Origin of the sequence: Actinosynnema sp. NPDC091369 (genome assembly GCF_044757065.1) — a bacterium.
Lineage (GTDB): Bacteria > Actinomycetota > Actinomycetes > Mycobacteriales > Pseudonocardiaceae > Actinosynnema.
Genome location: NZ_JBIVUG010000010.1, coordinates 112,325 through 169,006, shown reverse-complemented (window position 1 = coordinate 169,006; position 56,682 = coordinate 112,325). Strand labels below are relative to the sequence as shown.

Below are 56,682 nucleotides of genomic sequence, written 5' to 3'. Positions count from 1 at the left end.
CGCGGTGTCCGGCGGCACGGCGCCGTCCACCAGGGGTCCGCTGGCCAGCAGCACGGCGTCGTGCGCGGGCAGCACTACCGGCTCCGCGGACAGGTTGAGCACGCACGCGAAGTCGTCGCCGCGGCGGAACGCGACCACGTCCGGCCCGAGGTCCAGCCACGCCATCGTGCCGTCACCCAGCGACGGCTCCGACCGCCGCAGCGCCAGAACGGCGCGGTAGTGCGCGAGCATCGAGTCGGGGTCGCCGGTCTGCGCGGCCACCGACAACGACCGCCAGTGCTCCGGCCGCGGCAGCCACGACGGCCCGTCCTCACCCCACGGGATCGGCACCCGGCACCCGTCACGACCGCGGTCGGTGTGGCCCGAGCGCACCCACACCGGGTCCTCGCGCAGCTCGTCGGGCAGGTCGTCGACCTCCTCCAGCCCCAGCTCCTCCCCCTGGTAGACGTACACGCACCCGGGCAGCGCCGTGGTCAGCATGATCGCCGCACGCGCCCGCTTCGTGCCCAGCTCCAGGTCCGTCGGCGTGAGGTGCTGCCGCCGACCGAAGTCGAACGACGTGTCCTCCCGCCCCATCCGCGACACGTGCCGCGTCACGTCGTGGTTGGACAGCACCCACGTGGGCGGCGCGCCGACCGGCGCGTGCGCGGCCAGCGTGGCGTCGATGACCCGCCGCAGCTCACCGGGCTCCCAAGGGCAGCACAGGAAGTCGAAGTTGAACGCCGAGTGCAGCTCGTCGGCCCGCAGGTAGCGGGCGAACCGCTCCGGGTCGGGCAACCACATCTCGCCGACGAACACCCGCTCGTCCGGGTACTCGTCGAGCACCTTGCGCCACGACCGGTAGATGTCGTGCACGCCGTCCTGGTCGGAGTACGGCAGCTCGGCGTCCGGCTTGGAGAAGTCCTTGACCAGGCCGTCGGCGACGTCGATGCGGAACCCGTCCACACCCCGGTCCAGCCAGAACCGCAGGATCGACTCGAACTCGGCCCGCACCTGCGGGTTGGTCCAGTTCAGGTCCGGCTGCTCCGGGCTGTACAGGTGCAGGTACCACGAGCCGTCCGGGGCCTGGCTCCACGCCGGTCCGCCGAACCGCGACTTCCAGTCGTTCGGCGGCTCGTCGCCCTCGTGGAACCAGAACCGGTCGCGCCCCTGCCCCCGCAGCGCCTCCTGGAACCAGGGGTGCTGGTCGGAGCAGTGGTTGGGCACGATGTCGATGATCACCCGCAGGCCCACCGCGTGCGCCTCGCCGATCAGCTTCTCCGCCTCCACGAGCGTGCCGAACACCGGCTCGATGTCGCGGTAGTCGGCGACGTCGTACCCGCCGTCCGCCAGCGGCGACGGGTACCAGGGACTGAGCCAGATCGCGTCCACACCCAACTCGGCGAGGTACGGGAGCTTCTGGCGCAGGCCCGCCAGATCCCCGATCCCGTCGCCGTTGCCGTCGGCGAAGCTGCGCGGGTACACCTGGTAGATGGCCGCACCGCGCCACCAGTTCATGTGGATCCTCCCTCGGTAGTGGCGTCAGCCCTTCACGCTGCCGGCGGTGAGTCCCGCCAGGACGTGCCGCTGGAACACCAGGAACAGTCCGATCATCGGCACGCTGGACAGCACGAGACCGGCCAGCAGCAGGTTGACCGGTGTGTCGGGGGCGAAGCGCTGCAGCGCGACGCTGAGCGTCTGCCGCGCCGGGTCGGAGAACACCAGCAGCGGCCAGATGAAGTCCTTCCACGCGGCCACGACCGCGAAGATGGACACGACCGCGAGGATCGGCCGGGACAGCGGCAGCACGATCCGCCACAGCAGGGTGAACTGACCCGCGCCGTCGATCCGCGCCGCCTCCAGCACCTCCGCCGGCAGCTGGTCGAAGAACCGCTTGAGCAGGAACACCGTGAACGCGTTGGCCGCGCCCAGCAGCCACAGCGCCAAGGGGTTGTTGAGCAGCCCGAGGTCGGAGATCGTCAGGTAGGTCGGGACCAGCAGCACCGCGGCGGGCATCATCAGGGTCAGCAGCATCATGCCGAGGATTCCCTTGCCCAGCACGGGTTTGAGCCGTGACAACGCGTACGCCGCGGGCACGTCCACCGCGAGCTGCACCGCCCACACCCCCACCGCCACGACGATCGTGTTGAGGAAGTAGCGGCCGAGGTCCATCAGGTCCCACGCCTCGGCGTACGTGCCGGGCGTCCACGTCTCCGGCAGCACCGTCGGCGGCACGCGGGCCAGCTCCACGGCCGGTTTCATGGCCGACAGCACCACCCACACCAGCGGCACCACGAAGACCGCGGTGAGCACGACCGTCGTGATCGCCAGGGCGGCGTAGTAGCCGGCCCGGTGGCGTCCCGGCGCGATCAGCGTCCTCACGCGTCCGCCTTCCGCGTCACCCGCAGGTACAGCGCGGTGAACGCGCCGAGCACCAGCAGCAGCAACAGGCTCAGGGCACTCGCGGTGCCGAAGTCGTTGTAGTAGAAGGCGTACCGGTACAGCAGGAGCAGCACCGTGACCGTGGAGTCCTCCGGACCGCCGCCGGTCATCACGTACGGCTCGGTGAACACCTGCATCGTCGCCACGACCTGGAGCAGCAGCAGGACCAGCAGCACGAACCGGGTCTGCGGCACGGTGACGTGCCACAGCCTGCGCAGCACGCCCGCCCCGTCCAGCTCGGCGGCCTCGTACAGGTCGCCGGGGATGCCCTGCAACGCGGCCAGGTAGATCAGCGTGGCCGTGCCCAGGTTCGCCCAGGTCGACACGATCACCAGTGACAGCATCGAGGTGTCGGCGCTGTCCAGCCACGCCGCGCCCTCCAGCCCGAGCCCGCGCAACGCGGTGTTGAGCAGGCCCGGACCGGGGTCGTACATCCACTTCCAGATCAGCGCGGCCACGACGGGCGGCAGCATCACGGGCAAGTACACGATGAGCCGGAAGTACGCCTTGAAGTGCCGCAGCTCGTTGAGCACGACCGCGAGCAGGAACGGCACCACGAAGCCGAACACCAGCGCCAGCGCGGTGAACAACAGGGTGTTGCGCCACGCCGTGGCGAACAGGGGGTCGGCGAAGAGGCGTTCGAAGTTCTCCCAGCCGACCCACGCGGGGTCGGTGACGAAGTCCACCTGCTGGAAGCCCAGCACGGCCCCGCGCGCGATGGGGTACCAGGAGAACACCGCGAAGCAGACCAGCGCGGCGGACAGGAACCCGTACGCGGCCAGGTTCTCCGCGACGCGGCGGCGCATCACTTGACCTGGGCCAGGACGGGGTTCACCTTGGCTTCCGCGTCGGCCAGCAACTGGCTGACGTCCGCGTCGCGGTTGGTGAGCACCGCCTGCACGACGTTGTCGAGGATCGCGTACACCTGCTGGGCGTTCGGCGGCTCGATCCGCCCCTTGGGCGTGGCGTCCACGTAGGACCGGAAGTTCGCCACCGGCACCGTGGCCAGGCTCTCCTTGAGCTGGGACTGCTTGGCCGCGATGTCACCGGTCCACACGTCGGCGACCGGCGGCACGGGCAGGCCGATCGGCTGGCCCTGGTCCTTGTACCGCTTGAGGTTCTTCTCGAACCGGTCGGGGTTGAGGAACTTCCACTGGATCCACTTCAGGCCGGCCTTGATCTTCTCCGGCGACGCCTTCGGGTTGAGCATGTAGCCCTCGCCGCCGATGAGCGTGCCCTCGCCGTCCGGGATGCCGGTGAGGCCGTAGTCGGCGTAGTCGCCCTTGAACTGGTTGACCAGGGTCGGCACGTTGTCCGGCGCGGCCAGGTACATGCCGAGCTGGCCCGCGCCCATCATCTGCTGGACGTCCTCGATCACCAGGAGCTGCTTCTCGCCCATGGTGTTGTCGGTCCAGCGCATGTCCTTGAGGTGCTGGAGGACTTCGCGGCCCTTGTCGTTGTTGAAGTCGGCGACCCACTTGTCGCCGTCCTGGCGGGCGATGCGGCCGCCGACGGAGTACATCCACGCGGTGAAGTGCCAGCCGCCCTGGTTGTTCTTGCTGTACTCGGCGAAGCCGACCTTGCCCTCACCCAGCGCGGTGATCTTCTTGGCGGCCTCGCGGACCTCGTCCCAGGTCTTCGGCGGCTGGTCGGGGTCCAGACCGGCCTGGGTGAACAGCGTGCGGTTGTAGAGCAGGCCCATCGAGTAGTTGGCGGTGGGGACGCCGTAGACCTTGCCGTCCTTGCTGAAGACGTCGCGCAGCTCCTGCCGGATGGCGTCGTAGTGCGGCACGTCCTTGACGTAGTCGGTGATGTCCGCGGCCTGCCTGCGGGCGATGAGGTTCGCCGGGTCGGTGAAGTAGGCGTAGAAGACGTCCTCGAGCTGGCCGCCGGCGAGCTTCGCGGAGAACGTCTTGGGGTCCATGAACCCCTCGTGCGGCTCGATGTCGATGTCGGGGTTGGCGGCCTCGAACTCGGCCACGTCCTCGTCGAAGACCTTGCGGTCGAACGCCTGGGTCTGCGGCGGCTGGCCGTTGACCGAGATCGTGACCTTGCCGCCGGCGGACGTGCCGCCGTCATCGGCTTGCGAGCACGCGACGGCGGTGAGGCTCAGGCTGCCTGCCAGCAGCAACCCCGCCGCTCTGCGGAGGCTGAGTGAGTTCATGGGGGCGGACCCTCCTCGGGAGTGGTGTGGCGCACACGGTAAGTCGCCCCAACACTCTCCCGCAAGATGCCGACGAAAAGTCGCAACTTCTCGACATCGCCCCGTAAGCCCCACCCGCGCGAGTTGAACCTTCAGGCCCCGCGTGTCGAACGCTCAGGACCCCCGAGTTCAACGCTCACGACGGCCGGGCGCGGTCGTGAACGTCGAACTCGGGGGTCCTGAAGGTTCGACTCGGTGGTCCTGAGCGTTCGACTCTCGGGACCTGGAGGTTCGACTCTCGGGTTAGCGGGGGGCGGGGGCGGTGGAGGAGCGGACGACCAACTCCGGCTCGAAGAGCAGTTCCTCGTCGGGGACGGGGGTGCCGGAGATCTGGTTGGCCAGCAGTTCGACGGCCGCGCGGCCCATCGCCTCGATCGGCTGGCGGACCGTGGTCAACGGCGGTTCGGTGCACGTCATGAGCGGCGAGTCGTCGTAACCCACCACGGAGACGTCGTGCGGCACCTTGAGCCCGTGCCGCCGCACGGCGCGCACCGCGCCCAACGCCAGCGGGTCGGACGCGCACAGGATCGCGGTCACGCCGCGGTTCAGCAGCCGGGTGGCGGCGGCCTGCCCGCCCTCCAGCGAGAACATCGCGTGCTCCTCGAACAGCTCCACCCCCGCCGCGCCCGCGCACGACGTCAACGCGGTGAGCTTGCGCCGCGACGGCATGTGGTCCGACGGGCCCAGCACCGCCCCGATCCGCACGTGCCCCAACGCCACCAGGTGCCCGAACGCCTGCTCGACCGCCACCGCGTCGTCGCACGACACGCGCGGGAACCCGAGGTCCTCTATGGCGGCGTTCACCAGCACCGCGGGCAGCTTGCGCCGCGTCATCTGCCGGTAGTGCTCGTGCGACGCGTCGGCCTGCGCGTACTGGCCGCCCGCGAACACCACCCCGGACACGTGCTGCTCGAACAGCAGCTCCAGGTAGTCCGCCTCGGTCACGCCGCCCGCCGTGCGGGTGCACAGCACCGGCGTGAAGCCGCGCTGCGCCAGCGCGTTGCCGACCACGTCGGCGAACGCGGGGAAGATCGGGTTCTGCAGCTCCGGCAGCACCAGGCCGACCAGCCTGGCCCGCTCGCCGCGCAGCTGCGTCGGCCGTTCGTACCCGAGCACGTCCAGCGCGGTGAGCACGGCCGAGCGCGTCGCGTCGGACACCCCGGGCTTGCCGTTGAGGACCCGGCTGACCGTCGCCTCGCTCACGCCGACCTTCGCGGCCACTTCCGCCAACCGCCGTTGCGTCATGGAGCAACTATACGGCAGGATTTACGTCCCGCTTGCGTTGACTTGCACTCGTTTGCGAGTTCCAGCGCGGCCCTGAGCACCGACGACGGCGGCACGACCCGGTCCACCATCCCGGTGCGCAACGCCTCCTCGGCGGTCACGCGCCGTGCCACCAACACCTGTCCGCCGGTCACCCGGCTGTCGGTCACCCACCCGAGTGCGGCGTCGGACGCCAGCACCCGCAGGTCGCACGCCATCGCCAGCTCCGCCACCTCGCCGTACGGGCTGCCGCCGATCGCCGCGACCACCGGCACGGACAGGTTCGCCACCTCGTCCCGCACCCCGCGCAACGCCGCCGCCAGCGCCTCGCGCTCCGCCGCGGGCATCCGGACCAGCCGTTTGATGTCGATCGAGCACAGCCCGGAGTCGACCAGCAGCACGACGGCCCGAGCACCCGCCGCCACGGGCAGCAGCGCGCGGAGGTCGGACAGCACGGTGTCCGACGGCTCGCCGATCCGGATGACCGCGATCCCGCCGGACACATCGAGTGAGACGGTCATGAGGCGGACATCGTGGCTGACGGTTCCCCCGGTTGTCATGTTCGTCCCCACTATCGGGTGACGACGGGGTACAAATCCCCTGTGAAGCGGTGGGTGGTGGCGGTGGCGCTGGTCGGGCTGACCGGGTGCGCGGTGCCGGTGGCGGGGCGGCCGACGGCGGCTCCGGTGTCGTCCGGCGGGGCGAACGCCGAGGTCGTGCGCTGGGTGAACAACTTCTGCGGCGTGGCGAAGTACATGGTCGCCTCGGGCGGGGTGCAGTTCGACCAGACGCAGACCGACCCGGCCGAGGCGAAGAAGGCGATCAGCGACTCGCTCGGCCGCGTGGTCGACGTGCTCGACGTCGTGCTGCACGACCTCGACGAGCTGACCCCCGCGCCGAACCCCGCCGCCGACACCGCGGTCGAGGTGATCAGCGAGCCGCTGGGCCGGGCGCGGGACAAGTTCGTCTCGGCGAAGGCGACCGTGGACGACGCGCCGGAGATGACCACCGACATCTTCTCCACCGTCATCCAGGACATGACCGAGGCGGTCACCGTGATGAACGAGGCGGTGGAGAAGATGGCCGTGGTCTCGCTGCCCGACGACTTCCGCGCCGCCGCGGGCCAGGCCGAGAACTGCGCCTGACGCCGGGGGCTACAACCAGCCCCGGCGCATCGCCTGCACGCCCGCCTGGAACCTCGTCTGCGCGCCGCACCGGTCCATCAGCCGGCGCACCCGCCGCTGCACGGTGCGCGGGCCGAGGCCGAGGTGGCGGGCGATGCTCTCGTCGGTCAACCCGGCCGCGAGCAGCGCCAGCAGCCGGGTGTCGACCTCGCCTCCGGACCCGCGCGGGCTGAACGGGATCGCGTTGTCCCAGTACAGGTCGAACATGGACACGAGCACGTCGAGCAGCGGTGACGGGCGGATCAGCAGCACCTGGTCCACCGAGCCCCGCACCGCCACCGGCAGCACGGCCACCCGCGCGTCCACCACGCCGAGCTTGAACGGCAGCGTCGGCGTCACCCTGGCCCGCTCCCCCGACGCGACCAGCTCGCCGATCTCGGCCAGCCGACCCGGCAGCTCCACGCTCGACCGGTCGTAGATGACGCGCCACTGCACGTGCCGCCGCCGCGTGTCGACCTCCATCCCGGTGTGCTCCTCCACCGGGGAGAGGTACGGCGGCTGGTCGAGCACGCACACCTCGCTCCGCGCACCGGCCAGCAGCGCCCGCCACACGTCGCGCACCGCGCCCGCGCCGTTGACCACCTCGACCATGGACGTGTCGTGGTGCTGCTCGGCCCGGTTGCGCAGGTACGCCTCCATCAGCGGGGCCGCCGCGGCCCGCGCCCGGCGGTGCCCGTCCTCGCGGGCGGCGATCAGCACCTCCACCGCGAGGTCCGGCGGCACGGCCTGCCACACGTCGTCGGCGAGCCGCTGCACCACCCCCAGCCGCACGAGCTCCCCGAGCACGCCGGGTGACGTCCCGGCCTCCGCCGCGGTGCACGACCCCGTGCGGACCAATCGCTCGTAGACATGGGCCTGCTCGGCGGTGACACCCAGGTGTTCGAACACCCGCACATTGTCCCCGATGCCACCGAACAGCCCGTTCGACGTGGACCGTTCGGCCCAACGCGCTGACGGGAACACGTCAGTGTCGCGAAACTGCCGCGTTCCGACTCTGGGCCAATCCCCGCCTTCCTGCCTAGCTTTCACGCACTTCGCAGCCGTTCTCAGACCCCTGACGCCCTCGACGGCAGGCGAAGTCCCTGTAGTCGGAAGGAACCACCCCTGTGAACGGATTGCGACGCGCCGCGCTGTGCGCGACGGCCGTCTCGGTCACGCTGCTGTCCGGCGTGACCGCGGCGACCGCCGAGCCCGCGGCGTCCCCGGCCCCGGCTGACGCCCGCCCGTACGAGCGGCTGATCGTCGCCTACAAGGCAGGCGCCGCGGAGGCGAGCTCGGACACCGCCGCCGCCCAGGACGCCAAGGCCAAGGGCGACCGGGTCGGCCGCGACCTCACCCTGCGCCGCCGGCTGGGCACCGGCGCCACCGTGGTCGACCTCGGCACCACCGACCGGGCGGCCGCGGCGAAGGCGATCGAGGAGTTCCGGGCCGACCCGGACGTGGCCTACGTCGAGCCGGACCTGATGATGCAGCCGCTGGCGGACCCGAACGACACCGACTACACCAAGCAGTGGGACCTGTTCGAGGCCACCGCGGGCATGAACGTGCCCGGCGCGTGGGGCACGGCCACCGGCCAGGGCGTCACGGTCGCGGTCATCGACACCGGCTACGTCGCGCACTCCGACCTCGCGGGCAAGGTCGTGACGGGCTACGACTTCGTCTCCGACGCCTCCCGGGCGCGCGACGGCAACGGCCGCGACTCGAACCCGGCCGACAACGGCGACTGGACGAAGGCGGGTGACTGCGGCACCGACCTGCTCGGCAACCCCGTGCCGCCGAAGGACCAGAACTCGAGCTGGCACGGCACCCACGTGGCGGGCACCATCGGCGCGGCCACGAACAACGCCAAGGGCGTCGCGGGCATCGCCTACGACGCGAAGATCCAGCCGATCCGCGTGCTCGCCCAGTGCGGCGGCAGCACGTCCGACATCGCCGACGCGATCGTGTGGGCGTCCGGCGGCACGGTGTCCGGCGTGCCCGCGAACCCCACGCCGGCCAAGGTCGTCAACATGAGCCTGGGCGGCCAGTCCGCGTGCTCCTCGACCTACCAGAACGCGATCAACTCGGCGGTCGGCCGCGGCACGACGGTCGTCGTCGCGGCGGGCAACTCCAACGCCGACGTCTCCGGCTTCACGCCGGCGAGCTGCAACAACGTCATCGCGGTGGCGGCGAGCAGCCGTGAGGGCAACCGGGCGTACTACTCGAACTACGGCGCCAAGGTCGACATCGCGGCGCCCGGCGGCGAGACCCGGCGCGGCACCGACACGCCCGGCACCATCACCACGCCGCAGAACGGCATCCTCTCCACGCTGAACGCGGGCACGACCACCCCCGGCGCGGAGTCCTACGCGCCGTACCAGGGCACCAGCATGGCCGCGCCGCACGTCGCGGGCCTGGCCGCGCTGCTCGCCCAGGCCAACCCGGCGCTGACCCCGGCCCAGGTCGAGGCGCTGATCAAGAACAACGCCCGCCCGCTGGCCGGCACCTGCACCGGCGGGTGCGGCGCGGGCCTGGCCGACGCGGCGAAGACGGTCGCGGCGGCCGGCGGCGGCACCACGCCCCCGCCCGGCTCGTTCGAGAACGCGGCGGACGTGCAGATCGTCGACCGCGGCACGGTGACCTCCGACATCGCGGTGACCGGCCGGACCGGCAACGCGCCGGCCACGCTCAAGGTCGGCGTCGACATCAAGCACACCTACCGCGGCGACCTGGTGATCGACCTGGTCGCGCCGGACGGCACGGCATACCGGCTGAAGGGCTCCTCGTCCGGTGACAGCGCGGACGACGTCGTCACCTCCTACACCGTGAACGCCTCGGCCGAGGTCGCGAACGGCACGTGGAAGCTGCGCGTCCAGGACGTGTACTCCGGCGACACCGGCTACATCGACGTGTGGAACCTGACCTTCTAGGCCACTGCCGAGAGGGTCGTCCGGTGCCCGGTCCCGCCTGCACGGGGCCGGGCACCACGCCGTTCACCGCACGTTCACCGCGGCGGTGACCTGCGACGAAGCGATTCACCGCACATGTGCGGTCTCGTCGGGGCCCGCGCGCAAATCTGGGGGCACTGCCCCCATGTGCGGCACCGGGCCCCCATGACACGTTGTGCGGCGTGATTCCCTCCGCCGTGGACCGGCCGCCAGCGACGTGGTGGCACAGCGGCGTGCGCGGGAACACCCAGGAGCTGGTCGTCCCCCGTGGACGGCCCTCATGGGCCGCGTTCGTGGAACGCGCCACCACGACCGCGGCCCGTGCAGACTTCGCCGGCGGCAGCTGGGACGAGGCGTTCGCGTTCGCGCTGAGACCCCTGGTGCGCGCGGCCGCGGCGCTCGACCCGCGGCTGGACGCCGACTTCGCCCGCGCGCTGGGCAAGCGGCTGGTCCGGATCGCGGCCCGCACCCTGGTGCTGGAGCTGAACCTCGACCGGGTCGGCGGCCGGCTGGTCGGCGACACGCCGCAGGAGCGGTTCGCCGACTTCGTCCGGCACGTCGACCTGCCCGCGCTGTTCGCCCGGTACCCGGTGCTGGCCCGGTTGCTCGGCCAGACCTGCCTGCACGCCGTCGAGGCGCACCGCGAGCTGCTGGACCGGTTCGCCGCGGACCGGGCGGAGATCGTGCGGACCCTGCTCGACGGCCGCGACCCCGGCGCGGTCGCGCACGTGGAGACCGGTCGGGGCGACCCGCACGCGCGGGGACGCTCGGTGGCCGTGCTGACCTTCACCGACGGCCGCCGGGTGGTCTACAAGCCGCGGCCCGTGGCGCTGCACCGGGCGTTCGCCGAGCTGGTCACGTGGTTCGGCCGGCGCACCGGGCTGGACCTGCGGCTGCCGCGCCTGCTCGCCCGACCGGGGCACGGCTGGCTGGAGTTCGTCGAGCACCGCCCGTGCGCCGACGTCACCGAGGTCGGTCGGTTCTACCAGCGGCTCGGCGCGCTGATCGCGCTGCTGTACGCGGTGGACGGCACCGACATGCACTACGAGAACCTGATCGCGGCGGGCGACCAGCCGGTGCTGGTGGACCTGGAGACGCTGTTCCACCCCACCCTGGCCGCGCCGACCGACCCGGCGGTCCGGGCGCTGTCGCGGTCCGTGCACCGCACCGCCGTGCTGCCGCGCGTGCTGCTGGGCGAGCACGGCGCGCTGGACGTCGGCGGCCTGGGCGGCGACCACGGCGACCGGCCGCCCGTCGACGGCGTGGCGTGGCTGGACCCCGGCACCGACCGGATGCGGCTGGTGCGCAGGCCCGCGCCGATGCCGCCGGCGCAGAACCGACCCGTGGTGGACGGCCGCGAGGCCGAACCCGCCGACTACCAGGGCGCGCTGCTGGCCGGTTTCCGCATCGGCTACGACGCGCTGTGCGACCACCGCGCCGACCTGCTCGGCCCGGACGGGCTGCTGAGCGGCTTCGCCGACCTGCCGGTGCGGTTCGTGCCGCGGATGACCCAGCTGTACTCGACGCTGCTGGACGAGTCGACGCACCCGGACGCGCTGCGCGGCGCGGCGGCCCGCCAGGACGTGCTCGACCTGCTGTGGGACGGCGCGGCGGACGACGACGTGACGCGCGCCCTGGTGCCGCACGAGATGCGGGACCTGTGGGCGGGCGACGTGCCGCTGTTCACCACCCGGCCGGGCAGCCGCGACGTGTGGACCTCGACCGGGCAGCGCCTGCCGGACCTGCTGCCGTCGTCGGCGCTGGACGCCGTCACGGCCAAGGTCGCCGCGCTGGACGAGGTGGACAAGCACGACCAGCAGTGGCTGATCAGCGCCGGGCTGGCGAGCAGGCCCCGCCCGGTGGAGCACCGCACGGGCCGGGGCGTGGCCGCGCCGGTGGAGGCGGGCGTGCCGGACCCGCAGCGCCTGCTGGTCGCCGCCTGCGGCATCGCCGACGAGGTGCTCGCGCACGCCACGACCTCGGCCGGCCGGGTCAACTGGGTGGGCCTGGAGCTGGTGGACGACCGGCACTGGGCGGTCGCGCCGATGGGCGCGGGCCTGTCCAACGGCTACACGGGCGTCGCGCTGTTCCTGGCGCAGCTGGGTCGGCTCACCGGCGCCGCCCGCTACACCGAGTACGCGCGGGACGCGCTCCGACCGATCCCCGGCCTGCTGACCGCGTTCGCCGAGGACGGCGAGCTGGCCGCGGCCGTGGGCAGCGGCGGGTTCCACGGCCTGGGCGGCATCTGCTACGCGCTGGCCCGGCTGGCGAACCTGCTCGACGACGCCGAGATCACCGGCTGGCTGCGCACCGCGGTCGACGTCGCGACCGCCGTCGAAGCGCTCGGCGAGGACCCGGCGAACGTGGTCGAGGGCTGGGCGGGCGGGCTGGCCGCCATGCTCGCGGTGCGGGCGGAGAGCGGTCTGCCGGCCGCCTCGGCGCTGGCCCGCGCGTACGCCGACCGGCTCGTCGCGGCCACTCCCGGCGGTGACGGCTTCGCCCGCGGCCGGGCGGGCGTCGGCTGGGCGTTGCTGCGCTACGCGCGCACGGTCCGCGACGACCGGTACGGTGTGGTCGGCCGGGCGAACCTGAGGGCGGATCACGCGCTGCGGCAACGGCTGCTCGACGTGACCGAAGCCGACCACAGCTGGTGCTCCGGGCTGTCCGGCGCGGTGCTCGCGCACTGCGCCCACCCCGACCAGCCGGTCGACGCGCACACCCTGCACGTCGACCGGTGCTCGAACGCCTTGGCGGTGCACGAACCCCTGCGGGACCTCAGCCTGTGCCACGGCGAGCTCGGTGTGATCGAGGCCCTGACCGTGCTCGCCGAACGCGGGCACGGACTGGCCCCGGCCATGCAGACCCGGCGCGCGGGGCTGGTCCTCGGCGCGCTGGACCAGTACGGCGCGCGGTGCGGCACGCCCGGTGGCGTGCCGTCGGCCGGTCTGCTCACCGGGCTGTCCGGCATCGGGTACGGCTTGCTCCGCCTCGGTTTCCCCGAGCAGGTGCCATCGGTGCTCCTGCTCGGATCCGCGCACGACACCCACCCCATCGAGGAGAACACCGCATGAACGACGCCAACCGCGACGAGGTCACCACCTGGAGCGCCGACCAGGACGGCGACCACCCCGCCGGGGAGATGGCGCTGTCCCGCAGGGCCAGGGCGGGGGCCCGCGCCCGCGCGCTGGCCGGCCTGACGCTGGCCGTCGGCGCGTACGCCGCCGTCACGGTGAGCGAAGGCACCATGACCACGGTGAGCGCGCCCGGCCTGCCGCTGTAACCGGCTCGCACCGCCGCCGAACTGCCCGCCCGCACTGGGGGTGCGGGCAGTTTGGCGTGCGGCGACGGGGCTTGACTAAGGTCGGCGCATGCACACCCGCGCGCCGGTCGTGGTCGGCCGCGACGAAGAACTCCGCGTGCTCGACCGCGTGCTGGCCGACGCGTACGCCCACCGCGGGGGCGCCGTGTTCCTCGTCGGGGAGCCCGGCATCGGGAAGACCCGGTTGGCGCGCTTCGCCGCCGGCGCGGCCTTCGACCGCGGCATGCGGGTGCTGCGCGGTCGCGGCAGCACGATCGGGCCCATCGTGCCGTTCCGGCCGCTGGCCGAGGCCCTGATGTCCCTGCTGCGCGCGGGAGACGGCCTGGACCTGCGCGAACTGGGCCCCTACCAGCCGGCGCTGGGCAGGCTCACGCCCGAGTGGAGCCTGGACGGCGGTCCCGAGGAGTCGCGGCCCGCGCACTCCGTGCTGGTGCTCGCCGAGGCCGTGCTGCGGCTGCTGGCCCTCGTCGGCCGGGCCCAGCCGAGCCTGGTGGTGCTGGAGGACCTGCACGACGCGGACGCCGAGACGCTCGCGGTCGTCGACTACCTGGTGGACCACCTCGACCAGGCGCCCGCCGCGCTGCTGGTGACCACCCGCGCCGACCCCGGCCCCGCGCTGGACGTGATCCGCTCGGCCGCGCAACGGCAGGCGGGCGTGCTGATGGAGTTGCGCCGCCTGGACGAGCGGCAGGTGCGCCGGATGGCGGCGCTGTGCCTGGAGGCCGAGGACCACGAGGTGCCCGCCGAGGTCGTGCGGCGGCTGTGGGCCGACAGCGCGGGCAACCCGTTCGTGGTCGAGGAGATGGTGCACGGCCTGGTGAACGGCGGCCTGCTGGTGCGCGGTCCGGCGGGCTGGCAGGTGCTCGGCGAGCTGCGCATCGACGTGCCGTCGGCGCTGGTGCGGTCGATCGCGCACCGCACCGACCGGCTCGGGCCGCAGGGGCGCGAGGTGCTGTCCGTGGCCGCCGTGCTGGGCCACCGGTTCCCGCTGTCGGTGCTGCGGCGCGTGACCGGCATGGACGACCGCGCGCTGCTGTCGCACCTGCACGCGGGCGTGGCCGCGCAGCTCGTGACGCCGGACGAGCCGGTGCCCGACTGGTACGCGTTCCGGCACCCGCTGACCGCCGAGGCGCTGCTGGCGCAGATACCGCCGCCGCACCGGGCCGAGCTGGCGCGGCGGACCGCGGACGCCGTGCAGGGGCTGCACCCCGGGCTGCCCGGCGAGTGGTGCGCGCTGGTGGCGTCGCTGCGGCTGGACGCCGGGCAGACCGCCGAGGCGGGCGCGCTGCTGGCCGAGGCGGGACGCCGGGCGCTGGCCGACGGCGCGGCCGGGTCGGCGGTGCGGCTGCTCGACCACGCGCACCGGCTGCTGGCCAGCGAGGTCGACGTGGCCGTCCGGGCCGACGTGCTGGACTCGCTGCTGCCCGCGCTGGCCGAGGCGGGCCAGTTCGAGCGGGCGTTCGCGCTGGTCGACGCGGTCACCGAGCTGAGCGCCGCCGGGCTGGGCCGGGTCCGCCGGGCCGAGCTGCACACCAAGCTGGCGCAGGTCGCCAACACCGCGGGCCGCTGGACCGAAGGCATGGCGCACGTGGAGACCGCCCGCGCGCTGCTCGGCGCGGACGCGACCGACGAGCACACCGCGCGGCTCGACGCGGTGGCCGCGTTCCTGACGTTGAACCTGGAGGTGCCGGACCGGATCGCCTCGGCCGAGTTCCTGGCCCGGCGCGCGGCCGACGCGGCGAAGCGGGTGCCGCTGCCCGAGGTGGGCTGCGAGACGTGGCAGCTGCTCGGCGTGCTGGCCCGGGAGCGCGACCTCGACGAGGCGTCCGAGTGCTTCACGCGGGCGCGGGCGCTGGCCGACGAACACGGGCTGCCCATCCAGCGGGCCTACGCGGTGATCCGGCAGGCCGGGCTGGACTGGCTGGCCGAGGGCAAGGCGGCGGAGCTGGCCGAGGCGCGCGAGGAGGCGTTGCTGATCGGCGCGGTCAGCGTGGCCTACAACGTGGACGCGATCTTGGGGCTGGACGCCGTGCTGCGCGGGCAGTACGCGGCTGCGGCCGAGCGACTGCCGCGGGTCATCGCCGACACCCGGCGCCTCCAGCTGCGCAACCTGACCCTGTACGGGCTGATGGCGCGGGCGACCGCCGCGGCGCACCAGGGCAGGCGGGCCGAGATGGACGCCGCGATCGAGGAGTTCGACGAGGTCGGCGGGGTCGGCTCGCAGGAGCGACCGCTGTGCTTCGGGCTGGCGCGGGCGTTCTGCGCGCTGCTGGAGGAGGACCGCGCCGCGGCCGGGCACGACCTGGCGCGGGCGATCGCGTACGAGGCGGAGACGCCGACCGTGTACCACCTGTCCGGCCGGCACGGGCTGCTCCTGCTGCTGGACGCCGTGTCCGGGGCGCTGGACCTGGACGGCTACCTGGCAGTGACGCGGTCGTCGGCGGCCCGGATGCGCTGGAACCGGGTGTTCGCCCAGTTCGCGCTGGCCGTGCTGCTGGGCAGGCTGGGCCGGGAGGCGGAGGCGGCGCAGGCCGTGCGGGCGGGGCGGGAGGCGGCGGCGATCCACCCGCTGGCCCGGCACCTGGGGCTGCGGCTGGTGGCCGAGGCGGCGGTGGCCGACGGGTGGGGCGAGCCCGTGGCGTGGCTGCGCGGCGCGGAGGAGTACTTCCACCAGGCCGGCCAGGCGGCCGTGGCCAGCGCGTGCCGGGGGCTGCTGCGGCAGGTGGGCGCGTCGGTGCCGCAGCGGCGGAGCGGGTCCGACCAGGTCCCGCGCGCGCTGCGGGCGCTGGGCGTGACCGTGCGCGAGTTCGAGGTGTTCCGGCTGCTGGCGGGCCGGCTGGGGAACAAGGCGATCGCGACCCGGCTGCACATCTCGCCGCGCACGGTGGAGAAGCACGTGGCGAGCCTGATCACGAAGACCGCGCAGCCGGACCGGGAGTCGCTCAGCGCGTTCGCCGCGTCGCTGGGACCCGCCGACCGGCCCTAGCACCGCGGTGGCGGGTCCGTTAGACCTGGTGCGGTGAGAATCCTCGTGGCAGTGGCGCTGGCGGTGGTCCTCGGCGGCGGGGTGGCGCAGGCGTCACCCGAAGCTCCCGGCTCGACCCGCGGGCCGTGCGCGTACACCGTGACGCCGGACGAGCCGGCCGCCCGTCCCGTGCCGCTGCCGCCGGACCCGAGGCACACGCCCGACCGCGGCCACCCCGAGGTGCTGTTGCAGACCAACCAGGGCCCGGTGCCGCTGGTGCTGGACCGCGCGCAGGCGCCGTGCACGGTGCAGAGCTTCCTGCACCTGGTGCGCCGGAAGTTCTACGACGACACGACGTGCCACCGGCTCACCGCCTATCCGACGTTGAAGGTGCTCCAGTGCGGCGACCCGTCCGGCACCGGTGAGGGCGGCCCCGGCTACCAGTACTCCGACGAACTGCCGACCGACCTCGCGCCCGCGCCGAACGACCCCACCGGTCAGCGCCGCGTCTACCCGCGCGGCACCCTGGCCATGGCCAACGCGGGCCCCGACACCAACGGCAGCCAGTTCTTCCTGGTCACGGCGGACTCCGTGCTGCGGCCCAACTACACCGTGTTCGGCCGCGTCACGCCCGCCGGGCTCGCCACGCTGGACAAGGTCGCTGCGGCCGGCGTCGCGCCGAACCCGGACAGCGAGGTCGACGGCCGACCGGCCCTGACCACGGACATCGAGCGGGCCAAGCGCACCTGCTAGCGCCCCCCAGGAGACGAGCGCCAGGAGACGAGCGCCAGGGAACGGGCGCTAGGAGACGGGCGCGGTCACGCGGATGTCGGCGTTCCAGTCGGTGAAGCGGTGCAGGGTGCGCTGGAAGACGTTGTCCTCCAACGTCTTCAGCACCTGCTCCACCCGCACCGGCAGGTCGCCCGGACCCACCCACACGGTCGCCGACGCGGTGAAGCCGGACTCGTAGGCGGCGAGGAGCTGGGCGCGCCGCGAGCTGTCGGGCGTCCGCTCGGCCTGCCCGCGCAGGTCGAGCAGCAGGGTGTAGCGGCGGGTCGGCACGCCGTCGAGCTGCTCGTCGCCCTTGTCCACCAGCAGGCTGCCCGCCAGCGACCGCACCACCGACGCCGGGTCGACCTCGTCGGCCAGGCCGGCGACCGTGGTGTCCGCCCGCACGGGCGCGCGGTCGGTCAGGTCGAGCCTGGTCCACGTCCCGTCGCCGGTGCGCGAGTAGCCCGCGTCCGCGAGCACCACGACGTCGGTCGACGAGTCCTGCCGCAACGACACCAGCCTGCCCTCGCGGGCCCGCAGCAGACCGCCGTCGAGGTTCACCCGCAGCCCGGTCATGGTGGTCTCGGTCCCGAACCGCACCGAGCGCTGCTCGTCGGCGCGGGCGGCGAGGCCGGTGACGAGCGCGGCGCTGTCGTCCACCACCGGGCCGAGGGTCGGCGCGGGCAGGGGTGTCCGCTCGGCGCAGCCCGCCAGTGCCACTGCGGCCAGCACCAACGCGACGACGGACCTGCGCATGACTCCCCCCACGGACGGTGAACACCGCCATCCTCCCCCACCCGCGCCCGATAAGGAGTGCGAACCCCGAAAGTGGCTCGGCTACCGTCGGGGCATGCCCCACGTGCTCTCCATCAACGTCGGCTCCCGCGTCGAGTTCGACCAGGCCGACATCGGCCACACCGGCATCGGCAAGCGCGCCGTGACCGGCCCGGTGGACGTCCGCGCACCCGGCCCGCGTGGCGTCGGCGGCAGCGGCGTCGCCGGCGACCACATCTCCGACAAGCGCCACCACGGTGGCGACGACCAGGCCGTTTACGCCTACGCGCGGGAAGACCTGGACGAGTGGGCGGTCGAGCTGGGCCGCGACCTGCGGCCCGGGCTGTTCGGCGAGAACCTGACCACGGTGGGCGTCGACGTGTGCGGCGCGCTCATCGGCGAGCGGTGGCGGATCGGCGGGCTGCTGCTCCAGGCGACCTGCCCGCGGGTGCCGTGCCGCACGTTCGCCGGGGTGATGGAGGAGCGCGGGTGGGTGAAGAAGTTCACTCGACGCGGGCTGCCGGGCACGTACTTCCGGGTCCTCGAACCCGGCACGATCACCGCGGGTGACGAGATCACGATCGAGCACCGGCCCGACCACGACGTCACGGTCGCCCTCGCGTTCCGCGCGCTGACGCTGGAGGCGGAGCTGCTGCCGGGGCTGCTGGCCGCGGGCGACGACCTGCCCGACGACCTGCGCCGCCGGGTGGAACGCCGGGTCGAGCAGCCGGCGTTCGACCCGGCGTAGCGCCCGGGGCTGGGCCCGGGGTCCGGGCCGGACCCCGGGGTCAGGCGAGCGCCGACAGCTTCTCGAACTCCTCGTCGGTCAGCTCGATCCGGGCCGCCGCCACGTTCTCCTCCAGGTGCGCGATCGAGGACGTGCCGGGGATGGGCAGCACGACCGGCGACTTGCGCAGCAGCCACGCCAGCGCGAGCTGCGCGGGCGTGGCGCCGTGGTCCTTGGCCGCCGCGTCGAGCACGCCGCCCGGTCGGGCCAGCTCGCCGGTCGCCACCGGGAACCACGGGATGAACGCGATGCCCTGCTCGGTGGCGCGCTCCAGCACGGCCTCGTGGCCGCGGTTGGCCAGGTTGTAGAGGTTCTGCACGCTCACGATCGGCGCGACCGCCTGCGCGGCCTCCAGCTGGTCCACGGTCACCTCGGACAGCCCGATGTGCCGGATCTTGCCCTCCTCCTGGAGCTTGCGCAGCTCGCCGACCTGGTCCTCCAGCGGGTAGGCCGGGTCGACGCGGTGCAGCTGGTAGAGGTCGATGCGCTCGACGCCCAGCCGCAGCAGGCTCGTCTCCACGGCTTGGCGCAGGTAGTCGGGCCGGCCCAGGACGGGCCACTCGTCGGGGCCGGTGCGCAGCAGGCCGCCCTTGGTCGCGATGACCAGGTCGTCGGCGTAGGGGTGCAGCGCCTGCCGGATCAGCTCCTCGTTGACGTGCGGGCCGTACGAGTCCGCCGTGTCGATGAAGTTGACGCCCAGCTCGACGACCCGGCGCAGCAGGGCGATCGCGTTGTCGCGGTCGGCCGGGTAGCCCCAGATGCCCTCACCGGTGAGCCGCATCGCTCCGTAGCCCAGGCGGTTGACGGTCAGGTCGCCGCCCAGCGAAAAGGTTTCAGACACCTCAGGTGCTCCTCGAACTCGGGGTGGATGCTCCTCCCCCGCCAACCAGGTGGGGCGCGCCGGTTGTTCCCGCCCGGGTCACCCGACCGGCGCGCGTCCACCTGGTGGAACCGGCTACTGCTTGGCGACCAGGGTGAGCACGTCGTACTTGGCCACCGACTCGCCCTTCTGGTTGACCACGTCGGCGTCCCAGCGGACCTCGCCGTAGTCCTGGTCCTCGCGCGGCGTGATCTGCTTCGCGGTCAGCGTCACGGTCAGCTCGTCGCCGGGGAACGTGGGCGTGAGGAACCGCAGGTTCTCCAACCCGTAGTTGGCCAGCACCGGCCCCGGCTCGGGCGAGACGAACAGGCCCGCCGCGAACGACACCACCAGGTAGCCGTGCGCGACCCGGCCGCCGAAGAACGGGTTCGCCGCCGCGGCCTCCTCGTCCATGTGGGCGTAGAACGTGTCACCGGTGAAGTCGGCGAAGTGCTCGATGTCGGCCAGCGTCACCACCCGCGGCCCGGCCACGACCGAGTCGCCGATCCGCAGCTCGCGCAGCGACTTGCGGAACGGGTGCGCGTCCGGCTCGGTGCGCGGCGCGCCCGTCACCCACTGGCCGGTGACCGCGGTCAGCACCCGGGGGCTCGCCTGCACGGCGGTGCGCTGCATGTGGTGCAGCACGCCCCGGATGCCGCCCATCTCCTCGCCGCCGCCCGCCCGGCCCGGTCCGCCGTGCACCAGCATCGGCAGCGGCGAACCGTGCCCGGTGGACTCCTTGGCGTCGTCGCGGTCCAGCACCAGGACTCGGCCGTGCCACGGGGCCACGCCCAGCACCACGTCCCGCGCGAAGTCGGGGTCGTGCGTGACGACCGAGCCGACCAGGCTGCCCGCGCCCCGCGCGGCGAGCTCGACCGCGTGGTCGGCGTCGCGGTAGGCCATCAGCGTCGACACCGGCCCGAACGCCTCCACCTCGTGCGGCTGGGCGTGGTCGGGGTCGGCCTTGAGCAGCACCGGCGACAGGAACGCGCCGCGCTCGGCGTCGGCGTCCACCACGTCCACGCGGTCCAGCGAGCCGTAGACGACGTCACCGACCTCCAGCAGCGCCTTGAGCGACCGGCGGACCTCCTCGCGCTGCTCCAGCCCGGCCAGCGCCCCCATCCGCACGGTGTCGTTGGCGGGGTTGCCGATCACGACCTTCGCCAGGCGCGCGGTGGCGGCGTCGGCGACGGCGTCCATCAGGGAGGCGGGGACCAGGGCGCGCCGGATCGCGGTGCACTTCTGGCCTGCCTTGACCGTCATCTCGCTGACGAGCTGCTTGACGAACAGGTCGAACTCGGGCGTGCCCTCGACCGCGTCCGGGCCGAGGATCGAGCAGTTCAGCGAGTCGGCCTCGGCGTTGAAGCGCACGCTGTTGCGCACCACGGTCGGGTGGGTGCGCAGCACCTGCGCGGTGGACGCGGAGCCGGTGAAGCCGACCAGGTCCTGCGCGGTCAGGTGGTCGAGCAGGTCGCCCGCGCTGCCGGTGACCAGCTGCACCGAGCCTTCCGGGAGCAGGCCGGAGGCGAGCATCAGCTCGACCAGCTTCTCGGTGACGTAGGCGGTCTGGGAGGCGGGCTTGATCAGCGACGGCACGCCCGCGATGAACGCGGGGGCGAACTTCTCCAGCGGCCCCCACATCGGGAAGTTGAAGGCGTTGATCTGCACCGCCACGCCGCGCAACGGGGTCGCGATGTGGCGGCCGACGAACGTGCCGCCCTTGCTCAGCGGCTCGACGTTGCCGTCCAGGTAGACCTTGTCGTTGGGCAGCTCGCGCTTGGCCTTGCTCGCGTAGCCGAACAGCACGCCGATGCCGCCGTCAACGTCGATCAGCGAGTCGGTCCTGGTCGCGCCGGACCGGGCGGACAGGGCGTACAGCTCGTCGCGGTGTTCCCGCAGGTGCGAGGCGAGGGCCTTGAGCAGGGCCGCGCGCTGGTGGAACGTCAGCTCCCGCAGCGCCGGCCCGCCGACGCGCCTGCCGTGGTCCAGCGCCGCCGCCATGTCGATGCCCTGCGAGGAGATCCGGGCGATCTCCTCGCCGGTCACCGCGTCGTGCAGCGGCGCTCCTTCGACGGACGGGACGTGCCAGCGACCTGACACGTAGCTGCGCAGCATGGCCATCGGGTGTCGACCTCCTCGTCGGGCCGGTGGGTGTCCCGGCATGACCCGACAGTAAAGCCTCACTACTTTCATCGTGACTTGATTAAAGGCTATGCAGTAACTTCTGGCCTGCCGTCGCCAGAGTGAAGGGAGTGTCGATGAGGACACGAGTGGTGGTGAGCGCGGTCGTGCTCGCCTTCAGCGGGCTCGCCGTGCCGGCCGCGCATGCCGCCCCGGCAACGAACGCCTCCGCCGACGTGGGCACGATGGCGGTGACCTTCGCCGAGGAGTTCAACGGCCCGGCGGGCACCCGGCCGGACGCCTCCAAGTGGAACACGGAGGTCGGCGACAACAACGGCAACAACCGCGAGCACCAGTACTACACGACGTCGGCGAGCAACGCGGCCATGGACGGCGCGGGCAACCTGGTGATCACCGCCCGCAAGGAGAACCCGGGCAACTACAACTGCTGGTACGGCCGGTGCCAGTACACGTCGGCCAGGATCAACACCGCCGGCAAGTTCACCACGACCTACGGCAAGGTCGAGGCGCGGATGAAGATGCCGCGCGGCAAGGGCATCTGGCCCGCGTTCTGGATGCTCGGGCAGGACATCAACTCGGGCAACCCGTGGCCGGGCAGCGGCGAGATCGACATCATGGAGTTCCTGGGCCACGACCTGGACACCGTGTACGGCACCATCCACGGTCCCGGCTACTCCGGCGCGGGCGGCATCGGCATGCCGTTCAACGGGCCGAACTTCGCCGACGGCTTCCACACCTTCGCCATCGAGTGGTCGCCGACGGGCATCGCGTGGTCCGTGGACGGCAACGTCTACCAGCGCCGCACGCCCGCCGACGTGGGCGGCAACCAGTGGGTGTTCAACAAGCCGTTCTTCATCATCCTGAACCTGGCGGTCGGCGGCGAGTGGCCGGGCTACCCGGACGCCAGCACCACGTTCCCGCAGCAGTTCGTGATCGACTACGTGCGCGTGTCGACCCTGGACGGCAACCCGCCCGCCGGTGGCCGGATCACCGGGATCGGCGGCAAGTGCGTGGACGTGGCCGGCGGGAACTCGGCCAACGGCACGGCCGTGCAGCTGTGGGACTGCAACGGCACGGCGGCCCAGCAGTGGTCCCGCCCGGGTGACGGCACGATCCGCGCGCTGGGCAAGTGCCTGGACGCGGCGTCGGGCGGCACGGCGGACGGCACGCTGGTCCAGTTGTGGGACTGCAACGGGACCGGCGCGCAGAAGTGGGCGGTCAGCGGCGCGAACGACATCGTCAACATCCAGGCCAACAAGTGCCTGGACGCGCAGAACAACAGCTCCGCCAACGGCACGCGGCTGCAGCTGTGGACGTGCTTCGGTTCGGCCAACCAGAAGTGGACCGTTTCCTGACCGGCCAGTGCATGATCGGACCGTGCACAACCTGATCAGAGCGGAAGCGGCCCGGGCCGACCGCGACCGCCGACTCTCCCCGGCGGTCGTGGCGGCACTGGTCGAGGCGGGCGCGACGCGGATGCTCGCGCCCGCCTCGGTCGGCGGCGGTGAACTGGACCTGCCGTCGTGGGTGGCGGCCGTCGAGGACCTGGCCCGCGCCGACGGGTCGGCCGGGTGGACGGCGATGACGACCAGCGCGACCTCGTCGCTGGCCTGGTACCTGCCGCCGGACACCGCCGCCGAGGTCTTCGGCCCACCGGCGTCGGTGGTCGCGGGAACGGCCGCGCCGGCGGGGCGGGCGGTGGCCGCGGCCGGCGGGCACCACGTCACCGGCCGGTGGGGCTGGGGCAGCGCGGTTCCCCTGTGCGACTGGGTCGTCGGCGGCGCGATCACGCCGGACGGCCCGCGCCTCGTGCTCTTCCCGGCGGCCGACGTGACGGTGCACGACACCTGGCACGCCACCGGGCTGCGCGCGACCGGGTCGCACGAGTGGGAGGTCTCGGGCGCGTTCGTCCCGACCCACCGCCAGGTGTGGCCGCCGGCCCTGCGGGTGCCCGGCGCGCTGCCCGCGTTCCCGTTCTTCGCGTTCCTGGCCGTCGGCGTGGCGTCGGTCTGCCTGGGGATCGCCGCGCGGGCGATCGAGGAGGTCGAGGCGCTGGCGATGACCAAGACCCCTCAGGGCGTCGGCGGTCTGCTGGCCGAACAGCCGGACGCCCAGCGCGACCTGGGTGTGGCCGAGGCCCGCTGGTCCGCCGCCAGGGCGTTCCTGCGGGACGAGGTGGCGCGGCGGTGGGAGGCGGCGGTGGCCGGACAGCCCAGCACGGACCCGGAACGGGCGCGCCTGCGCCTGGCGTGCTCCCACGCGGCGACGGAGGCCGTGTCGATCACTCGCCTGGCCTTCGACCTCGGCGGTGGCACGTCGGTCTTCGAGGAGTCGCCGCTGCAACGCTGCCTGCGTGACGCCCACGTGGCCGCTCAGCACGCGATGGTGTCCCGCCGGCTGTTCGAGACCTACGGCAAGGTGAAGCTCGGCGTGCCGACGGACACGGCCCGCCTGTGACCCGTCCGCCGGAATGCGCGGTGATCGGCGGTCGTTGACCCGTGGTGTGAAGCTCTCGGTGCTGGACCGGTCGCGTGTGCGGGTGGGGCACAGCCACGCCGAGGCGCTGCGCGACACGGTCGAGTTCGCCCGGCAGGCGGAACGACTCGGCTACCACCGCTTCTGGGTGTCCGAGCACCACGGCGTCCCTGGCGTCGCCGGTTCCGCGCCGACCGTGCTGGCCGCCGCCGTCGCCGCCGCGACCTCCCGGATCAGGGTCGGCACGGGCGGCGTGATGCTGCCCAACCACCAGCCGCTGGTCGTGGCCGAGCAGTTCGGCGTGCTGGAGTCGCTGTTCCCGGGCCGCGTCGACATGGGCCTGGGCCGCTCGGTCGGCTTCATCGAAGCGGTCCGCAGGGCGCTGGGGCACGACAAGGAGGACGCCGCCGAGTTCAGCCCGAGGCTCACCGAGCTGCTGGGGTACTTCACCGGCGACCAGGCGGTGCGCGGCTACCCGGCCGACGGCCTGCGCGTGTCCCCGTTCGTCCTGGCCACCGGCGCCGGAGCCCGGGTCGCCGCCGCACACGGCGTCCCCCTGGTCATCGGCGCGTTCCGCGGCGAGGACGCCATGGTCGACGCCATCAGCACCTACCGCGCCGAGTTCCGCCCCTCGACGTGGGCCGAGGAACCGTACGTGGTGATCTCCTCGACCGTCGCCGTCGCGGACACGACCGAGGACGCCTGGCGCATCCTGGTGCCGGAGGCGTGGTCGATGGCCTACTCACGAACCCGCGGCGAGTTCCCCCCTCTCCGCGCGGCGGACGACATCCTCGCCCAACCGATGACGAACCGGGAACGCACGCTGTTCGAGCAATCGCTCCAAGGACACGTCCACGGCACCCCGTCGGAAGTCGCCAAGGCCCTGGACGCCCTGATCGACCGCACCGACGCCGACGAAGTCCTGGTCACCACCAGCACCCACGACCGCACCGCGATGCTCGACTCCTACCGCCACCTGGCCGACCTCTACCTCTGACCCGCCACCTCGGCGACCACGGTCGGCCGCACAACCGCACAACCGCACAACCGTGCCGTCGTGCGGCGACGGAACGGCTGCCCACAGGGCCGCGAACAGACAACTCCGGCGTTCAACCTCGGCGAACCGGCCAAGCGCGGCTGCTCGCCCGGCCTGCTGCCGCCCTCGCCCGGCATGCGGCCGGAGTGACCGCCCTCGCGCGCCGCCCGTCCACAAGCCGCCGAGCCCTGTCCCGACCAGGCGCACTGCCCGAGGAGGTCGTGGGCGGTCGGACGAGCAGTCGGATCGCGACATCCGCACTGAGCTGCCGGAGACCCTCGTGACCCACGCTGACGCACCGTCGGCCCCCACGGGCAGGCTGCTTCTGGCCCGGCGTGTCGTAGACCGGGCCGGGCCTGTGCGGCGGTCCGCCGAGCGATTCCAGGTCTCGCCCACCACGGCCCGCCGGCGGGGACCGGCACGGACCGCCTCCCGCCCGGGCCTGGTGTGCTCGACCGTGCACCGGGTGCTGACCCGTGTTGACCCGTCACCGGCCGGCCGGTGCGCCGCTACGAGCACAACGCAGCCGGCGACTCGTCCCCGTCGACATCACGAAGTCGGGCGACACCCCCACCGCAGCCTCACCGCACTCGCAGGCCACCACCCGCGAGCCGCGTCCCCGACCTCACCGGTCAGTACGGTTCGGGCTGCGCCTTGGCGTGCTCCGCCAGTTCGAGATCGATGAACGCGCCGATCATCGCCCGCCACACCGCCTCCGCGACGGCGGGCTCCAGTCCGGCGGCCAGCGCCCGTTCCCGTACCGAGGCGATCACCCGGGCGACCCGGTCCGGGGCGCGGACCGCCTGGGCATCCGTCTTGAAGGACGCCGCAGCGCGCACCAACCCCTGCCGGTCCGCGAGGAGGCGCACCAGCTCGGAGTCGATCGCGTCGATACGCGTGCGGACCTCGGCCAGCGAGGTCGGAAGCGAGGAGTCGGACACGGCGGTCATCATCCCCCAAACTCGACACCCCACTACCACCGCCGCACCCCAGGCACCGCCCACCTCACAGCCAGCCAGGCCGCTCAGGCAGCCCGACCCCCTCACGATGCGGCGGGGCTCTCCCGCCCCCATCGTTCGTGAGGTCAATGATCACGCACCCGCGCCGGCCACCACCACAGCACGGACCACCGCACCCCGGACCGGCGCACACCTCACCGCCAAGCAGACTCGCTCAGGCACAACCCCGAGCCCCTCGCGAGGCGACGGACGCTCTCCGACCCCTGTCATTCGCGAGGTCGGTGATCGCGCACCGCGTGCCGGCGACTGCCGCGCGACAGGTCACGCGGTGGTCTGCTGCCAGTGACCGCACCCGAGGGCTACCTCGGCCCGCCCGCGATGGGCGTGCCTGGCGCCACGGTGGGGTTGGTCAGTGGTCGCGTTGTTGTTCGGCCAGGAAGCGCTCGAACTCGGCGCCCAGTTCGTCGGCGCTGGGCAAGGGCTGGTCCTCGTCGATCAGCAGGTTGTCCGACGCCTCGGTGAACGCGTCGTACTGCCGTTCCAGAGCCTCGACGACCTGCGCGACCTCGGCCGACTCCGACACCTGACGAGTGATCTCGGCGTCGGTCCGGCGGGCGGCCTCGTTCAGGGCGGCGGCCTGGATGACCAGGCCCGTCGACTTCGTCAACGCCTGGAGCAGGCTCAGCGCGGCGGCCGGGTAGGTGCCCTGGGCAAGGTAGTGCGGCACGTAGGCGGCGAAGCCCATGGCGTCGTGGCCGGACTCACCCAGGCGCAGCTCCAGCAGCGCCGACAGGTTGCCCGGGACCTGCACCCGGTTGAACGGGGAGCCTTCGGTGACCAGCTCGGGCCTGGTCGCGTGCGAGATCACCGACAGCTTCCGGGTGTGCGGCACGCCCATCGGGATGCCGTGGAAGCTGATGGCGAGGCGCAGCCCCCACCGCTCGATCAGCGACCGCACCGCCTTGACCACCGCCTCCCACCGACGGTCCGGCTCGGGGCCGGTCATCAGCAGGAACGGCGTGCCCACCGCGTCGTGCATCAGGTGAACGACCAGCTCGGGCGCGTCGTAGGACTCCCACCGGTCGGTGGCGTAGGTCATCGTCGGCCGCCGAGCGCGGTAGTCGATCAGGTCGTCGATGTCGAACCGGGCGACCACCCGGTGTTCGTGCACCTCCAGCAGGTGGGCGACCAGCGCCGCGCCCGCCGAACCGGCGTCCATGAAGCCGTCGAAGTGGTGCAACAGCACCGCTCCGGTCAGGTCCGGGACGTCGGAGTCGACCTCGAACAGATCCTCCGGGTCCAGCGCCACCGCGTGCCTCCCCAAGTGCTCACATGCCAGTCCTCCCCTCGGTCAACGTCGAGCGACCACTGATCCATTCCCCGATCCCGTCGAGCATTCGAGCGAGACCGAATTCGAAGAGCGTGTCGAGCTCCATGTCCAACTCGGAGTTCACCACGCGGTTGAACATCGGGAACCGCCCGCTGGAGACGATGTCCAGCAGGGCCGGCGCCTGCTGGGTCATCCACTCGTCCCCGGTGATCCCGGTGTCCCGCCGCTGTTCGGCCTCCGACTCGATGTTCACCGCGACACCCCGCACGAAGCCGAACACCGTCACCGCGACGTGCATCATCTCCTCGAGGCTCAGCCCCTTCCCGTCGAGCGCGTTCAGGACCCACTCGGTGTAGGCGACCGCGCTGGGCAGCAGTTGCGGCCTGGTCAGCGACATGGCCGGCGCCAGCCACGCGTGTTCCTGGAACAACCGCCACTGCACCCTCGCGCACACCTCCAGCCGCTCGCGCCAGGTCTCGGGCGCGGGTTCCGGCAACCCCTCCTTCCGCAACACGTGGTCGATCATCCGAAGGACCAGTTCGTCCTTGTTCTCGACGTGCCGGTACAACGACATGGTCGCCACGCCCAGTTGTGACGCCACCCGCCGCATCGACACCGCGTCGAGCCCTTCCGAGTCCGCGAGGCGGACGGCCGCGAGGACCAGCCGCTCGCCGGTCAGGTCGGTCTCCTGCGCGCGCGGTGGCGCAGCTTCCCCACCTTCGGACGAGACGACCGTGCCCACCCCGGCCACGGGACGCACGAAGCCCTCGGAGCGCAAGGTGACGAGCACCTTGGTCGCCGTGGCCATCGCGACGTTCCACCGCACGGTGATCTCGCGCGTCGACGGCACCCGATCACCGGGCCGCAGTTCGCCCGACTCGATCGCCTCACGGATCTCGCGCGCTATCCGCTGGTAGATCGCGTCGTTCATGCCTGCCTCCTCGAATGTAGTGCACCGGAGCCTAGTGCACTAGTGCACGATCAGGTGACTTGACCACGCAGTGCACCGCTGTACGGTGTACTCATGAACACCGTACTGATCTCCGGTGCCGGCATCGCCGGCCCCGCGCTCGCCTACTGGCTGCGCCACCACGGCTTCACCCCGACCGTCGTCGAGCGGGCGCCCGCTCCCCGGCCCGGCGGCCAGGCGGTCGACCTGCGCGGCACGGCCAGAGAGGTCGCCGAGCGGATGGGCGTTCTCGACAAGGTGCGCGAGGCGCACACGGGCGCGCGAGGCATGGCGTTCGTGAACGCCGCGGGCAAGCGGACCGCCACCATGGCGTCCGACGCGATGGGCGACTCGGGCGGCGTCATCGCCGAGCTCGAAATCCTGCGGGGCGACCTGGCCCGCATCCTCCACGAAGCGACCGCCAGCGGGGTCGAGTACCTCTTCGACGACACCACCACCTCGCTCACCCAGACCCCGACGGGCGTGCGGGTGACCTTCGAACGCGCGGCACCGCGCACGTTCGACCTGGTCGTGGGTGCGGATGGGCTCCACTCCAAGGCGCGGTCGCTGGCGTTCGGCCCCGAGGCCCGGTTCGCGCACGACCTCGGCGCCCACATCGCCATCTTCGGCACCACGCAGCGGGAAGACCTCGACGGGTGGCAGCTGATGCACACCGTGCCCGGCCGCACGGCGGGCATCTACCCCCTCCCCGACGGCGGGGCCAAGGCCATGTTCGTGTTCGCCTCTCCCCCGGTGGAGCACGACCTCCGCGACACGGCGTGGCAGCGGGACCTGGTCGCCCGCACGTTCGCGGACGACGGCTGGGAAGTGCCCCGGCTGCTCGCCGACATGCGGGAGGCGTCCGACTTCTACTTCGACCGGCTCTGCCAGATCCGGATGGAGAAGTGGTCGGACGGCCGGGTCGCGCTGCTCGGCGACGCGGCCTTCTGCGCGTCGCCGATGGCGGGCAACGGCACGAGCATGGCGCTGGTCGGGGCGTACGTGCTCGCGGGAGAGCTGGCCACCGCCCCGGACCACGCGACGGCGTTCAGACGGTACGAGCAGGAGATGCGCGAGTACGTGACGCGGTGCCAGGAGTTCGCCCTGGGCGGGGTGGGCAGCCTGATGCCGAAGACGCGGATGTTCATCCGCATGCGCGACTTCTCCCTGCGCGTCGTGCCGCACATCCCCGGCGGGGCACGGTTGTTCGGCGACCTGCAGAAGCTCGCGAGCACCGTGTCGCTGAAGGACTACCGCGCCCGGAGCTTGACCTCCAGTTGAGTCCAGGTCTTACGTTCCGGGCATGGACATGGAGACCACGGCCTGGATGTCGCTGTACCACGTGACGAACGCGCAGGACGACAAGCGGCCGTTCTCCGTCGCCACGTTCCGCCGGATCTGGGCGTTCGCACGTCCGCACCGGGTGAGGTTGGCCCAGTACCTCACCTTGAGCGTGGTCGTGGCGGTGCTGGCGGTGGTGACGCCGGTCCTCGCGGGCCGGATCGTGGACGCGATCGTCAACGGCGCCGCCTACCAGGTGGTGCTCACCCTCGCGGCCGTGATCGCGGGCATCGCGATCGTCGAGGCGGGGTTGGGCCTGGTGACGCGGTGGCTCTCGGCGAGCATCGGCGAGGACCTGATCCTCGACCTGCGGACCACCGTGTTCGACCACGTGCAGCGGATGCCGATCGCGTTCTTCACCCGCACCCGCACCGGGGCGCTGGTGAGCAGGCTGAACAACGACGTGATCGGCGCGCAGCGGGCGTTCAGCGACACCCTGTCCAGCGTGGTCGGCAACCTGGTCACGCTCGCGCTGACGCTGGCGGTGATGATCAGCCTGTCGTGGCAGATCACGCTGCTCGCGCTGGTGCTGCTGCCGGTGTTCGTGGTGCCGGCGCGGCGGATGGGGTCGCGGTTGGCGCGGCTGGAACGTGAGGCGGCCAACCACAACGCGACGATGAGCACGCAGATGACCGAGCGGTTCTCGGCGCCGGGCGCGACGCTGGTGAAGCTGTTCGGCCGGCCCGCGCACGAGTCCGCGGAGTTCGCCGCGCGGGCGCGGCGGGTGCGGGACATCGGGGTGCGCACGGCCATGGTGCAGACCGTGTTCCTGACCGCGTTGACGCTGGTCTCGGCGTTGGCGCTGGCCGTGGTGTACGGGCTGGGCGGGTTCTACGCGCTGCGCGGCGAGTTGGACCCGGGGTCGGTGGTGGCGCTGGCGCTGCTGCTGACCAGGCTGTACGCGCCGCTCACGGCGCTGGCCAGCGCGCGGGTCGAGGTGATGAGCGCGTTGGTGAGCTTCGAGCGGGTCTTCGAGGTGCTCGACCTGAAGCCGTTGATCACCGAGAAGCCGGGCGCGCGGTCGGTGCCGGACGGTCCGGTGTCGGTGGAGTTCGAGAACGTCCGGTTCGCCTACCCGGCGGCGGACAAGGTGTCACTGGCGTCGTTGGAAGAGGTCGCGGTGCTCGACAACCGCGGCGGGGTGGAGGTGCTGCACGACGTGTCGTTCCGGGCCGAACCGGGCCAGGTGGTGGCGCTGGTCGGCTCGTCGGGGGCGGGGAAGTCCACGATCGCCTCGCTGCTGCCCCGGCTGTACGACGTGGACTCGGGCGCGGTGCGGCTGTCCGGCGTGGACGTGCGCGACCTGACGGCCGACTCGGTCCGCGACGTGCTGGGCATGGTGTCGCAGGACGGTCACCTGTTCCACGAGTCGATCCGGTCGAACCTGCTGCTCGCCCAGCCGGGCGCGACCGACGAGGAGCTGTGGGAGGTGCTGGGCCGGGCGCGGCTGGCCGACCTGGTGGCGTCGCTGCCGGACGGGTTGGACACCGTGGTCGGCGAGCGGGGCTACCGGTTGTCCGGTGGCGAGCGGCAGCGGTTGACGATCGCCCGGCTGCTGCTGGCGAAGCCGCGCGTGGTGATCCTGGACGAGGCGACCGCGCACCTGGACTCCACTTCGGAGGCTGCGGTGCAGGCGGCGTTGGGCGAGGCGCTGGACGGGCGGACGGCCGTGGTGATCGCGCACCGCTTGTCGACCATCCGGGCAGCCGACCTGATCCTGGTGGTGGAGGGCGGCCGGGTGGTGGAACGCGGCACCCACACCGAACTGCTCGCCGCCGGCGGTCGCTATGAAGAGCTGTACCGGACCCAGTTCGCGGAGGAGGCGCGGACGCCGTGACGGCCCGTGGCCTGCCTGCACCCACGGCAGGACAACCCGGCGTGGCGAACTATCGGCATGCCTCAGGACGGCCGGGCAGGGCGGCGTCAGCCAGGCGGTCCGGCAGGGAGGACGGGCGTCTCCGGCGGCGGCCGGGCAGGGCAGGGCGCAGCCGGGGCGTGCGGTGTGGGCGGCAAGTACGGTAGGCGTGCGCGGTGGGCGGAAGTGTGCGCCGGGTACGAGGGCTGTGTCGGTTAGGCGTGCCGGACCGCGTCAGCGTCGGTGAGGCCGAGGATGTGGATGGCTTGATGACGCATCTCGACCTTGCGGACCTTGCCGGTGACGGTCATCGGGAACTCGTCCACCACGTGGACGTAGCGGGGGATCTTCTGGTGGGCCAGCTTGCCGGCGCAGAACGAGCGCAGCGACTCGGCGGTCAGTGGTTCGGCGCCGGGGCGCATCCTGACCCAGGCCATCAGCTCCTCGCCGTACTTCGCGTCCGGCACGCCGACGACCTGCGCGTCCAGCACATCGGGGTGGGTGTAGAGGAATTCCTCGATCTCGCGCGGGTAGAGGTTCTCGCCGCCGCGGATCACCATGTCCTTGATCCGGCCGGTGATGTTGACGTAGCCCTCGTCGTCCATGACGGCGAGGTCGCCGGTGTGCATCCAGCGGGCGGCGTCGATGGCCTCGGCGGTCTTGTCGGGCCGCTCCCAGTAGCCCAGCATCACCGAGTACCCGCGCGTGCACAGCTCACCGGGTGTGCCGCGGGGCACGGTGCGGCCGGTGTCCGGGTCGACCACCTTGACCTCCAGGTGCGGCCCGACCCGGCCGACGGTGGACACCCGCCGGTCCAGCGAGTCGTCCCGGCGGGTCTGGGTGGACACCGGCGAGGTCTCGGTCATGCCGTAGCAGATCGACACCTCGGCATCCCCATCCGCTCCACGACCTGCTTCATCACCTCGACCGGGCACGGTGAGCCGGCCATGATCCCGGTGCGCAGCGACGACAGGTCGTAGGAGTCGAAGTCGTCCTCGGCGAGTTCGGCGATGAACATCGTCGGCACGCCGTACAGCGACGTGCACCGCTCCTCCGCCACCGCGCGCAACGTGGCGGCGGGCTCGAACGCCGGCGCCGGGATCACCACGCACGCCCCGTGCGACGTGGCCGCCAGGTTGCCCATGACCATTCCGAAGCAGTGGTAGAACGGCACCGGAACGCAGATCCGGTCGTCCGCCGCGTACCCGAGCAGCTCGCCGACGAAGAAGCCGTTGTTGAGGATGTTGTGGTGCGACAGGGTCGCACCCTTGGGGAACCCGGTGGTCCCCGACGTGTACTGGATGTTGATCGGGTCGTCCGCGGACAGCTCGGGCCACTCGGGCAACGCCTCCGCGTGCAGGTCCGTCCACTCCGGACTGTCGAACAGCACCACCTGGCGCAGCGCGGCGCACCGGGGCCGGACCTCGGAGATCATCCCGGCGTAGTCGGAGGTCTTGAACGACGCGGCGGCGAACAGCGTGCGCACGCCCGACTGGTTGAGCACGTACTCCAGCTCGTGCACCCGGTACGCGGGGTTGATGTTGACCAGGACCGCCCCGATCCGCGCGGTCGCGTACTGGACCACGACCCACTCGGCGCGGTTGGGCGACCAGATGCCGGCGCGGTCGCCCACCTCGACGCCGGACGCCACCAGCCCGGCCGCGACCGAGTCGACCTCGGCGGCGAGCTCGCGGTAGGTCCACCGGCGGCCGGACGGGCGGTCGACCAACGCTTCCCGGTCGCCGTGCGCGGCCACCGCGCGGTCGAAGTTCGCGCCGATCGTGTCGCCCAACAGCGGCACGTCGGAGGTCCCCGAGGAGTAGCTGAGCTGCGCCATCACGGCAACCTACCGCAGCCTGCAACCCCCTCACCAGCGACAACGCTATTCGTGCTTGCCCGCCGCCGACCTACCGACACAATCGTCGTCATGCGAACCATCGGGTTGATCGGCGGGATGAGCTGGGAATCGTCCGCCGAGTACTACCGGCTGCTCAACGAGGAGACGCGGCGCCGGCTCGGCGGTCACCACTGCGCCCCCAGCCTGCTGCTGACCGTCGACTTCGCCGAGATCGAGGAGTTGCAGCGGACCGGGCAGTGGGAGCGCTCGGGCGAGCTGCTGGCCGAGGCCGCGCGCAAGCTCGAAGGCGCGGGCGCCGAGCTGGTGCTCTTGTGCACCAACACCATGCACAAGGTGGCCGACGCGATCACGGACGCCGTCAAGGTGCCGTTCGTGCACATCGTGGACGCCACCGCGCGGAGGCTGACCGACTACCGCAGGGTCGGTCTGCTGGGCACCCGGTTCACCATGGAGCAGGACTTCTACCGCGACCGGATGCGCGCGCACGGCATCGAGCTGGTCGTGCCGGACGAGCCGGACCGCACGCTGGTGCACGACGTGATCTACCAGGAGCTGACCCGCAACAGGGTCGAGCCCGCGTCACGCGCCGCCTACCGGGACGTGATGGCACGGCTGGTCGAACGGGGCGCGGAGGCGGTGATCCTGGGCTGCACCGAGATCACGCTGCTGGTCGACCAGTCCGACAGCACGGTGCCGCTGGTCGACTCCACCCGCATCCACGTGGAGACCGGCGTCGACCTCGCGCTGGCCTAGCACCCCGCGCGTTTCCCCTTGTCAGGGTTTTCCCTGAGGCCGGGCACGGCCGCGTGCGGCAGAGTGGACGCCATGGAGCTGACCCCGCGCGGCCTGTTCGACCTGGCCAGGACGACCGTCGAGACCGCCGTGTCCGTGCCCGGCCGCGTGCTGGACCTGTTGGGCGCGGCGGAGGCCGTGGTGCGCCGCGCCGACGAGATGGTGTCCCGCACCGAGCGGGTGCTGGACGAGACCGAGTCGTTGGTGGGGCGGGCCAAGGCGGTCACGGCGGCGGCCGAGGGCGTCACGACCGACGTGGGGCGCACCGCCCGCGTGTCGCGGGAGCTGCTCGACTCCTACGCGCCGATCGCGCAGAAGGCGCAGCCGCTGGCGCAGCGGTTCGTGGACGACCTGTCGCCGCACGAGGTGGACGCCGCCGTGCAGCTGGTGGACCAGTTGCCGGTGCTGACCAAGCACCTGATCGACGACGTGCTGCCGATCCTGGCCACGCTGGACCGCGTCGGCCCCGACATCCACCAGCTGCTGGAGGTCACCAACGACGTCCGGCAGGCGATCCTGGGCATCCCCGGGTTCACCTTCATGCGCCGCCGCGGCGAGGCCAAGGAAGACGACTAGAGCCCCCGAAGACAATGTCCGGCACATTATTTGTCGGATATCGCGGGTTTTCCGCACCGCCCTTGCCGCTGGTCCGCGCACCTCATTAACTTCCGTCGAGTCGGCACATTTCCGGCAGATTTCGAGGAAGGAACACCCGTGAGGTTGAAGACAATACTGGGCGCGGGCGTGACGTCCGGGCTCGTCGTGGCCGGTCTGCTCGCCGGCGTCGGCAGCGGCTCGGCGGCGCCCGTCCAGGTCGACAAGACGCTGACGTTCACCTGCCCGTTCCCGCTGATCGGCAACCAGGTGCTGTCGACCCGCATCCGGGCCACGATCGACGCGCCGGCCACCGTCGGCGGCGAGTTGAAGACGACGGACTTCTCCGCGACGGTCACCGTGCCGCCGACCGCCACGCAGGGCCTGACCCTGGTCGGCGCCGCGACGGTGGAGGGCTCGGCCGAGGCGGGCGTGACGCTGGACAACGCCGGCAGCAAGCTCGACATCAAGATCCCCGGCCTGACCGTGCCGAAGACCCCGGTGCCCGCCGAGGGCGCGTTCGACGTGGTCGCGAGCGGCCCGGTGCCGACGGCGGTGATCCCCAAGGCGGGCACGACGACGGTGACGGTCGGCAACTACAGCACGACCTTGACCCCGAAGAAGGCCGACGGCACGGAGACCGGTCTGGGCACGTTCACGTCCAACTGCGTGCTCGACCCGGGCCAGGACCCGACGCTGATCCGGTTCGACGTGTCGGGCGGCGGCGGCCCGACCACGACGACCACCACCAGCACGACCACCACCACGACGACGACGACGACCAGCACGACCACGCCCACGACCACGACGACCACCCAGCCGCCCGGCGGCATCAAGTACGCCTACTCGCTCGACGGCACCTCGACGATCAAGAAGCTGGGCGGCGCGGTCGCGCTCGGGCCCGGCAGCCTGAACGCCGACCTGGAGCTGGCGACCGGCCGGTTCACCGGTGACCTGGTGCTGCCGCCGACCTCGGGCAAGTTCAGCCTGTTCGGGTTCGTGCCGGTGGAGTCGAAGATCGAGTTCGTGCCGGAGGGCAAGACGACCGGCACGCTCACCGCCGGCGCGGTGAAGTCGAGCTCGAAGGTCACCATCAAGCTGCCGTCGGTCACCGCGTTCGGCATCCCGATCAGCAACGACCCGAACTGCCGCACCAGCACGCCCGCCGACATCGCCCTCACCTCGGCGGCGGGCTTCGACCCGCTCAAGGGCGGCAGGCTGACGGGCACGTACGAGATCCCGGCGCTGACCGGCTGCGGCCCGCTCAACGACCTGGTCAGCGGTTTCGCCGCAGGTCCGGGCAACACGATCGCCCTGGCGCTCACCGCGAAGACCGCGTAGCGGACCGGGCGAGCACCCCGAACACCACTGGAGACCGCCGCGTCCGACCGCGGCGGTCTCCTGCTGCTCCGGGCCTCAGCAGTTCGACGTCGCCGGGCGGCCCGCGATCCGGTCCGCCGTGAACGCCTGCGCCGCCGCGCTGCCCGTGTGCACGGCGGTGATGTGGTCGGTGGCGTAGGTCCGCCAGTCGACCTGCACGCCCAGTCCGCAGTACGCGTCGCGCAACGCCTTGGCCTGCGTGAAGTCCACCAGGTCGTCCCCGGTGGCGTGGTAGGCGTGCACCGGCACGCGGATGGCCGTGCCGCCGAGCTTGTTCTCCGCCACCCGGGCGAGCCACGGCGGCGTGAGCACCGGGCTGGACGTCGTGTAGTCGGCCAGCCGGCGGCCCTGGTAGTCGACCAGGAGCTCCAACGTGCACGCCTCGCGCTGCATGCGGGCGAACTCGGCGCGGCCCGCGTCGTTGAGGTAGTCCTCCAGGTCCAGCTCGGGGTAGGCGTGGTCCAGCCCGATCAGCGAGTACGCGAGCAGGCCGAAGCCCTTGCGGCCGTCCAGCGGCAGGGCGACCTGCACGAGGTCCGCGGGCACGCCGCCGCCGACCACGCCCACCAGGTTCAGCTCGGGTGCGTACTGCGGCTGCAACTGCCCGGCCCACATCGCCGCGCCGCCGCCCTGCGAGTAGCCGCGGAACACGACCTTCGCGTCACGCGACAGCCGGGCGTCCGGCAGCCGTTGCGCGGCCCGGACCACGTCGATCACCGCGTGCCCCTCGGACCGGCCGGTGACGTAGGTGGTCCGGGGGTCGGGCCGGTAGCCCTCGTAGTCGGTGATGGCCACGGCGTAGCCGGCGCGCAGCAGGTCGTTGACGGCAGGCTGCTCGTACAGGGCCCCGATGCGCACCATCTCCGACGGGGCGCAGCGGAACGCCGGGCCGTGCGTGCCCACGGCGAACGCGACCACCGGCGCGGTGGCGGGGTCCGCCGACGCGGGCACGAGCACCGTGCCGGTGACCGCGTCGGGCTGCCCCAGCGCGTCGGTCGACCGGTACATGACCTGCCAGGCCCGCACGGTCGAGCCCAGCGCGCCCGCCTGCGACGGCCGGTAGCGGATGAGGTCGCCTGCCGCACCGGCGGGCAGCGGGCTGGGCGGCACGTAGAACGAGTCGTCGGCCACCGCCGAGGGACCGAGCGCCGTCACGGTGGCGGCCAGCACCACCCCGACCGCCGTTAACGAGAATATTTTTCGCAAACCCGCACCTCCCGGTAAATGTGACAAAGACAATGCACACTGCATTAATCCCGGTCGACCAGTCCAGGCCGCGCGGCCGATTTATCACCCCCATGCGTGTTTCCGGACCGGAAATTGTGATGGTCCTACAACCACCTGGATCACTCGAAAGAGTGAATGCATCCAGGTATCCGGAACACTATTTGACACACCAACGCGAGTGCTTTTACGGTCAGCCGGGCGGAGTCCCACCGGCGGTGCTTCGCCCAGGCGGAGGGGCAGCATGACGATCCCACTCGACGGCGGGTTGGTGCGGCAGCGGACGGCCCCCGGGGCCGAGCGAGGCGAGTACAGCGCGGCGCGCCAACTCTGGTCCAGCATCCCCGGCGAGCTGGCGGAGAAGATGGCGCCGCTGTCCGGCGCCATGGTGCGCGACGTGATCCGGGAGATCCGCCGGGCGGTGCCCGCGTACGCGCAGCCGCTGGAGGGCAAGTTCCGCGAGGTGCTCGTGGGCGCGGTCGAGATGGCGATCGTGAAGTGCTTCGACACCATCGCCAACCCCGACGCGGCGCAGGCCGACTGGCAGGCCGTGCTGCGCTACAGCGGGCGGATGGAGTACCTCGAAGGCCGCACGATGGACTCGTTGCAGACCGCGGTGCGGGTCGGCGCCCGGGTCGTGTGGCGGCACCTGAGCGAGCACGGGCGCGCGATGGGCGTGGCCACCGACACCCTGTTCGTGGTGGCCGACGCGATCTTCGCGTGGGTGGACGAGCTGTGCCGGGTGGCCATCGAGGGCTACTCGGAGGCGCAGGCCAACGCGAGCGGCGCGCTGGAGCGCAGGCGGCGGCAGCTGCTCAAGCTGGTGCTGGCCGAGCAGCCGCCGTCGCCGCAGTCGCTCGCCGACCTGGCCGGGACGACGGACTGGCCGCTGCCGGAACGGGTCGCGGTGGTGGCGCTGGAGTACCGGGAGGACCAGCACCAGCTCCCCTCGGTGACGCTGGGCCGTGACGTGCTGGTCGACCTGGAGAGCTCCACGCCGTGCCTGGTGGTGGCCAACCCGGCCGGGCGGCTGCGGCCGGAGCTGCGCGGGCGGCGCGGCGCGGTGGGGCCGACGGTGCCGTTGGCGCAGGCTCGGCAGTCGCTGGCCTGCGCGCGGCGCGCCCTGGGGTTGGTGCGCCGCGGGTTGCTGCCCGCGGCGCCGGTCACGTGGTGCGACGACCACCTGGCCACGCTCGCGCTGCTGTCCGACGAGTTCCTGGTGGGTCAGCTCAGCAGGCGGGCGCTGGCGGCGTTCGCCGGGTTGACGGTCAAGCAGCGGGAACGGCTGGAGACCACGTTGCTGGCCTGGCTGGAGACCCGCGGTGGCATCGGCGAGATCGCGAACCGGCTCGACGTGCACCCGCAGACCGTGCGCTACCGGATGCACCAGCTCGAAGAGCTGCTGGGCGACCGGCTGGCCGACCCCGACGAGCGCCTCACGCTGGAGATCGCGCTGCGCGCCCGCCGGTTGCTCAGCCGGGCCCGTGACGTTCAGCAGGTGCCGCGGGCGGGAACGCCCGCGAAGCGCGCCTCCAACCAGGCGAACGCCTCCGGGTAGGCCGCGACCATGGCCGCCGCGTGCGTCGGCACGAGCGAGGTGCTGAACCTGACGTTCGCACCCAGGGCGCACCACCGCCGCACCATGTCCGCGCCCTGCGCGTACGGCACGATGTCGTCCAGCGCGCTGTGCACCACCAGCACCGGTGCACCGGGCTTGCGCACGCCGATCCGCTGCTCCTCCACCCGCGAGGCGTACGGCTCCTCGTCCAGGTACGCGGACAGCGGCCGGCCGTCGGCGGTGAGGTCGACCGACTTGCGGAACGCGTGCGCGAGCAGCGCTTCGGCCGTGCACTGGTGCTCGACCTGGGCCAGCAGCTCGCGGCCCGCGTCGTTCAGCACGCCCGGGATGTCGAGCTCCGGGTACGCGGCGTCCAGGCTGAGCAGCGAGTAGCCCAGGAACCCGGCCGCGTAGTGGCCGTCCAGGTTCCGCGCCACCGCGCCGAGGTCGGCCGGCGGCGCGCCCGCGTACGCGCCCTTCAGCTTCAGCTCGGGCGCGTAGCCCGGGTACAGCTCGACGGCCGCCGCGGACGCGCCGCCGCCCTGCGAGTACCCGGCGGTGGCCACCGGCCCGTCGTCGGGCAGGTTCGCCTCGGGCAGCCGTTGCGCGGCGCGGACCGCGTCCAGCACCGCGTGGCCCTCGGCGGCGCGGTTGACGTAGGTGTGCATGCCGGGCGTGCCCAGGCCCTCGTAGTCGGTGACGACGACGCCGTAGCCGCGGGTCAGCAGACCGGCCAGGAACGGGCCCTCGTACTCGCTGCCCATGGCCATCTGCCGGGACGGCGCGCAGTCGTCGCCGACGCCCTGCGTCCCGGGCGCGTACCCGACGATCGGCCGCGGACCCGGTCCGGTCCACGGCGCGTGCGGGGTGAGCACGGTGCCGCTGACGTCGATCGGCCGGTCGTGCGCGTCCGTGCTGCGGTACAGGACGCGGTGCGCGGTGGCGGGCGCGCGCAGCAGCTTGGCCGGGTCGAGGAAGAAGTCGGCGGGTTCGGACCGCAGCACGTCGCCGTTGGCCGGCGCGGACGTCGTGTCGTGGTGGGAGATCTGGGCGGTGGCGTCGGCGGTGCCGGCGACCACCAGGACCGCGGTGAGCACGGCGGCCCACCCCCGGTTCACGCGCATGGGCTGCTCCTCGTCGAGCGCGGGCGAAGACCGCCGAACTGTTGCGCGGCCGGTTCTCGCAGGTCAAGCGCCCTGCGAGTTCTTGTCACCCGAGCGCAAAGACGGCCGGGCGAATTGCGCGCACGTGCTATCCGCAGCCGACGGGAGCGGTCTCACCGGACGGCGTCGAGGAGGATGGCGCGCACCGATCCCATGCCGTACCGGTCGACGTCGCTGGAGATCGCCGCGACCTCGCGCAGGATCGGGTCGACGTCCACGCCCGCCGCCCGCGCCTCGTCGCACAACGCCCGCAGCACCATCAGCTCGTCCCGCGTGTCCGCGCCCTGGTCGCGCACCGAGAGCAGCACCAACGCGGACCGCACCCCTTCCGGCGTGATGGGGAACCGCAGGTGCACGGCCCAGCGGAACGACGTGTACCGGTCGAACAACGCGCGCAACCCCGGCCGCGACGCCTCGTCCGCCGCGTACCGGTCGAGGACCTCGGTGAGCACGGCCTCCGCCTCCGAACGCACGCCGGCGCGCTCCAACGGGTGCGGCACCCCGCGCAGCTCGGCCATCCAGTCGGGGTCGGACAGGTCCACCGGCGCCTTGGCGACGGGTTCCAGGACGGCGTCGAGCAGCGCGACGTCCTCCTCGATGGCGGCCAGGTCCCTCGTCATGAAGCGGATCGTAGGCGGGTGTCCTCCTGGGCGGTTCCCGTTCGTCGTAGTGGTGGAATGCACCTGACGACGGGAGTGACCGATGAAGTACATGCTGCTGATCTGCGTCGACGACACCATCGAGCCCACCGAGGGCGACCCCACGATCGAGCAGTGGCTCGCCGAGGTCGGGGACAGGCGGCTGGACGGCTCGCAGTTGCGGTCGGCGCAGGACGCCACGACCGTGCGCACGCGGGGTGACGAGGTGCTGCTGACCGACGGGCCGTTCGCCGAGACGAAGGAGCAGATCGTGGGCTACGACGTCGTCGACTGCGCCGACCTGGACGAGGCGATCCGGATCGCGTCGCGGCACCCGTGCGCGCGGTTCGGCTCCGTCGAGGTCCGGCCGTTCCACGTCGGATGACGGTCGACGCGGAGGTCTCGGCGCTGTTCCGGGCCGAGCGGGGGCGGATCGTGGCGACGCTGATCCGCCTCACCGGCGATTGGGATTTGGCCGAGGAGTGCGTGCAGGACGCCTTCGCGCGGGCGCTGGAGTGCTGGCCGCGCGAGGGCGTCCCCCTGCGTCCCGGCGGGTGGCTCACCACGACCGCCCGCAACCGCGCGCTGGACCGGTTGCGGCGCGCAGGGGTGGAGGCGGCGAAACTGCGGGAGGTGGCGGCGATGCCGGACGACACGTCCACCGAGGGCTGGGACGTCGAGGACGACGGCATCGGCGACGACCTGCTGCGGCTGATCTTCACGTGCTGCCACCCGGCGTTGACGCTGGAGGCGCGGGTCGCGCTGACCCTGCGCACGGTCGCCGGCCTGACCACGGCGGAGATCGCGCGGGCGTTCCTGGTGCCGGAGGCGACGATGACCAAGCGGCTGGTGCGGGCGCGGCAGAAGATCCGCAACGCCCGCATCCCGTACCGCGTGCCGCCCGCCCACCTGCTGCCGGAGCGGACGGTCGGCGTGCTGGCCGTGCTGTACCTGCTGTTCAACGAGGGTTACGCGGCGGGCGGCGGCGGGGAGCTGCTGCGGCGGGAGCTGTGCGCGCAGGCCATCCGGCTGGCGCGCACCCTGGTCGCGCTGATGCCCGACGAGCCGGAGGCGGTGGGCCTGCTCGCGCTGATGTCGGTGCAGGACTCGCGCCGGGACGCGCGGTTCGACCCGGCGGGCGACCTGGTGCCGCTGGACCGGCAGGACCGCTCGCGCTGGGACCGCGCGCAGGTCGAGGAGGGCGTGGCGCTGCTGGACGCGGCGCTGCGGCGCGGCCGGCCGGGGCCGTACCAGGTCCAGGCCGCCATCGCGGCCTGCCACGCCACCGCGGTCCGGGCGGAGGACACGGACTGGCCGCAGATCGCCCTGCTCTACGGGGAACTGCTCAAGCTGGTGCCGTCGCCGGTCGTGCGGCTGAACCGGGCGGTGGCCGTGGCGATGGTGGACGGGCCGGCGGCCGGCCTCGCCCTGGTGGACGACCTGGCCGACGAGATCACCGGCCACCTGCTCCCGGCCACCCGGGCGGACCTCCTGCGCCGCCTGGGCCGGGAACCGGAGGCGCGGGCCGCCTACGAACGCGCGCGCGACCTGGCCCCGACCGACGCCGAACGGCGGCACCTCACCCGCCTGATCACCGCCCTGCCGGGATGAGCTCGTCGTCCTCGGCGCAGTGGTCCCGCGGTTCCAGCAGGTGGATCGCGGGCCCCGACCGCAGCACGGTCAGGCACAGCTCGGGCGGCAGCGGCAGCAGGTCGGGCCGCGGCCCGGCGGTCGGGCCCGACACGGCGGGGTCCGGCGTCGTCGGCGCGGCGCAGGACCACGGCGGAGACCACCAGCGCGGCCAAGACGACGGCGGGCTCCGCCGCGGGCAAGCCGCCCCCGGTCAGAACCGCAGGTTCACCAGGTAGTCGTAACCGACCCGCGCGGTGACGAGGGCGTCGCGCGGCTGGTCGTTCTCCACGATGTACTCGGTCACGTTGGTGGCGCGGAAGATCGACGCGAAGTCGATCGTGCCCGTGCCGAGGTCGGCGAACGACCCGTCGGCCGCCCGGTCCTTGACGTGGAACTGCCGCACGCGCGGGAAGTTCGCCCGGTACAGGGCGACCGGGTCCACGCCGCCCGTCACCGCCCAGTACAGGTCCAGCTCCAGGTGCACGTTGCGCCGCGTCGTCCCCGCCGTGATCACGTCGAACGGACGCGTGCCCTCCACCGCGGCGAACTCGTGCGCGTGGTTGTGGTAGCCCAGGCTCAGCCCCGCGCGCCGCAGCTTGTCCCCCGCCGCCTCCAGCCGGGTGGCGAACGCCCGCCACTCGGCCAACGTCGCGTAGTTCACCCACGGCACCACGACGTACTTGTGCCCGAGCGTGCGCGCGTCGGCGATGAGCTGGTCGAGGTCGCCGTCGATGCCGGCGTGGCTGGACGTGGCCCGCAGCCCGGTGCGCCGCAGCACGGCCGCGAACTCGGCGGCGCTGCGCCCGTACGTGCCGGCCAGCTCGACCTTGCGGTAGCCGATGTCGGCCAGCGCCGACAGCACGGGCTCGGGGTCGTCACCCATGATGTCCCGCAGGGTGTAGAGCTGGATGCTGATCGACTCCTCGGGCACCCGGCGGCACGGTCGGTCGGGCGAGGCCGCGCCCGCCGTGGCGGGCAGGGCGACGGCCGCGCCGGTGGCGAGGGCGGTGCTGAGGAACGTGCGGCGGGACGGCATGGGTGTCTCCTCGGTCATCGGGACAGCTCCTTGATGCGGACATTGCGGAACCACACGTCGTCGCCGTCACCGTGGTTCTGCAGGCCGACGTGCCCGCTGGTGAGGTCGCGCGCGGGGTCGGTGCTGGTGAAGTCGTTGACCAGCACCCCGTTGAGGAACACGCGGATGCGCTGCCCCCGCACGACGATCTCGTAGGCGTTCCACTCCCCCGGCGGCTTGAGCGCCGCGTCCCGGGCGGGGATGTCGGCCGACTGGAACGAGTAGATGGCGCCGGTGGTGCGGTCCGGCGCGTCGGTCGCGTCGATCTGCACCTCGTAGCCCTGGTTCACCGCCACCCACGGGTCCGCGCCGGGGTCGGGGAAGCCGACGAACACGCCGGAGTTGTCGTCGCCCGCCACCTTCCAGTCGAACTTGAGGCTGTAGGCGGAGAACTCCTCCTCGAACCACAGCAGCCCGAGCCCGCCTTCGGTGCGCAGCGCGCAGTCCTCCTCCACGAACCGGCCCGGACCGGCCTGCCGCCACCCGGTCACGCCCGTGCCGTCGTAGAGGCTGCGGTACCCCGCCTCCGGCTTGGTGGGCTTGCACGCGCCGGCCTGCTTGTAGCGCAGGTGCCGGATCGTGTCGACGTCGAACAGCGCCCCCGGACCGCCCTTGAACACCAGGTAGAGGTCGTGCACGCCGGTCAGGCGCACCTCCTGCGGCGCGATGTCGAGGTAGAAGTCCCAGCTCCCGGTCACCGGCACGGTCACCGGCGCGTGCACCACCGGGCCGGTCGGCGAGTCGGCGTGCGCCTCCAGCGTGCCGCCGACACCGCCGGACGAGATCCGGTAGCCGATGCCCGCGGTCTTCGACAGGTCGACGTCCGCATAGGACACCCAGTCGCCGTCGTTGATCTCGCCGACCCGCTTGCCGCCCTGCGCGGTCTCGCGGTCGTACACCGCGACGCCCTGCTGCCCGCTCAACGCCTCCGCGGGCACGTCGACCGCGGCGACCGTCCCGGCACCGCGGAACGTGATCGTGTCGAGGTCCAGCAACGCGCCCCGGCCGCCGCGGAACACGAAGTACAGCCGGTGCGTGCCGCCGGGGTCGGTGATCGCCGCAGGTGGCAGGTCGGCGTAGACGCGCCAGTCGCCCGTGCTCCGGACCCGGGTGCTCGACACGAGCGGGCCGGTCGGCGAGTCGACGCGCGCTTCGATCGTGCCGCCCTCCGTGGCCGAGGAGACCCGGTAGCCGATGCCCGTGACGCCGGCCAGCGACACGCCGTCGAACGCGATCCAGTCGCGGTCGTGGACGTTGCCGACCTGCCGGCCGCCCTGCGCCTCCTCGGCCCGGACCACCGAGGTGCCCCGCTGCGCGGAGTAGGACTCGGCGGGCGTGTGCCGCACCGGTTCCCAGGACGGCGGGGCCGCGCCGGCGGAGAACCGGACCGCGTCCACGTCGAACAGGCTGCCGGAGCCCCGGAACACCAGGAACAGCCGGTGCGTGCCGCCGGGGTCGGTGATCGGCGACGGCGCGAGCTCGACGTAGTTGTCCCAGCCGCCGGTCGACGGCACGGGCTGCTGCTGCACCAGCGGGCCGGTCGGCGAGTCGACGCGCACCTCGATCGTGCCGCCGCTCCCGCCGGACGACACCCGGTAGCCGATCGCCGCGACACCGCCGAGGTTGACCGGGTCGAACGCGATCCAGTCGCCGTCGTCGACGTACCCGACGCGCTTGTCACCCTCGGCCGTGCCGGTCTCGACCACCTGCACGCCCTGCATGGTGGTGAAGTACTCGGCCTGCTTGGCCCGCGGTTGCAGGATCGCCTCGGCCTCGCCGGTCAGCGCGGGCGCGCCCGGCGCGCCGTTGTCGGTGTAGGAGGCGTTGATGACGCCGAAGATGTTGGCGTCCAGGCCGTGCCCGCCGTCGGACGGCGTCGGCAGCACGCCCTCGCAGCCGGTGGCGCGGGTGAGCGGGTGGCCGTGGCTGTCGTGGCCGAGGATGTACTCCACGGTGACCTTCGCGCAGTCGACCTGCCCGTCCTCCGGGTCGGTGACCGTGACGGAGAACGGCACCTCGTCGCCGAAGCTGAACACCCGGCCGTCGGCGGGCGCGGTGAGCACCACCACGGGCGCGGTGTTGCCGACGTTGACCACGGCGCTGGCCGAGCCGACCAGGCCGGTCGGGTCGGTGACGGACAGCTTGGCGGTGAACTGGCCGACCGCGGTGTAGGTGTGGGTGACCGGTCCGGCCGTGGTGTCGTCGGTGGTGCCGTCGCCGTCGAAGTCCCACGCGTAGGTCAGCGGGTCGCCGTCCTCGTCGGCCGTGCCGCCGGGGTCGAACCGCACGGTCAGCGGCGCCGGACCGGAGGTCTTGTCGGCGGCCAGCTTGGCGACCGGCGTATGGCGTCCCCTGGCGTAGTCGATGCGGTAGACCGCCGAGTCCTCCGCGCCGCCGAAGTAGCCGCTGCCGTAGTCCAGCACGTACAGCGACCCGTCCGGGCCGAACTCCAGGTTCATCGGCCGGGTCAGGGTCATCGAGTCGAAGAACGGGCTGATCGCGCCGCGCTCGCCGGCCGGGCCGACGTCGATCGTCTTGATCCAGCCGCGGTCCCACTCGTAGGCGAACGTCCGGCCGTCGAAGAACTCCGGGAACTTGGTCGGGCTGTCCAGGTCCGGGTCGAAGTGGTAGGTGGGGCCGCCCATCGGCGACTCGCCGCCGCCGCCGAACTCGGGCACGGACCCGCCGTCGTAGGGGATCCACGCGCGCTGCACGGGCGGCAGGTCGACGAGGCCGGTGTTGTGCGGGCTGGTGTTCTTGGGCGCGCCGCAGTCGAACGCGCCGCCGGACGTGCCGGTGGCGAAGTCGTAGTCGACGTAGGGGACGTTGTCGCCGACGCAGTAGGGCCAGCCGTAGTTGCCGGGCGCCTTGACCAGGTTGAACTCGACGCTGCCGCCGGGGCCGCGGGCCGGGTTCGCCGCGCCCGCGTCCGGGCCGTAGTCGCCGAGGTGGATCCAGCCGGTGGCCTTGTCCACGGCGAAGCGGAACGGGTTGCGGAAGCCCATGGCGTAGATCTCGGCGCGGGTCTTGTCCGTGCCGGGCGCGAACAGGTTGCCCTCCGGGACGGTGTACGTGCCGTCGTCCTGGACCTTGATCCGCAGCACCTTGCCGCGCAGGTCGTTGGTGTTGGCCGAGGAGCGCTGCGCGTCGAACGCCGGGTTGCGCTCCGCGCGTTCGTCGATGGGGCTGTAGCCGTCGGAGGCGAACGGGTTGGTGTCGTCGCCGGTGGACAGGTACAGGTTGCCCTGCGCGTCGAAGTCGATCTCGCCGCCCGCGTGGCAGCACAGGCCGCGGTCGGCGGGCACCTGGAGGATGCGCTGCTCGCTGGCCAGGTCCAGCACGCCGTCGGTGGTCAGCTTGAAGCGGGACAGCTGGTTGTGGCCCTTGAACCGCTCGAAGTCCGCGGCGGTCCCGTTCTCCGGCGCGTCACCGGCCGGGGTGTCCAGCGGTGGCGCGTAGTACAGGTAGAGCCAGCGGTTGTTCGCGAAGTCCGGGTCCGCCGCCACGCCCTGCAACCCGTCCTCGTCGTGGTTGTAGACGGGGACGCGGCCGGCGAGCGTGGTCGTCGCCTCCGGGCTGGTGAGCCAGACCCGGCCGTCGCGGGAGGTGTGCACGACCTCGCGGTCCGGCAGCACGGCCAGCGCGATCGGCTCGCCGGTCTTCTCCTCGCCGAGCGCGAGCGTCACCTGGTCGAAGTCGCCGTCGGTCGGCGGCGCGTCCTCGGGTTCGCAGTCGGCGGGCGCGACGCCGAGCGCGTACCGCAGGCCGCCGAGCAGGTGGTCGCGGAACGCCGGGTCGGCGTAGGACTCCTTGGTGTGGCCCATTCCCGTGTACCAGGAGCGGCCCTGGCCCGGCGTGTGGCACCACGAGATCGGGTGGTCGCCGGACGGGTCGGTGGGCGTGTAGCTGGTCTCGTCCAGCGCGGCCAGCACCTTCACCCGCGACCGGGGGTTGGACTGGTAGGTGTACCACTCGTCGGTGCGGTGCCAGGTGTCCGGCAGGTGCGCGGTCGACGGGTGGTCGTGGTCCTCCACCACCACGTCGGCGGGCTGGATGGCCGGGTGGGACTTGAAGTACGAGCCGACCAGCCCGGCGTACCAGGGCCACGAGTACTCGGTGTCCGCGGCGGCGTGCACGCCCGCGTACCCGCCGCCGTTCTCGACGAACCGCTGGAACGCCTGCTGCTGGGCGTCGTCCAGGACGTCGCCGGTGGTGGACAGCCAGACGACGGCGTCGAACCGGGCGAGGTTGGTGTCGGTGAACGCGGCGGCGTCCTCGGTGGCCTCGACGGTGAAGCCGTTTGCCGCGCCGAGCTCGGTGATCGCGGCGATGCCGTCGGGGATCGAGTCGTGCCGGAAGCCCGCCGTCTTGGAGAAGACGAGGAGGTGTTCGCCGTCGGGGTGCGCCGTCGCGGGTGTCGCCACCAGGGTCATCGCGCCCAGGGCGGCGGTGAGCGCTAGCGCTACGGCGGTTCTGCGGGTGGGTCGGGGCGGGATTCCGAGCGTGCTTCGCTGACGTCGCACCGCTGTCTCCTCGGTCGCACAACGCTGGGCTGTGTGGTCCAGTTCACAAGGCTGAACGCGAGCGCCATTCTGTTCAGATCCGTCCGAAGTGCACAAGACTTTTGCTTATCGTTGACAAAAGTCATGCACGAATGGCCGAAAGTGCGGGAGGGTCGGGCACCGTCCGTCAACCCCTGCGGGCCGGTCGGCGGTGCCACACTGAGCCGGTGGACGTACTCCCGTGCGGGCATGCGGCGCACCCCTCCCGGTACCTCGGCTGCGCGCACCTCGTCGCCGAACGACCTCCCGACCACTACGGGAGGTTCACCGGGACCGGCTTGGCGTACGACGTGCTGTGCGAGTCGTGCGCCGGGCAGGACGAGCCGCGGTTGGCCGCGCTGTGCGTCGGGTGCGCGGAGCGGCTGGACGACCACAGCGACCTGCTCGGCTGGATCGGGCAGCCCGAGGTCCGGCACCGCGACGCCGAGCCGCGGGGCACGTGGACGACCCGGGAGTGCGCGGTCGAGCCGGTGAACGCGCGGTGCGTGGCCGCGGTGCCCGACGGGTGGCTGGTGCTCACCGCGGACGGCTTGGTCGAGGTGGGCGCGGACGGGCCCGCGGTGCCCGTGCCGCTCCCCGCCGAACCGCCGGACGCCCTGCCCGACGCGCCCCGGCCCGCGCTGCACACCTCGCCGGACGGGCGGTACGCGGCCGTGGTCACCGACTTCGGCCGGCACGGCGTCGTGGTCGACCTCGTGACCGGCGCGCCGGTGCTGGCCCTGGACCGCGGGGACTACCGGTACCGCCACACGTGCTTCCCGGTGGCGTTCGTCGGCGACGTGCTCGTCACCGCGACCGACTGGAACCGCCTGGACGCGTTCGACCCGGCCACCGGGCGCCTGCTCACCGACCGCGTGACGACCTGGTCCGGTGACGGCCCGAAACCCGACCACTACCTCGACTACTTCCACGGCGCGCTGCTGCCGTCCCCGTCGGGCCGGTGGCTGCTGGACGACGGCTGGGTGTGGAGCCCGTGCGGGGTGCCGGTCGTGCACGACGTGGCGGCGTGGCTGGGCGGAGACGCGCACGCGACCGAGCACGGCCGGGCGCTGGCCGTGCGCGACGCGTGGGACCTGCCGATGGCGTGGCTGGACGACCGCACCGCCGCCCTCCAGCCGATCGGCGGCCTGGACCGGCCACCGGTGCCGGGAGTCGAGGTGCACGACGTGGCCGAGAGCAGGCACGTGGCGGCGTTCGCCGGCCCCACCGGGCGGATGTGGGGCCACGAGGGGCTGCTCTACGTCACCACCGCGGCCGGGCTGGAGGTCTGGGACCCCGCGGCCGGCGCGCGGACGGGCGTGGTCGAGGGCTTCACGCCGCACGCGCACAACCCGCGCACCGGCAGGTTCGCCGAGGTGGCGGCGGGCGCGCTGCGGACCTGGACCCCCTCGCCGTGACGCGGTACGGCATCATGTGCGCGTGCGCGAGACCACGACGGCGAGCCCGTGACCGGCGGTTACCTGAAAGGCCGGATCCGCCGCGAGGACATCATCACGGCGGCGGTCGCGGTGTACGGGGAGGCCGGGTACCACGGCTCGTCGCTGCGCGAGATCGCCAAGCGCGCCGGGATCACGCACGCCGGGCTGCTGTACTACTTCCCCACCAAGGAAGCGCTGCTCGCCGCCGTGCTGGAGCGCCGTGACGCGGAGGACGCCGAGCGGGAGCAGCTGACCGCCACCCCCGGCCTCGACGTCCTGCGCCACTTCGTCGCCCTGGCCGAGCACAACGTGCGCCACCCCGGCATCGTCGACCTGTACTCGCGGCTGGCGGCCGAGGCCGTGGCCGCCGACCACCCGGCGCACGAGTACTTCGTGCGCCACTACCGGGCGGCGCGCGAGGGCGTGGTCGGCTCGTTCCGGGCCCTCGCGGACCGCGGCGAGCTGCGCCCCGGCGTCGACCCGGCGTCGGCGGCGCTGGCGTTCGTCGCGTTGATGGACGGGCTCCAGGTGCAGTGGCTGACCACCCCGGACGAGGTCGACCTGGTCGGCTCGCTGAGGTTCTACCTGGGCACGCTGCTCACCGTGCCGCTGGACTGAGCGGGTCCCAGTCGGGCGGCAGGGCGGGCGGCGGCTCGACCGTGCTGCCGACGTCCACCGAACGCCCCGCCGCGATGGACTCCTCCATCGCGAGCATCGCGTCCAGCACGTGGTAGGCGAGCTCGCCGGACGCGCGTTCCGGCTCACCGGCCCGGATCGCCCGCGCCAGCTCCAGCACGCCCGTGCCGCGGGAGGCCGAGTGGCCTTGTGGCGCAAGCGCGTGCACGCCGTCGGGGAGGTGCAGTTCGGTCGTGCCGTCGAACCGGTTGGGGTCGGGCAGCACGGCCGTGCCGAGCGTGCCGCCGACCTCCACGAAACCCGTGCGCGTCAACGCCGAGTCGAAGCTGAACACCGCCTGCGCCGCCCCGCCGCGCTCGAACTCGACCAGCGCCGTCACCGTGGTCGGCACGGTCACCGCGAACTCGGCGCCCGCCCGCGGCCCGGACCCGATCACCCGCGTGTCCCGCGCCCGGCCGCCGGTCGCGGTGACCCGGCGGATCGGGCCGAGCAGGTGCACCAGCCCGGTCAGGTAGTACGGCCCCATGTCGAGCAACGGCCCGCCGCCCGCCTGGAACAGGAACTCCGGCGCGGGGTGCCAGCTCTCCGGGCCCGGCGACTGGAACAGCGCCAGCGCGGTGCGCGGCTCCCCGATCCGACCGGCGTCGACGGCCCGCCGCGCGGTCTGCCACCCGGCTCCCAGCAGGGTGTCGGGGGCGCACGCGACCCGCACACCCCGTCGCGCCGCGAGGTCGAGCAGCGCGCGTGCGGCGCGCAGGTCCAGCCCGAGCGGTTTCTCCACCCACACGTGCTTGCCCGCCTCGACCGCGGCCGTGCTGACCGCGACGTGCGCCGCCGGCACGGTCAGGTTGACCACGATCCCGATGTCCGGGTCGGCCAGCAGTTCGTCCACAGTGGATGATCGTGGCACGCCGTGCCGCGCCGCCTGCGCCGCCGCCCGCGCGGGGTCGAGGTCGGCGACGGCGAGCACCCGCACGTCCGGGAACGACGTCAGGTTGCGCAGGTACTCCTCGCTGATCACGCCCGTGCCGACGACGCCGACCCCGGTCATGCCCCCACCTCGGCGAGGAACGCGTAGCTGCGGGCGAGACCGGTGAACACGTCACCGTCGTAGGCGTCGAACTCGACCACGCGCAACGCGTCGGGCGCGGCGGCGAGCACCTCGGCCACCGGCACGCGCCCCTCGCCCGCCGGCACCTGACCGGACCCGTCCCGGGCCAGGCCGCCGTCCTTGACGTGGATCGCGTGCACGCGACCGCCGAGCCGGCGCAGCAACGCGGGCGCGTCCTCGCCGCCGACCGTGGCCCAGTAGGTGTCCACCTCCAGCACCACCCCGGGGTCGAGCCGGTCGGCCAGCACCTCGAACGCGCTGCGCCCGTCGATCCGGGAGGCCAGCTCCCACCAGTGGTTGTGGTAGCCGACGCGGACGCCGTGGCGGGCGGCGACCTCGGCGGCAGCGTTGAGCGCGGCGGCGGTGGCGGCGATGTCGGCCGGGTCCCGCCACCGCTCCTCGCCCACGTACGGGTCGATGACGACCTCGATGCCGCACTCCGCCGCGACGGCGAAGACGGCGTCCTGGTCGGCGCCGATGAGCTGCGCGTGGGCGGTCGGCGCGGCGAGGCCGTGCTCGGCCAACGCGGTGCGGAGCACGTCGGCGTTCTCCACCACGCCGTAGGGCTCGACGGCGGTGAAGCCGATCCCGGCGAGTCGGCGGAGGGTGTCGGCGGGATCGGCCGCGAACGCGTCGCGTACCGAGTACAGCTGCACGGAGGTTCTGCTCATCACGGGCTCCTGACGTCGGCTCCGGCGTGCATGGAAGCGCTCCCACAGATTTCTACCACCTGGTAGAAATTCAGACCAGACCCTACGCGTTCACTCGTCCGTGAAACAGACTTGAACCTGACGTCGCGTGAGGTTCTAGGGTCGTGCCATGAGCGCTGAGGGGGGCCTCGACCAGGCGCGGTGGAGCGTCGGCGCGCTGGCCAAGGTCGCCGGGATGACGGTGCGGACGCTGCACCACTACGACGAGCTGGGCCTGCTGCGGCCGAGCGAGCGCACGCCGTCCGGCCACCGCCGCTACACCGAGGCGGACCTGCACCGGCTCTACCAGATCCGGTTGCTGCGGCAGCTCGGCATGTCGTTGGACGAGATCGGCGCCGTGCTGGCCGACACGTTCGACCCGGCTCCGCTCGCCAGGGTGCTCGCCGGGCACCTGGAGCAGCTGGACGAGCAGGTGTGGCGCCTCAACGCGTTGCGCCGCCAGACGAGGGGTCTGCTCGCCCAGCTCACCGGGCCGACCCGACCGGACTCGGACCGCCTGCTCGCGTTGCTGGGCAGCACCACGATCTTCGACCGGCACCTCACCCGCGAGCAGCGCGACTTCCTCGACCAGCATGCGTTCGACATCGGCCCGCAGGCGCGGGAACGGCTGGACGAGGAGTGGCCCGAAGTGCTGGCGCAGGTCGTCGAGCACTACCGCGCGGGCCGCCCGGTGGACGACCCGGAGGTCCGCCGGACCGCCCGGCGCCTGGTCGACGTCGGCGAGACGTTCGCCGCCGGCGACCGGGAGATCCTGCGCTCGATGAGCGCGTTCTTCCGCGAGCACGGCCGGGGCGTGCTGCGCGACGTGCTGCCGGGTCAGCCGGTGGACGACCTGGGCGACGGCCTGTGGGACTACGTGTCCCGCATGTACGCCGCGCTGTCAGCCGAATAAATCACCAAAGGGGAGAAACCATGTTCCGCAGGACAACCGTGCCCATCGCCGCCCTGGTCCTCACCGCGGGCCTGACCGGCGTCGCCGAGGCCGAACCCGACCTCGTCCCGACCCTGCCCGCGCCGACCGGCGTCCACCGGGTCGGCGTCACCGCGCTGCACCTGGTCGACGCCGACCGCCCGGACCCCTGGCCCGACGCCGGCGGCGGACCACGCGAGGTCATGGTCTCCGTCCACTACCCGGCGCTGGACGTCCGGGAGCACCCCGTCGCACCGCACCTGACGCCGGGCGTGGTCGCGATGCTGCCGGTGGTCCGGCCGCTGGCGTACCCGCACCTGCCGGCCGCCGGCGTCGACTGGGCCGCCACCCGCACCCACTCGCACGTCGACGCCCCCGCGCAACCCGTGCGCCGCCCGGTCGTGCTCTACAGCCCCGGCCTGGCCGACCCGCGCGCCCTCGGCACCACCACCGCCGAGGAGCTGGCGAGCCGCGGCTACGTCGTGCTGACGATCGACCACCCCGGCGAGGCGTTCGCGGTCGACCTGCCGACCGGGCCCCGACGGATCGCCCTGCCCGGCAACCCGGCCACCGACCCCGCCCTCTACCGCACCGTGATCGCCACCAGGCTCGCCGACACCGCCTTCGTCCTCGACCGCCTGGAACTGCTGGCCGCGGGCGGCAACCCCGACGCCGACGCCCGCCCCCTCCCCCGCGACCTCGGCCGTGCGCTCGACCTGCGCCGGGTGGGCACGTACGGCCAGGGCCTGGGCGGCACGATCGCCGCCGAGGGCATGCACGAGGACCGCCGCATCGACGCGGCGATCAACATGGAGGGCTTCCTGGACTACCACCCGGACCAACCCGGCCAGGACGGCGAACTGCTGCCCGTGGCCCGTGACGGCGCCGACCGACCACTGCTCCTCCTGGGCACGGAAGGCTTCCAGAACGACCGCTACCGCCGTTCGTGGTCCGCCGCACTCGCCCACGGCTGCGCCCGACAACACGTGATCGCGAACGCCAACCACTGGGCCCTGACCGACTTCGCCGCCATCGTCCCCCAACTGCACGCGGCAGGTCTGATGGACGACCAAGGCCGCACCGCCATGGTCGGCACCCTCGACCCGACCGTCTCCATCCCCACCGTGCGCCACCACGTGGTGTCCTTCTTCAACCGCCACCTCTAGGAAGCCAACGCCTCCACCACAGCGTCCAGGTGGTCCGCCGTGACACCGACCGCCGGGTCCACGTCGATCAACGCCGTCACTTCCCCCCGCCGCTCCACGAACGCCCGCCGCGCGGCCGGGAACAAACCGAAGTCATCGTCCAACCAGGCCAACGGCCGCCCCCAGGCAAACCGCCCAACCGCCCCGAACTTCCACTCCGCCCTGCCCTCGTACGCCCGCACACCAACCACCGGCAACACAGGGAGCCCCAGCGCCGGGCCAACCGTCACGTTGGCCCGGTGCTCCCACGTAGTAGCCCACGCCAACTCCGCCCCAGTCCTCCGCGCCACCTCGAGCAACGCGGGCCCGTGCTCCGGCTTCAACCAAGCCCGCTGCACCGCCCGCCCCCACCTGGACAACCGCCACCGGTGCTCCCCATACCCATCCGGCGGAATCCGAGCCGCAAACGGATGCAATGGCCCATCAACATCCAACAACAGCAACGGCCTCACCACTCCGACGTTACCCACCACCCCGCCCACAACGGACCCGCCACCAGCCCACCGAGGCTCGATGTGACATCACATCGAGCCGGACCCAACCACCGAGCCGCCGACCTGAACGTTGAACTCACCGGACCTGAACGTAGGACTCTCGCACTCCGAACGTAGGACTCTCGCGTCCTGAACGTAGAACTCACGGGACCTGAGCGTTCGACTCTCGGGACCTGAGCGTTCGACTCACGCGTTCTGGAGGTAGGACACGCCGGGGTCAGGCGGCGGGCATCACGTCGTCGGGCAGGGGGACGGCGGGCAGCGGGGCTGCGGGGTGCGCGCAGGCCGTGCCGACGACCGGCGCGAACGGCGTCGTGCCGAAGTAGCTCGCGCCGTACCCGCACGCCTGCCCGTACATCGGCCCGACCGGCTCCTGCGCCGGGTCGCCGCCCGGGTCGACACGGTGACCGCCGCCGACGGCTCCCCCGCCCCCGCGTGCCGAGCGTGGTCTTTGGTGCGCCGGTGGAACGCGAGCAACCCGATCAACCCGAACGCCGTCAACCACAGCAACCCGAGCGACGCGTACCCGACCGCCCCCCGCGACGTGAACCCGGCCGCCGCCCCCGCCTGCATCGACCCGTACGTGGGCAGGAACCGCACCACCGCCTGCGTGTCGGCCGGGTTGATGATCGGGTTCTGCACCATCACGTCCACCAGCGACACCATGATGATCACGAACATGCCCGCCAGCTCGGTGGACAGCGCGAGACCCAGCACGATGCCCAGCCCGCCGTAGGTGAGGCCGCTGGCGAACAGGCTGAGCGTCATCAGGCCCGGCTGCTGCGGGTCCCAGTACATCGCCATGACCAGCCCGGCGTACGCCGCGACCACCGCCGACACCAGCACCAGCCCCGCCAGCTTCGCCACCAGCAGGCACGCCCGCGAGTGGCCCGCCAGCACCAGCCGCTGGTCGAACGCGCTGGACCGGCGCACGGCGGCGAACATCATGAACCCGATGATCAGCGTCACCGCGTTGATCGCGCCGGACACCACAGCCGGCTCGTTGGCGTTCACCGGCAGCGGACCGCGCACCACCCGCGAGTGGTACTCGACCGTGTCGGACGGGATGATCCCGCGCACGATGCCCAGCCACACCGGGATGAAGAACACCACCAGCGCCGGCGCCAACCGGTTGCGGACGTGCTGGGCGACCTCGAACCCGATCGCCTTGAGCAGCGACGCCTGCCACGTCGTCTGGTCGTCCAGCGTCTCCTTGTACGCCTTGATGTCCGCCAGCACGGCCGGCAGCGGACTCACGTCGTCACCCCCGCCTCTTCGACGACCTGCCCGCCGCGCAGCCGGTGCAGCCGGTCGAACCGCTCCACGTCGGGCGCGATGTGCGAGATGACCAGCACCGACTGGCCCCGGTCGCGCAGCTCCTGGGTGATCGACCAGAACGCGAGGTAGTTGTCCCAGTCGAACCCTGGTACGGCTCGTCCATCAGCACCACGCCGGGGTCGTGCATGAGCGCGATCACGAGGTTGAGCTTCTGCCGCGTGCCGCCGCTGAGGACGCCCGCCTTGGTGCGCCGGTAGCGGGCCAGGGCCAGCCGCTCCACCAGCTCCTGCGCCCGGTCCAGCGACGTCAGCCGGTAGGCGCACTGGAAGTAGCGCAGGTGCTGCTCCACGGTCAGCTCGTCGTTGACGACGATCCGCTGCGGGCAGTACCCGAGCCGGTCGCGGTGCACCACCGCGCCCCGGTCGGCCTTGAGCTCGCCGGACAGCACGCGCAGCAGCGTGGTCTTGCCCGCGCCGTTCTCGCCGATGATCCCCATGATCTCCCCGCGCCGCAGCGAGAAGTCGACGCCCCGCAGGACCTGGCGCGTGCCGAACGCCTTGTGCAGGTCGACCGCGCGCAGCGTGAAGTCCGTCGTGGACGTCCCGCTCACCGGGCGCGACGGGTCGCGTGGGCGACCAGCTCGGCCAGCGGCGCCTTGGCGGCCGGGCTCATCGACGACGACCGCAGCGCGCCCAGCGCCCGGTCGGCGCGGATGGTGATCAGCCGCTCGACCCGGGCCGCGGCCCCGGTCGCGACCACCACCTCCCGCAGCCGCGCCGCGCCCTCCTCGTCCAGCTCCGGGTCGCCGTGCAGGGCCGAGATCACCTCGCGCTGCCCGGGGTCCGCCTGCTGCCACGCCAACGCCATCAGCACGGTGGGCTTGC

At 72.6% G+C, this 56,682-nt stretch carries 48 protein-coding genes and 1 pseudogene (2 of these 49 only partly in view); 23 read left to right on the top strand and 26 right to left on the bottom strand.

Going from position 1 to position 56,682, the window contains the following annotated elements; genetic code table 11:
• From ACIQMJ_RS30960 to ACIQMJ_RS30935, 6 genes are all read right to left on the bottom strand, one after another.
• On the bottom strand, nt 1-1,497 hold the 5' portion of the coding sequence (locus tag ACIQMJ_RS30960; protein WP_499764537.1) for a glycoside hydrolase family 13 protein. The gene continues 24 nt to the left of window position 1, outside the view; only the first 1,497 of its 1,521 coding nucleotides appear in the window; the start codon lies at nt 1,495-1,497; the stop codon falls past the left edge of the window.
• Between the two features lie 24 nt (nt 1,498-1,521).
• Nucleotides 1,522-2,361 carry a carbohydrate ABC transporter permease gene (locus ACIQMJ_RS30955; protein WP_499764536.1) on the bottom strand — a complete coding sequence of 280 codons (840 nt, stop codon included), beginning with the start codon at nt 2,359-2,361 and terminating at the stop codon, nt 1,522-1,524.
• Nucleotides 2,358-3,227, bottom strand: a complete 870-nt coding sequence (locus ACIQMJ_RS30950; RefSeq protein ID WP_499764535.1) for a carbohydrate ABC transporter permease — start codon at nt 3,225-3,227, stop codon at nt 2,358-2,360. Before ACIQMJ_RS30950 ends, ACIQMJ_RS30955 begins: the two co-directional genes overlap by 4 nt.
• A complete protein-coding gene (locus ACIQMJ_RS30945) occupies nt 3,227-4,585 on the bottom strand; it encodes an ABC transporter substrate-binding protein (protein WP_499764534.1) in 1,359 nt (452 codons plus the stop codon). The genes ACIQMJ_RS30950 and ACIQMJ_RS30945 overlap by 1 nt, the downstream gene beginning before the upstream one ends.
• 282 nt (nt 4,586-4,867) lie before the next feature.
• Nucleotides 4,868-5,869, bottom strand: a complete 1,002-nt coding sequence (locus tag ACIQMJ_RS30940; protein WP_387495998.1) for a LacI family DNA-binding transcriptional regulator — start codon at nt 5,867-5,869, stop codon at nt 4,868-4,870.
• Nucleotides 5,866-6,408 carry an enoyl-CoA hydratase/isomerase family protein gene (locus ACIQMJ_RS30935; protein WP_499764533.1) on the bottom strand — a complete coding sequence of 181 codons (543 nt, stop codon included), beginning with the start codon at nt 6,406-6,408 and terminating at the stop codon, nt 5,866-5,868. Before ACIQMJ_RS30935 ends, ACIQMJ_RS30940 begins: the two co-directional genes overlap by 4 nt.
• A gap of 81 nt (nt 6,409-6,489) precedes the next feature.
• Between ACIQMJ_RS30935 and ACIQMJ_RS30930 the strand changes: the two genes are divergently transcribed.
• Nucleotides 6,490-7,032: a hypothetical protein gene (locus ACIQMJ_RS30930; RefSeq protein WP_499764532.1), complete on the top strand. Its 543-nt coding sequence runs from the start codon at nt 6,490-6,492 to the stop codon at nt 7,030-7,032.
• 9 nt (nt 7,033-7,041) lie between these two features.
• Here the strand turns inward: ACIQMJ_RS30930 and ACIQMJ_RS30925 are convergent, their stop codons facing one another.
• Nucleotides 7,042-7,959 (bottom strand): TrmB family transcriptional regulator, encoded by a 918-nt coding sequence (locus ACIQMJ_RS30925; protein ID WP_499764531.1) that lies wholly within the window; start codon nt 7,957-7,959, stop codon nt 7,042-7,044.
• 218 nt (nt 7,960-8,177) lie between these two features.
• Between ACIQMJ_RS30925 and ACIQMJ_RS30920 the strand changes: the two genes are divergently transcribed.
• The 5 genes from ACIQMJ_RS30920 to ACIQMJ_RS30900 all read left to right on the top strand — a co-directional run bounded on the left by ACIQMJ_RS30920 (nt 8,178) and on the right by ACIQMJ_RS30900 (nt 17,035).
• Nucleotides 8,178-9,980, top strand: a complete 1,803-nt coding sequence (locus tag ACIQMJ_RS30920) for a S8 family serine peptidase (RefSeq protein ID WP_499764530.1) — start codon at nt 8,178-8,180, stop codon at nt 9,978-9,980.
• Nucleotides 9,981-10,180: 200 nt separating this feature from the next.
• The gene (locus ACIQMJ_RS30915) at nt 10,181-13,069 is read left to right on the top strand and encodes a type 2 lanthipeptide synthetase LanM family protein (protein WP_499764529.1); all 2,889 of its coding nucleotides are present in this window, start codon (nt 10,181-10,183) and stop codon (nt 13,067-13,069) included.
• Entirely contained in the window at nt 13,066-13,278 is a 213-nt protein-coding gene (locus ACIQMJ_RS30910) for a hypothetical protein (RefSeq protein ID WP_499764528.1), read from the top strand. The genes ACIQMJ_RS30915 and ACIQMJ_RS30910 overlap by 4 nt, the downstream gene beginning before the upstream one ends.
• An 88-nt stretch (nt 13,279-13,366) precedes the next feature.
• Complete coding sequence (locus ACIQMJ_RS30905) at nt 13,367-16,303, top strand: helix-turn-helix transcriptional regulator (protein ID WP_499764527.1); 2,937 nt, start codon at nt 13,367-13,369, stop codon at nt 16,301-16,303.
• Between the two features lie 33 nt (nt 16,304-16,336).
• The gene (locus ACIQMJ_RS30900; RefSeq protein ID WP_499764526.1) at nt 16,337-17,035 is read left to right on the top strand and encodes a peptidylprolyl isomerase; all 699 of its coding nucleotides are present in this window, start codon (nt 16,337-16,339) and stop codon (nt 17,033-17,035) included.
• Nucleotides 17,036-17,083: 48 nt separating this feature from the next.
• Here ACIQMJ_RS30900 and ACIQMJ_RS30895 read toward each other — a convergent pair whose 3' ends face one another.
• Nucleotides 17,084-17,809, bottom strand: a complete 726-nt coding sequence (locus tag ACIQMJ_RS30895; protein ID WP_499764525.1) for an SCO4651 family lipoprotein — start codon at nt 17,807-17,809, stop codon at nt 17,084-17,086.
• 94 nt (nt 17,810-17,903) lie between these two features.
• On the opposite strand from ACIQMJ_RS30895, the gene ACIQMJ_RS30890 reads away from it, so the two are divergent.
• Entirely contained in the window at nt 17,904-18,575 is a 672-nt protein-coding gene (locus tag ACIQMJ_RS30890; protein ID WP_499764524.1) for an MOSC domain-containing protein, read from the top strand.
• A 40-nt stretch (nt 18,576-18,615) separates the two neighbouring features.
• Here ACIQMJ_RS30890 and ACIQMJ_RS30885 read toward each other — a convergent pair whose 3' ends face one another.
• Both ACIQMJ_RS30885 and paaZ read right to left on the bottom strand, forming a co-directional pair.
• On the bottom strand, nt 18,616-19,455 hold the full coding sequence (locus tag ACIQMJ_RS30885) for an aldo/keto reductase (RefSeq protein WP_499764523.1): 840 nt from the start codon (nt 19,453-19,455) through the stop codon (nt 18,616-18,618).
• A 114-nt stretch (nt 19,456-19,569) separates the two neighbouring features.
• Entirely contained in the window at nt 19,570-21,594 is a 2,025-nt protein-coding gene (gene paaZ / locus ACIQMJ_RS30880; RefSeq protein ID WP_499764522.1) for a phenylacetic acid degradation bifunctional protein PaaZ, read from the bottom strand.
• A 137-nt stretch (nt 21,595-21,731) separates the two neighbouring features.
• Here paaZ and ACIQMJ_RS30875 point away from each other — a divergent pair, with 137 nt between their 5' ends.
• The 4 genes from ACIQMJ_RS30875 to ACIQMJ_RS30860 are packed head-to-tail and all read left to right on the top strand — an operon-like array spanning nt 21,732 to nt 25,276.
• Complete coding sequence (locus tag ACIQMJ_RS30875) at nt 21,732-22,970, top strand: family 16 glycosylhydrolase (RefSeq protein WP_499764521.1); 1,239 nt, start codon at nt 21,732-21,734, stop codon at nt 22,968-22,970.
• Nucleotides 22,971-22,992: 22 nt separating this feature from the next.
• Nucleotides 22,993-24,072 carry an acyl-CoA dehydrogenase family protein gene (locus ACIQMJ_RS30870; RefSeq protein WP_499764520.1) on the top strand — a complete coding sequence of 360 codons (1,080 nt, stop codon included), beginning with the start codon at nt 22,993-22,995 and terminating at the stop codon, nt 24,070-24,072.
• 34 nt (nt 24,073-24,106) lie between these two features.
• A complete protein-coding gene (locus ACIQMJ_RS30865; RefSeq protein WP_499764519.1) occupies nt 24,107-25,087 on the top strand; it encodes an LLM class flavin-dependent oxidoreductase in 981 nt (326 codons plus the stop codon).
• A 60-nt stretch (nt 25,088-25,147) separates the two neighbouring features.
• A complete protein-coding gene (locus ACIQMJ_RS30860) occupies nt 25,148-25,276 on the top strand; it encodes a hypothetical protein (protein WP_499764518.1) in 129 nt (42 codons plus the stop codon).
• Between the two features lie 482 nt (nt 25,277-25,758).
• On the opposite strand, the gene ACIQMJ_RS30855 is transcribed toward ACIQMJ_RS30860, so the two are convergent.
• The 3 genes from ACIQMJ_RS30855 to ACIQMJ_RS30845 all read right to left on the bottom strand — a co-directional run bounded on the left by ACIQMJ_RS30855 (nt 25,759) and on the right by ACIQMJ_RS30845 (nt 28,346).
• Nucleotides 25,759-26,067, bottom strand: a complete 309-nt coding sequence (locus ACIQMJ_RS30855; protein WP_499764517.1) for a chorismate mutase — start codon at nt 26,065-26,067, stop codon at nt 25,759-25,761.
• Nucleotides 26,068-26,494: 427 nt separating this feature from the next.
• Nucleotides 26,495-27,394, bottom strand: a complete 900-nt coding sequence (locus ACIQMJ_RS30850; RefSeq protein ID WP_499764516.1) for a proteasome assembly chaperone family protein — start codon at nt 27,392-27,394, stop codon at nt 26,495-26,497.
• Between the two features lie 19 nt (nt 27,395-27,413).
• Nucleotides 27,414-28,346, bottom strand: coding sequence for a TetR/AcrR family transcriptional regulator C-terminal domain-containing protein (locus ACIQMJ_RS30845; RefSeq protein ID WP_499764515.1), 933 nt, complete (start codon nt 28,344-28,346; stop codon nt 27,414-27,416).
• 93 nt (nt 28,347-28,439) lie between these two features.
• On the opposite strand from ACIQMJ_RS30845, the gene ACIQMJ_RS30840 reads away from it, so the two are divergent.
• Nucleotides 28,440-29,645 carry an FAD-dependent monooxygenase gene (locus ACIQMJ_RS30840; protein ID WP_499764514.1) on the top strand — a complete coding sequence of 402 codons (1,206 nt, stop codon included), beginning with the start codon at nt 28,440-28,442 and terminating at the stop codon, nt 29,643-29,645.
• Nucleotides 29,646-29,691: 46 nt separating this feature from the next.
• Nucleotides 29,692-31,542 carry an ABC transporter ATP-binding protein gene (locus ACIQMJ_RS30835; protein WP_499764634.1) on the top strand — a complete coding sequence of 617 codons (1,851 nt, stop codon included), beginning with the start codon at nt 29,692-29,694 and terminating at the stop codon, nt 31,540-31,542.
• Nucleotides 31,543-31,775: 233 nt separating this feature from the next.
• Here ACIQMJ_RS30835 and ACIQMJ_RS30830 read toward each other — a convergent pair.
• Nucleotides 31,776-33,397, bottom strand: a pseudogene (locus ACIQMJ_RS30830) (AMP-binding protein).
• A 90-nt stretch (nt 33,398-33,487) separates the two neighbouring features.
• Here ACIQMJ_RS30830 and ACIQMJ_RS30825 point away from each other — a divergent pair.
• The 3 genes from ACIQMJ_RS30825 (at nt 33,488) to ACIQMJ_RS30815 (ending at nt 36,145) form a co-directional block, all read left to right on the top strand.
• Entirely contained in the window at nt 33,488-34,171 is a 684-nt protein-coding gene (locus tag ACIQMJ_RS30825; RefSeq protein ID WP_499764513.1) for an aspartate/glutamate racemase family protein, read from the top strand.
• A 72-nt stretch (nt 34,172-34,243) separates the two neighbouring features.
• Nucleotides 34,244-34,786 (top strand): hypothetical protein, encoded by a 543-nt coding sequence (locus ACIQMJ_RS30820; RefSeq protein WP_499764512.1) that lies wholly within the window; start codon nt 34,244-34,246, stop codon nt 34,784-34,786.
• Nucleotides 34,787-34,924: 138 nt separating this feature from the next.
• Nucleotides 34,925-36,145 carry a DUF6801 domain-containing protein gene (locus tag ACIQMJ_RS30815; RefSeq protein ID WP_499764511.1) on the top strand — a complete coding sequence of 407 codons (1,221 nt, stop codon included), beginning with the start codon at nt 34,925-34,927 and terminating at the stop codon, nt 36,143-36,145.
• A 75-nt stretch (nt 36,146-36,220) separates the two neighbouring features.
• Here ACIQMJ_RS30815 and ACIQMJ_RS30810 read toward each other — a convergent pair whose 3' ends face one another.
• Nucleotides 36,221-37,435 (bottom strand): lipase family protein, encoded by a 1,215-nt coding sequence (locus ACIQMJ_RS30810; protein ID WP_499764510.1) that lies wholly within the window; start codon nt 37,433-37,435, stop codon nt 36,221-36,223.
• A 217-nt stretch (nt 37,436-37,652) separates the two neighbouring features.
• Here ACIQMJ_RS30810 and ACIQMJ_RS30805 point away from each other — a divergent pair, with 217 nt between their 5' ends.
• On the top strand, nt 37,653-38,966 hold the full coding sequence (locus ACIQMJ_RS30805) for a PucR family transcriptional regulator (RefSeq protein WP_499764509.1): 1,314 nt from the start codon (nt 37,653-37,655) through the stop codon (nt 38,964-38,966).
• Here the strand turns inward: ACIQMJ_RS30805 and ACIQMJ_RS30800 are convergent.
• Together ACIQMJ_RS30800 and ACIQMJ_RS30795 are read right to left on the bottom strand one after the other, a co-directional pair.
• Complete coding sequence (locus ACIQMJ_RS30800; protein ID WP_499764508.1) at nt 38,900-40,090, bottom strand: lipase family protein; 1,191 nt, start codon at nt 40,088-40,090, stop codon at nt 38,900-38,902. The genes ACIQMJ_RS30805 and ACIQMJ_RS30800 overlap by 67 nt on opposite strands.
• 152 nt (nt 40,091-40,242) lie before the next feature.
• Nucleotides 40,243-40,749, bottom strand: coding sequence for a hypothetical protein (locus ACIQMJ_RS30795; RefSeq protein ID WP_499764507.1), 507 nt, complete (start codon nt 40,747-40,749; stop codon nt 40,243-40,245).
• 82 nt (nt 40,750-40,831) lie between these two features.
• On the opposite strand from ACIQMJ_RS30795, the gene ACIQMJ_RS30790 reads away from it, so the two are divergent.
• A complete protein-coding gene (locus ACIQMJ_RS30790; RefSeq protein ID WP_499764506.1) occupies nt 40,832-41,152 on the top strand; it encodes a YciI family protein in 321 nt (106 codons plus the stop codon).
• Nucleotides 41,149-42,378: an RNA polymerase sigma factor gene (locus tag ACIQMJ_RS30785; RefSeq protein ID WP_499764505.1), complete on the top strand. Its 1,230-nt coding sequence runs from the start codon at nt 41,149-41,151 to the stop codon at nt 42,376-42,378. The genes ACIQMJ_RS30790 and ACIQMJ_RS30785 overlap by 4 nt, the downstream gene beginning before the upstream one ends.
• Here ACIQMJ_RS30785 and ACIQMJ_RS30780 read toward each other — a convergent pair.
• From ACIQMJ_RS30780 to ACIQMJ_RS30770, 3 genes are all read right to left on the bottom strand, one after another.
• Nucleotides 42,359-42,511, bottom strand: coding sequence for a hypothetical protein (locus ACIQMJ_RS30780; RefSeq protein WP_499764504.1), 153 nt, complete (start codon nt 42,509-42,511; stop codon nt 42,359-42,361). The genes ACIQMJ_RS30785 and ACIQMJ_RS30780 overlap by 20 nt on opposite strands.
• A gap of 99 nt (nt 42,512-42,610) precedes the next feature.
• The gene (locus tag ACIQMJ_RS30775; RefSeq protein WP_499764503.1) at nt 42,611-43,453 is read right to left on the bottom strand and encodes a TIM barrel protein; all 843 of its coding nucleotides are present in this window, start codon (nt 43,451-43,453) and stop codon (nt 42,611-42,613) included.
• Nucleotides 43,450-47,907, bottom strand: a complete 4,458-nt coding sequence (locus ACIQMJ_RS30770) for a carbohydrate-binding protein (protein ID WP_499764502.1) — start codon at nt 47,905-47,907, stop codon at nt 43,450-43,452. The genes ACIQMJ_RS30775 and ACIQMJ_RS30770 overlap by 4 nt, the downstream gene beginning before the upstream one ends.
• A 296-nt stretch (nt 47,908-48,203) precedes the next feature.
• On the opposite strand from ACIQMJ_RS30770, the gene ACIQMJ_RS30765 reads away from it, so the two are divergent.
• Nucleotides 48,204-49,433, top strand: coding sequence for a hypothetical protein (locus ACIQMJ_RS30765; protein WP_499764501.1), 1,230 nt, complete (start codon nt 48,204-48,206; stop codon nt 49,431-49,433).
• Nucleotides 49,434-49,481: 48 nt separating this feature from the next.
• Nucleotides 49,482-50,072 carry a TetR/AcrR family transcriptional regulator gene (locus tag ACIQMJ_RS30760; RefSeq protein WP_499764500.1) on the top strand — a complete coding sequence of 197 codons (591 nt, stop codon included), beginning with the start codon at nt 49,482-49,484 and terminating at the stop codon, nt 50,070-50,072.
• On the opposite strand, the gene ACIQMJ_RS30755 is transcribed toward ACIQMJ_RS30760, so the two are convergent.
• Nucleotides 50,053-51,141 (bottom strand): Gfo/Idh/MocA family protein, encoded by a 1,089-nt coding sequence (locus tag ACIQMJ_RS30755; protein ID WP_499764499.1) that lies wholly within the window; start codon nt 51,139-51,141, stop codon nt 50,053-50,055. The two genes, ACIQMJ_RS30760 and ACIQMJ_RS30755, sit on opposite strands and share 20 nt — an antisense overlap.
• On the bottom strand, nt 51,138-51,872 hold the full coding sequence (locus ACIQMJ_RS30750; protein WP_499764498.1) for a sugar phosphate isomerase/epimerase family protein: 735 nt from the start codon (nt 51,870-51,872) through the stop codon (nt 51,138-51,140). Before ACIQMJ_RS30750 ends, ACIQMJ_RS30755 begins: the two co-directional genes overlap by 4 nt.
• A 148-nt stretch (nt 51,873-52,020) precedes the next feature.
• On the opposite strand from ACIQMJ_RS30750, the gene ACIQMJ_RS30745 reads away from it, so the two are divergent.
• Nucleotides 52,021-52,803 (top strand): MerR family transcriptional regulator, encoded by a 783-nt coding sequence (locus tag ACIQMJ_RS30745; protein WP_499764497.1) that lies wholly within the window; start codon nt 52,021-52,023, stop codon nt 52,801-52,803.
• 20 nt (nt 52,804-52,823) lie between these two features.
• On the top strand, nt 52,824-53,987 hold the full coding sequence (locus ACIQMJ_RS30740; RefSeq protein WP_499764496.1) for an alpha/beta hydrolase: 1,164 nt from the start codon (nt 52,824-52,826) through the stop codon (nt 53,985-53,987).
• Here ACIQMJ_RS30740 and ACIQMJ_RS30735 read toward each other — a convergent pair.
• From ACIQMJ_RS30735 to ACIQMJ_RS30720, 4 genes are all read right to left on the bottom strand, one after another.
• A complete protein-coding gene (locus ACIQMJ_RS30735) occupies nt 53,984-54,130 on the bottom strand; it encodes a hypothetical protein (RefSeq protein WP_499764495.1) in 147 nt (48 codons plus the stop codon). The genes ACIQMJ_RS30740 and ACIQMJ_RS30735 overlap by 4 nt on opposite strands.
• Before the next feature lie 621 nt (nt 54,131-54,751).
• Nucleotides 54,752-55,777 (bottom strand): ABC transporter permease, encoded by a 1,026-nt coding sequence (locus ACIQMJ_RS30730; protein WP_499764494.1) that lies wholly within the window; start codon nt 55,775-55,777, stop codon nt 54,752-54,754.
• Between the two features lie 4 nt (nt 55,778-55,781).
• Complete coding sequence (locus ACIQMJ_RS30725) at nt 55,782-56,408, bottom strand: ATP-binding cassette domain-containing protein (protein WP_499764493.1); 627 nt, start codon at nt 56,406-56,408, stop codon at nt 55,782-55,784.
• Nucleotides 56,405-56,682, bottom strand: the 3' end of a protein-coding gene (locus ACIQMJ_RS30720; RefSeq protein ID WP_499764492.1) for a polyprenyl synthetase family protein. 805 nt of this gene lie beyond the right edge of the window; 278 of the gene's 1,083 nt are visible here — the last part of the coding sequence; its start codon lies beyond the right edge, outside the window; its stop codon occupies nt 56,405-56,407. Before ACIQMJ_RS30720 ends, ACIQMJ_RS30725 begins: the two co-directional genes overlap by 4 nt.

Excerpts from the sequence above, each read along its gene's own strand:
- ACIQMJ_RS30945 (WP_499764534.1), bottom strand. The coding sequence starts at position 4,585 with ATGAACTCACTCAGCCTCCGCAGAGCGGCGGGGTTGCTGCTGGCAGGC.
- ACIQMJ_RS30835 (WP_499764634.1), top strand. The coding sequence starts at position 29,692 with ATGTCGCTGTACCACGTGACGAACGCGCAGGACGACAAGCGGCCGTTC.
- ACIQMJ_RS30825 (WP_499764513.1), top strand. The coding sequence starts at position 33,488 with ATGCGAACCATCGGGTTGATCGGCGGGATGAGCTGGGAATCGTCCGCC.
- ACIQMJ_RS30840 (WP_499764514.1), top strand. The coding sequence starts at position 28,440 with ATGAACACCGTACTGATCTCCGGTGCCGGCATCGCCGGCCCCGCGCTC.
- ACIQMJ_RS30845 (WP_499764515.1), bottom strand. The coding sequence starts at position 28,346 with ATGAACGACGCGATCTACCAGCGGATAGCGCGCGAGATCCGTGAGGCG.
- ACIQMJ_RS30800 (WP_499764508.1), bottom strand. The coding sequence starts at position 40,090 with ATGCGCGTGAACCGGGGGTGGGCCGCCGTGCTCACCGCGGTCCTGGTG.
- ACIQMJ_RS30795 (WP_499764507.1), bottom strand. The coding sequence starts at position 40,749 with ATGACGAGGGACCTGGCCGCCATCGAGGAGGACGTCGCGCTGCTCGAC.
- ACIQMJ_RS30905 (WP_499764527.1), top strand. The coding sequence starts at position 13,367 with ATGCACACCCGCGCGCCGGTCGTGGTCGGCCGCGACGAAGAACTCCGC.
- ACIQMJ_RS30745 (WP_499764497.1), top strand. The coding sequence starts at position 52,021 with ATGAGCGCTGAGGGGGGCCTCGACCAGGCGCGGTGGAGCGTCGGCGCG.
- ACIQMJ_RS30910 (WP_499764528.1), top strand. The coding sequence starts at position 13,066 with ATGAACGACGCCAACCGCGACGAGGTCACCACCTGGAGCGCCGACCAG.
- ACIQMJ_RS30805 (WP_499764509.1), top strand. The coding sequence starts at position 37,653 with ATGACGATCCCACTCGACGGCGGGTTGGTGCGGCAGCGGACGGCCCCC.
- ACIQMJ_RS30940 (WP_387495998.1), bottom strand. The coding sequence starts at position 5,869 with ATGACGCAACGGCGGTTGGCGGAAGTGGCCGCGAAGGTCGGCGTGAGC.
- ACIQMJ_RS30895 (WP_499764525.1), bottom strand. The coding sequence starts at position 17,809 with ATGCGCAGGTCCGTCGTCGCGTTGGTGCTGGCCGCAGTGGCACTGGCG.
- ACIQMJ_RS30750 (WP_499764498.1), bottom strand. The coding sequence starts at position 51,872 with ATGAGCAGAACCTCCGTGCAGCTGTACTCGGTACGCGACGCGTTCGCG.
- ACIQMJ_RS30775 (WP_499764503.1), bottom strand. The coding sequence starts at position 43,453 with ATGACCGAGGAGACACCCATGCCGTCCCGCCGCACGTTCCTCAGCACC.
- ACIQMJ_RS30790 (WP_499764506.1), top strand. The coding sequence starts at position 40,832 with ATGAAGTACATGCTGCTGATCTGCGTCGACGACACCATCGAGCCCACC.
- ACIQMJ_RS30785 (WP_499764505.1), top strand. The coding sequence starts at position 41,149 with ATGACGGTCGACGCGGAGGTCTCGGCGCTGTTCCGGGCCGAGCGGGGG.
- ACIQMJ_RS30950 (WP_499764535.1), bottom strand. The coding sequence starts at position 3,227 with ATGCGCCGCCGCGTCGCGGAGAACCTGGCCGCGTACGGGTTCCTGTCC.
- ACIQMJ_RS30755 (WP_499764499.1), bottom strand. The coding sequence starts at position 51,141 with ATGACCGGGGTCGGCGTCGTCGGCACGGGCGTGATCAGCGAGGAGTAC.
- ACIQMJ_RS30875 (WP_499764521.1), top strand. The coding sequence starts at position 21,732 with ATGAGGACACGAGTGGTGGTGAGCGCGGTCGTGCTCGCCTTCAGCGGG.
- ACIQMJ_RS30810 (WP_499764510.1), bottom strand. The coding sequence starts at position 37,435 with ATGCAGTGTGCATTGTCTTTGTCACATTTACCGGGAGGTGCGGGTTTG.
- paaZ (WP_499764522.1), bottom strand. The coding sequence starts at position 21,594 with ATGGCCATGCTGCGCAGCTACGTGTCAGGTCGCTGGCACGTCCCGTCC.
- ACIQMJ_RS30740 (WP_499764496.1), top strand. The coding sequence starts at position 52,824 with ATGTTCCGCAGGACAACCGTGCCCATCGCCGCCCTGGTCCTCACCGCG.
- ACIQMJ_RS30935 (WP_499764533.1), bottom strand. The coding sequence starts at position 6,408 with ATGACCGTCTCACTCGATGTGTCCGGCGGGATCGCGGTCATCCGGATC.
- ACIQMJ_RS30770 (WP_499764502.1), bottom strand. The coding sequence starts at position 47,907 with ATGACCCTGGTGGCGACACCCGCGACGGCGCACCCCGACGGCGAACAC.
- ACIQMJ_RS30820 (WP_499764512.1), top strand. The coding sequence starts at position 34,244 with ATGGAGCTGACCCCGCGCGGCCTGTTCGACCTGGCCAGGACGACCGTC.
- ACIQMJ_RS30890 (WP_499764524.1), top strand. The coding sequence starts at position 17,904 with ATGCCCCACGTGCTCTCCATCAACGTCGGCTCCCGCGTCGAGTTCGAC.